This window comes from Shewanella corallii (genome assembly GCF_023349125.1).
Lineage (GTDB): Bacteria > Pseudomonadota > Gammaproteobacteria > Enterobacterales > Shewanellaceae > Shewanella > Shewanella corallii.
The window spans coordinates 1-57,671 of sequence record NZ_JAKIKT010000010.1; the positions used below are offsets into that span (position 1 = coordinate 1).

At 46.5% G+C, this 57,671-nt stretch carries 53 protein-coding genes and 1 tRNA gene; 31 read left to right on the top strand and 23 right to left on the bottom strand.

Features of this window, described 5'->3' with window-relative positions:
* Positions 1-239: 239 nt before the first annotated feature.
* Positions 240-425, top strand: a complete 186-nt coding sequence (locus L2725_RS19835) for a C40 family peptidase (RefSeq protein WP_249250558.1) — start codon at positions 240-242, stop codon at positions 423-425.
* A gap of 34 nt (positions 426-459) precedes the next feature.
* Here L2725_RS19835 and L2725_RS19840 read toward each other — a convergent pair whose 3' ends face one another.
* The gene (locus L2725_RS19840) at positions 460-1,074 is read right to left on the bottom strand and encodes a TetR/AcrR family transcriptional regulator (RefSeq protein WP_249250559.1); all 615 of its coding nucleotides are present in this window, start codon (positions 1,072-1,074) and stop codon (positions 460-462) included.
* A gap of 194 nt (positions 1,075-1,268) precedes the next feature.
* Between L2725_RS19840 and L2725_RS19845 the strand changes: the two genes are divergently transcribed.
* Positions 1,269-2,315, top strand: a complete 1,047-nt coding sequence (locus L2725_RS19845; RefSeq protein WP_249250560.1) for an MBL fold metallo-hydrolase — start codon at positions 1,269-1,271, stop codon at positions 2,313-2,315.
* Positions 2,316-2,399: 84 nt separating this feature from the next.
* On the opposite strand, the gene L2725_RS19850 is transcribed toward L2725_RS19845, so the two are convergent.
* Positions 2,400-3,944, bottom strand: a complete 1,545-nt coding sequence (locus L2725_RS19850; protein ID WP_249250561.1) for a DUF1302 domain-containing protein — start codon at positions 3,942-3,944, stop codon at positions 2,400-2,402.
* 12 nt (positions 3,945-3,956) lie between these two features.
* Positions 3,957-5,342: a DUF1329 domain-containing protein gene (locus L2725_RS19855; protein WP_249250562.1), complete on the bottom strand. Its 1,386-nt coding sequence runs from the start codon at positions 5,340-5,342 to the stop codon at positions 3,957-3,959.
* A gap of 311 nt (positions 5,343-5,653) precedes the next feature.
* Between L2725_RS19855 and L2725_RS19860 the strand changes: the two genes are divergently transcribed.
* From L2725_RS19860 to L2725_RS19885, 6 genes are all read left to right on the top strand, one after another.
* On the top strand, positions 5,654-6,439 hold the full coding sequence (locus L2725_RS19860) for an SDR family oxidoreductase (protein ID WP_249250563.1): 786 nt from the start codon (positions 5,654-5,656) through the stop codon (positions 6,437-6,439).
* A gap of 13 nt (positions 6,440-6,452) precedes the next feature.
* Entirely contained in the window at positions 6,453-6,917 is a 465-nt protein-coding gene (locus tag L2725_RS19865) for a MaoC family dehydratase (protein ID WP_249250564.1), read from the top strand.
* A gap of 33 nt (positions 6,918-6,950) precedes the next feature.
* On the top strand, positions 6,951-8,156 hold the full coding sequence (locus L2725_RS19870; protein WP_249250565.1) for an acetyl-CoA C-acyltransferase: 1,206 nt from the start codon (positions 6,951-6,953) through the stop codon (positions 8,154-8,156).
* Between the two features lie 12 nt (positions 8,157-8,168).
* The gene (locus tag L2725_RS19875) at positions 8,169-8,987 is read left to right on the top strand and encodes an enoyl-CoA hydratase/isomerase family protein (protein ID WP_249250566.1); all 819 of its coding nucleotides are present in this window, start codon (positions 8,169-8,171) and stop codon (positions 8,985-8,987) included.
* 20 nt (positions 8,988-9,007) lie between these two features.
* Positions 9,008-10,639: an electron transfer flavoprotein-ubiquinone oxidoreductase gene (locus tag L2725_RS19880; protein WP_249250649.1), complete on the top strand. Its 1,632-nt coding sequence runs from the start codon at positions 9,008-9,010 to the stop codon at positions 10,637-10,639.
* A gap of 165 nt (positions 10,640-10,804) precedes the next feature.
* A complete protein-coding gene (locus L2725_RS19885; RefSeq protein WP_249250567.1) occupies positions 10,805-11,818 on the top strand; it encodes a chemotaxis protein in 1,014 nt (337 codons plus the stop codon).
* Between the two features lie 62 nt (positions 11,819-11,880).
* On the opposite strand, the gene L2725_RS19890 is transcribed toward L2725_RS19885, so the two are convergent.
* The 6 genes from L2725_RS19890 to punR all read right to left on the bottom strand — a co-directional run bounded on the left by L2725_RS19890 (position 11,881) and on the right by punR (position 15,061).
* Positions 11,881-12,216 carry a TusE/DsrC/DsvC family sulfur relay protein gene (locus L2725_RS19890; RefSeq protein WP_115136762.1) on the bottom strand — a complete coding sequence of 112 codons (336 nt, stop codon included), beginning with the start codon at positions 12,214-12,216 and terminating at the stop codon, positions 11,881-11,883.
* 12 nt (positions 12,217-12,228) lie between these two features.
* Positions 12,229-12,510 (bottom strand): sulfurtransferase complex subunit TusB, encoded by a 282-nt coding sequence (gene tusB, locus L2725_RS19895; RefSeq protein WP_248936108.1) that lies wholly within the window; start codon positions 12,508-12,510, stop codon positions 12,229-12,231.
* Entirely contained in the window at positions 12,510-12,866 is a 357-nt protein-coding gene (tusC, locus tag L2725_RS19900) for a sulfurtransferase complex subunit TusC (protein WP_115136764.1), read from the bottom strand. Before tusC ends, tusB begins: the two co-directional genes overlap by 1 nt.
* A 9-nt stretch (positions 12,867-12,875) precedes the next feature.
* On the bottom strand, positions 12,876-13,265 hold the full coding sequence (tusD, locus tag L2725_RS19905; RefSeq protein WP_248936110.1) for a sulfurtransferase complex subunit TusD: 390 nt from the start codon (positions 13,263-13,265) through the stop codon (positions 12,876-12,878).
* 55 nt (positions 13,266-13,320) lie between these two features.
* Positions 13,321-13,980 (bottom strand): Bax inhibitor-1/YccA family protein, encoded by a 660-nt coding sequence (locus L2725_RS19910; protein ID WP_249250568.1) that lies wholly within the window; start codon positions 13,978-13,980, stop codon positions 13,321-13,323.
* A gap of 178 nt (positions 13,981-14,158) precedes the next feature.
* The gene (gene punR, locus L2725_RS19915) at positions 14,159-15,061 is read right to left on the bottom strand and encodes a DNA-binding transcriptional activator PunR (RefSeq protein WP_248936112.1); all 903 of its coding nucleotides are present in this window, start codon (positions 15,059-15,061) and stop codon (positions 14,159-14,161) included.
* 120 nt (positions 15,062-15,181) lie between these two features.
* Here punR and punC point away from each other — a divergent pair, with 120 nt between their 5' ends.
* The 5 genes from punC (at position 15,182) to L2725_RS19940 (ending at position 19,418) form a co-directional block, all read left to right on the top strand.
* Complete coding sequence (gene punC, locus L2725_RS19920) at positions 15,182-16,423, top strand: purine nucleoside transporter PunC (RefSeq protein ID WP_249250569.1); 1,242 nt, start codon at positions 15,182-15,184, stop codon at positions 16,421-16,423.
* 80 nt (positions 16,424-16,503) lie between these two features.
* Positions 16,504-16,594: transfer RNA gene (locus L2725_RS19925), tRNA-Ser, on the top strand.
* Positions 16,595-16,969: 375 nt separating this feature from the next.
* Positions 16,970-17,455, top strand: coding sequence for a VOC family protein (locus tag L2725_RS19930; protein WP_115136769.1), 486 nt, complete (start codon positions 16,970-16,972; stop codon positions 17,453-17,455).
* A 206-nt stretch (positions 17,456-17,661) separates the two neighbouring features.
* Positions 17,662-19,098: a glutathione synthase gene (locus L2725_RS19935; RefSeq protein ID WP_249250570.1), complete on the top strand. Its 1,437-nt coding sequence runs from the start codon at positions 17,662-17,664 to the stop codon at positions 19,096-19,098.
* A gap of 95 nt (positions 19,099-19,193) precedes the next feature.
* Positions 19,194-19,418, top strand: a complete 225-nt coding sequence (locus L2725_RS19940) for a hypothetical protein (protein ID WP_249250571.1) — start codon at positions 19,194-19,196, stop codon at positions 19,416-19,418.
* Here the strand turns inward: L2725_RS19940 and L2725_RS19945 are convergent.
* The 3 genes from L2725_RS19945 to L2725_RS19955 form a co-directional block, all read right to left on the bottom strand.
* Positions 19,402-20,352 carry a YeiH family protein gene (locus tag L2725_RS19945; RefSeq protein WP_428985305.1) on the bottom strand — a complete coding sequence of 317 codons (951 nt, stop codon included), beginning with the start codon at positions 20,350-20,352 and terminating at the stop codon, positions 19,402-19,404. The two genes, L2725_RS19940 and L2725_RS19945, sit on opposite strands and share 17 nt — an antisense overlap.
* 65 nt (positions 20,353-20,417) lie before the next feature.
* Entirely contained in the window at positions 20,418-21,221 is an 804-nt protein-coding gene (locus L2725_RS19950; RefSeq protein WP_115136773.1) for a DUF2189 domain-containing protein, read from the bottom strand.
* Positions 21,222-21,229: 8 nt separating this feature from the next.
* Complete coding sequence (locus tag L2725_RS19955; protein WP_249250573.1) at positions 21,230-21,769, bottom strand: hypothetical protein; 540 nt, start codon at positions 21,767-21,769, stop codon at positions 21,230-21,232.
* A gap of 304 nt (positions 21,770-22,073) precedes the next feature.
* Here L2725_RS19955 and L2725_RS19960 point away from each other — a divergent pair, with 304 nt between their 5' ends.
* The gene (locus L2725_RS19960; protein WP_249250574.1) at positions 22,074-23,030 is read left to right on the top strand and encodes an alpha/beta hydrolase; all 957 of its coding nucleotides are present in this window, start codon (positions 22,074-22,076) and stop codon (positions 23,028-23,030) included.
* Positions 23,031-23,160: 130 nt separating this feature from the next.
* On the opposite strand, the gene L2725_RS19965 is transcribed toward L2725_RS19960, so the two are convergent.
* From L2725_RS19965 to L2725_RS19980, 4 genes are read right to left on the bottom strand one after another with little or no spacing between them, the layout of a single operon-like run.
* Positions 23,161-24,132 (bottom strand): AraC-like ligand-binding domain-containing protein, encoded by a 972-nt coding sequence (locus L2725_RS19965; RefSeq protein WP_249250575.1) that lies wholly within the window; start codon positions 24,130-24,132, stop codon positions 23,161-23,163.
* A gap of 45 nt (positions 24,133-24,177) precedes the next feature.
* Positions 24,178-25,170, bottom strand: a complete 993-nt coding sequence (locus tag L2725_RS19970) for a phenylacetaldoxime dehydratase family protein (protein WP_249250577.1) — start codon at positions 25,168-25,170, stop codon at positions 24,178-24,180.
* 14 nt (positions 25,171-25,184) lie between these two features.
* Positions 25,185-26,195 (bottom strand): carbon-nitrogen hydrolase family protein, encoded by a 1,011-nt coding sequence (locus tag L2725_RS19975; RefSeq protein ID WP_249250578.1) that lies wholly within the window; start codon positions 26,193-26,195, stop codon positions 25,185-25,187.
* A gap of 27 nt (positions 26,196-26,222) precedes the next feature.
* On the bottom strand, positions 26,223-28,547 hold the full coding sequence (locus L2725_RS19980; protein WP_249250579.1) for a TonB-dependent receptor: 2,325 nt from the start codon (positions 28,545-28,547) through the stop codon (positions 26,223-26,225).
* A gap of 159 nt (positions 28,548-28,706) precedes the next feature.
* Between L2725_RS19980 and L2725_RS19985 the strand changes: the two genes are divergently transcribed.
* From L2725_RS19985 to L2725_RS20005, 5 genes are all read left to right on the top strand, one after another.
* The gene (locus L2725_RS19985; protein WP_249250580.1) at positions 28,707-29,141 is read left to right on the top strand and encodes a hypothetical protein; all 435 of its coding nucleotides are present in this window, start codon (positions 28,707-28,709) and stop codon (positions 29,139-29,141) included.
* Positions 29,138-29,539, top strand: coding sequence for a hypothetical protein (locus L2725_RS19990; RefSeq protein ID WP_248936129.1), 402 nt, complete (start codon positions 29,138-29,140; stop codon positions 29,537-29,539). The genes L2725_RS19985 and L2725_RS19990 overlap by 4 nt, the downstream gene beginning before the upstream one ends.
* Before the next feature lie 249 nt (positions 29,540-29,788).
* On the top strand, positions 29,789-30,973 hold the full coding sequence (locus L2725_RS19995) for a serine hydrolase domain-containing protein (protein ID WP_249250581.1): 1,185 nt from the start codon (positions 29,789-29,791) through the stop codon (positions 30,971-30,973).
* Positions 30,958-31,584 carry a hypothetical protein gene (locus L2725_RS20000; protein WP_249250582.1) on the top strand — a complete coding sequence of 209 codons (627 nt, stop codon included), beginning with the start codon at positions 30,958-30,960 and terminating at the stop codon, positions 31,582-31,584. Before L2725_RS19995 ends, L2725_RS20000 begins: the two co-directional genes overlap by 16 nt.
* A gap of 266 nt (positions 31,585-31,850) precedes the next feature.
* Complete coding sequence (locus L2725_RS20005) at positions 31,851-32,432, top strand: HEAT repeat domain-containing protein (protein ID WP_249250583.1); 582 nt, start codon at positions 31,851-31,853, stop codon at positions 32,430-32,432.
* Between the two features lie 408 nt (positions 32,433-32,840).
* Here the strand turns inward: L2725_RS20005 and L2725_RS20010 are convergent, their stop codons facing one another.
* From L2725_RS20010 to L2725_RS20030, 5 genes are all read right to left on the bottom strand, one after another.
* Positions 32,841-34,181 (bottom strand): hypothetical protein, encoded by a 1,341-nt coding sequence (locus L2725_RS20010; protein ID WP_249250584.1) that lies wholly within the window; start codon positions 34,179-34,181, stop codon positions 32,841-32,843.
* A 2-nt stretch (positions 34,182-34,183) separates the two neighbouring features.
* Positions 34,184-35,119: a TniB family NTP-binding protein gene (locus tag L2725_RS20015; protein ID WP_249250585.1), complete on the bottom strand. Its 936-nt coding sequence runs from the start codon at positions 35,117-35,119 to the stop codon at positions 34,184-34,186.
* Positions 35,109-37,163 (bottom strand): integrase catalytic domain-containing protein, encoded by a 2,055-nt coding sequence (locus L2725_RS20020; RefSeq protein ID WP_249250586.1) that lies wholly within the window; start codon positions 37,161-37,163, stop codon positions 35,109-35,111. Before L2725_RS20020 ends, L2725_RS20015 begins: the two co-directional genes overlap by 11 nt.
* The gene (locus tag L2725_RS20025) at positions 37,163-37,723 is read right to left on the bottom strand and encodes a Tn7 transposase TnsA N-terminal domain-containing protein (RefSeq protein WP_249250587.1); all 561 of its coding nucleotides are present in this window, start codon (positions 37,721-37,723) and stop codon (positions 37,163-37,165) included. Before L2725_RS20025 ends, L2725_RS20020 begins: the two co-directional genes overlap by 1 nt.
* Before the next feature lie 1,024 nt (positions 37,724-38,747).
* Complete coding sequence (locus L2725_RS20030; protein ID WP_249250589.1) at positions 38,748-39,191, bottom strand: DUF6957 family protein; 444 nt, start codon at positions 39,189-39,191, stop codon at positions 38,748-38,750.
* Positions 39,192-39,648: 457 nt separating this feature from the next.
* Between L2725_RS20030 and abiEi the strand changes: the two genes are divergently transcribed.
* From abiEi to L2725_RS20070, 8 genes are all read left to right on the top strand, one after another.
* Positions 39,649-40,179, top strand: a complete 531-nt coding sequence (abiEi, locus tag L2725_RS20035; protein WP_249250590.1) for a type IV toxin-antitoxin system AbiEi family antitoxin — start codon at positions 39,649-39,651, stop codon at positions 40,177-40,179.
* Between the two features lie 988 nt (positions 40,180-41,167).
* On the top strand, positions 41,168-41,572 hold the full coding sequence (gene umuD, locus L2725_RS20040; RefSeq protein ID WP_249250592.1) for a translesion error-prone DNA polymerase V autoproteolytic subunit: 405 nt from the start codon (positions 41,168-41,170) through the stop codon (positions 41,570-41,572).
* Entirely contained in the window at positions 41,572-42,828 is a 1,257-nt protein-coding gene (locus tag L2725_RS20045) for a Y-family DNA polymerase (protein ID WP_249250594.1), read from the top strand. The genes umuD and L2725_RS20045 overlap by 1 nt, the downstream gene beginning before the upstream one ends.
* Positions 42,829-43,204: 376 nt before the next feature.
* Positions 43,205-43,390, top strand: a complete 186-nt coding sequence (locus L2725_RS20050) for a hypothetical protein (RefSeq protein ID WP_249250597.1) — start codon at positions 43,205-43,207, stop codon at positions 43,388-43,390.
* A 73-nt stretch (positions 43,391-43,463) separates the two neighbouring features.
* A complete protein-coding gene (locus L2725_RS20055) occupies positions 43,464-43,682 on the top strand; it encodes a hypothetical protein (RefSeq protein WP_249250599.1) in 219 nt (72 codons plus the stop codon).
* Between the two features lie 219 nt (positions 43,683-43,901).
* On the top strand, positions 43,902-45,407 hold the full coding sequence (locus L2725_RS23345; RefSeq protein ID WP_249250600.1) for an AAA family ATPase: 1,506 nt from the start codon (positions 43,902-43,904) through the stop codon (positions 45,405-45,407).
* Positions 45,404-46,252, top strand: coding sequence for an HNH endonuclease (locus L2725_RS20065; protein WP_249250601.1), 849 nt, complete (start codon positions 45,404-45,406; stop codon positions 46,250-46,252). The genes L2725_RS23345 and L2725_RS20065 overlap by 4 nt, the downstream gene beginning before the upstream one ends.
* A gap of 230 nt (positions 46,253-46,482) precedes the next feature.
* Positions 46,483-47,172 carry an HNH endonuclease gene (locus L2725_RS20070; RefSeq protein ID WP_249250602.1) on the top strand — a complete coding sequence of 230 codons (690 nt, stop codon included), beginning with the start codon at positions 46,483-46,485 and terminating at the stop codon, positions 47,170-47,172.
* A 65-nt stretch (positions 47,173-47,237) separates the two neighbouring features.
* On the opposite strand, the gene L2725_RS20075 is transcribed toward L2725_RS20070, so the two are convergent.
* Positions 47,238-49,154 (bottom strand): endonuclease, encoded by a 1,917-nt coding sequence (locus tag L2725_RS20075; protein WP_249250603.1) that lies wholly within the window; start codon positions 49,152-49,154, stop codon positions 47,238-47,240.
* Positions 49,155-49,255: 101 nt separating this feature from the next.
* The gene (locus L2725_RS20080; protein ID WP_249250604.1) at positions 49,256-49,474 is read right to left on the bottom strand and encodes a hypothetical protein; all 219 of its coding nucleotides are present in this window, start codon (positions 49,472-49,474) and stop codon (positions 49,256-49,258) included.
* Between the two features lie 587 nt (positions 49,475-50,061).
* Between L2725_RS20080 and L2725_RS23400 the strand changes: the two genes are divergently transcribed.
* The 4 genes from L2725_RS23400 (at position 50,062) to L2725_RS20095 (ending at position 57,327) form a co-directional block, all read left to right on the top strand.
* Entirely contained in the window at positions 50,062-50,175 is a 114-nt protein-coding gene (locus L2725_RS23400; RefSeq protein WP_428985306.1) for a DUF4113 domain-containing protein, read from the top strand.
* Positions 50,176-50,761: 586 nt separating this feature from the next.
* Positions 50,762-52,489: a dsDNA nuclease domain-containing protein gene (locus L2725_RS20085; protein ID WP_249250605.1), complete on the top strand. Its 1,728-nt coding sequence runs from the start codon at positions 50,762-50,764 to the stop codon at positions 52,487-52,489.
* Positions 52,474-54,651, top strand: coding sequence for a DEAD/DEAH box helicase (locus L2725_RS20090; RefSeq protein WP_249250606.1), 2,178 nt, complete (start codon positions 52,474-52,476; stop codon positions 54,649-54,651). Before L2725_RS20085 ends, L2725_RS20090 begins: the two co-directional genes overlap by 16 nt.
* A 1,836-nt stretch (positions 54,652-56,487) precedes the next feature.
* The gene (locus tag L2725_RS20095; protein WP_249250607.1) at positions 56,488-57,327 is read left to right on the top strand and encodes a hypothetical protein; all 840 of its coding nucleotides are present in this window, start codon (positions 56,488-56,490) and stop codon (positions 57,325-57,327) included.
* Positions 57,328-57,671: the final 344 nt, after the last annotated feature.

A 57,671-nucleotide genomic window follows, 5' to 3' on the forward strand; every position in this document is an offset into this window, starting at 1 on the left:
CAGCGTTTGTCGTCGCTTTCTACTGCATTAACGCTCATTTATGTAGAACAACTACACCACAATCGCGTTGCTTTGTATAAAACAACGACAAAGTGCTGCAAAAACCATCTTTAAAGGCCAACAGACCCTGCTATATAGCCTGGCTGCTAAGACTCCCCCGTTCAAAAAGCCTGAGGGCCTGAAGCTGGCTCAAGGTTGGCATTCCAATTCCGGCAAATGAAGCTGAAGTGGGCTTTGATGTGGTTATCCTGAAAAGGGGAAAGGGCGCGCAGCCAGGGCCTGATGTTATCAAGGCGCCGGGACATGTAGGTTTTTTCGCGGGATTTGATGGCAATGACGTGCTGGTGTTGGGGGGCAATCAAAGTGACGAGGTCAATGTTGGACGCTATCCTGCCAGTAAGTTACTGGGGATTCGACGCCTGTAATAGACATGTCACTTTAAAGGCTCCCCCGGAGACTTTACTGCTTACCATAGTGACTGATAAAGATGGCGGCTGTTTCCCTTGCCAGTTCGAAACCCTCTTCTGCTGACAGTGGCTGACAGGCGCCTATCACCTGAGGCCAGAAAGCCCCGCCTTTGATCAGGTTGTGTAGTTGGCCAAGGGCTTTTTCTGTGTCCTTAATGGCTAGCTTGCCCTGGTTTTCCTGATCGACCAGCCAAAAATAAAGAGCCGTCTCTTTTTTGTTCATGGTCGCCAGTTGTTCCTGCAATGCCTCGGGCCGGAACAGAAAATGCCCAAATGCCACTTTGGCCATATCCAGGTATTGGGGCTCAGAAAATACCCGGATCTCCTGAAACAGCAAATTAGCCAGTTGCTCCTGTTGGGGCAGGGGGGCCAATTGCAGCAGTACATCTTCTGACACTGCCGACTTCCACAGACAGGAAAGTAACTCCATCACCAGCGCCTCTTTGGAGGCAAAATGGTTATAGACAGTACGCTTGGATACTTTGGCCCTGGCCGCCAGTTTATCCATGCTGGTCTGGTGAACACCATCTTCATGGAAGGCTTCCCGTGCTGCTTCAAGGATAGCTTGTCGTTTTATTTCACTTCTGCTTTTCGGTACTGATGTCATTGGCTTAGCTCAGGTATCCAGGGTTCAATCAGGTCGTATAACAAATCATTTTACACTAACTAGTTTACTTTTCACTCTCCAGATGTAAACTACACCGACTAGTTTACTTTGGGTTGGTGCCTGATTTATTCCAAATGCTGTACAGGAGATCAACATCGACTTGCCGACTGACTTTCAGCGACAGGAGTTACCCCATGGGTAAAACAGTAAAAATTCTTCTGGCAGGAGTATTGATTATGAGCAGCATACTGGGTGTACAACATCTGATGGACGACCAGCAGGACGGGAAATTTGTTAACCAGGATCCAGAATTCCGTCAGTCCACCAATATTGTGGAGATACTGAAAGCCTATTGGCGACTTGAGCGTGACAGTCCAAAACCTGACTTCGAGTTGCCCGTACACAGCATAAGCAAACAGGCGTTGGAGGAAGAAACTCAGGATGTAGTGTATCGCCTGGGCCACTCCAGCTTGCTGCTGAAGATAAATGGCGAGTTGATTCTTACAGACCCTGTATTCTCTGACAGGGCATCGCCTGTGCAGTTTGCCGGACCCAAGCGTTTTCACAACACCCCTATCAGTATTGCTGAGTTGCCTCAGGTTGATACTGTAGTGATAAGCCATGATCACTATGATCATCTTGATAAGCGCGCAGTCAGGAAGCTGGCGGCTAAAACCACCCGTTTTTTGGTGCCGCTAAGAAATGGTAAACGTCTGGTCGATTGGGGCGTACCCAGCGAAAAGGTCACTGAATTTGCCTGGTGGGACTCGGTGACGGTAGCCGGAGTGGAATATGTGTTTACGCCTACTCAGCACTTCTCTGGTCGTGGTCTGTTTGACGGAAATACCACGCTTTGGGGTAGCTGGGTTATCCGCAGTCAGCACACCAAAGTGTTTTTCAGCGGTGATTCCGGTTACTTCGACGGCTTTAAAACCATAGGAGACAGGTACGGGCCGTTTGACCTGACCTTTATCGAAACCGGTGCATACAACGAACTCTGGTCCAATATCCATATGTTCCCGGCACAAAGTGTTCAGGCTCATCAGGATCTCAAGGGTAAAGTGATGTTGCCTATTCACAACAGTACTTTTGATTTAGCCATGCATAACTGGCAGGAACCGTTGGAGCAAGCGTTATCCATCAGTAATGACCGTGGTGTGACCATGGTCAGTCCTGAGGTAGGACAACGTATGGAGATTCAAGCGCCACTGCCGCTGAATACCTGGTGGCGAAAAGGCTGACTTAATTTACTACCATAAAAATAAAGGCTCCCGAGGGAGCCTTTATTGTCTATCGTTTTACCATTAAGTAAGGGGCTCGGCGAATTAGAATGCCCACTTGGCGGTGAAGGCGATGTTGTCGCGGTCAGCCAGACTGCGCTCCTTGACCGGATCGTTCTCAGCCGCGGCTTCAGCCGGATCACCAAAGTAACCCACGTATTGCAGTGTCAGCTGTACACCGGTTCTGTGATGGGTAAAGGTTGCGCCGATACGGGCACGATAGTCACCTTCACCGCCGCTGCCACCTGTGATGGTTCTGCCTGAAATCTGATGCGAATAGCCGATTGGCACGCTCAGATCCCAGTTCTGAGTCAGACCCGGATAGGAAAGACTCAAAGACGCCGCTGCAGCAAAACCATGACCTGTGTAGTACAGGGTATCGCTCGGCGGCACCATAGGCAGACCAGTGGGGGAACGTGGTTCTACATCCATAATGTCGGTGTAAGCGCCTTCCACTGTCAGGTTCACTGAGTCAGCCAGCCAGCTGCGACCAAAGTTCACAATGGCGTTCAGGTTACTTTGAAGTATTTCCCCCCGGGTCGCCAAAGGCCCAACCATGCTGTTAACCAGTACCGGTGCGCCATCCTTGTAAGTGATCTCAGAGGCGATTGAAGCCATACCTACGTTGGTGGAGAAGGTGGTTCCGTAGAGGTCGATATCATCGAAATAGACCACGTTGTATTCACCCAGCGCAAAATCAATCGCCGGAATGTAGTTCTTGGTGACATCGATATCTACCATAGGGATACGGTCTGCATAGTTCAGATAGTAAAAACCTATCTCAGATACATCTGTTACCCGGTAGCGTACACCCGCACCCCATTGACCCGACTCATCCGGCAATACATCAGCAGCTCGCGGGCCATAGGCACATGAACCGTCAGGCATAATCACCAGACAGTAGGCGCCATTACCCACGGCTTCAGAGGTGCTCAGGAAGGAGCCAGGCTCAGGTACTATGGTTTCCTGCCAGTTGAACTGCCAGTGGGCCAGGAATGACAGATCCGGTGTAACTTCCAACTGCATAGAGACCTGGTCTTCCGGCAGCAGAATATCTTTCACTTCAGTGCCGGGAACTGCTGACTTGATGCCGTCAGAAGGGCCCTGAGCCAGTGAGATGCTGGGGAAGAACAGACCTTCGCCCCAGGCGACTACATGACGACCTACACGGAAATCCGCATAACCCGCTTCACCAAAGGCAAAATTGGTATAGGCATAAAGGTCCAGCAGGCGGGTGTAACCACCATGGTACTTCTGTGCCGCGTCGCTGAACTTATCATCCTGATACACATCGTCATAGAAGGTAGAGCCCGAGAATACCAGACCATAGTTTTCCCAGCGCAGGTGACCTTCAAGCAGCAGATACAAACCGTTACCGATTAAATCGTTCTTATCAAAATTTCTGTTGCCTGAACTGTTCAAGGCCGGGTCCTGATCCTCAAGACGCATACCTGCTGAGTAGGTCAGTGTGCCTTTCCAATCCAGGGTGACATCTTCGCCAAGTGCTATGGTTTCTCCGGCAAAGGCGTTTGGTGCGACCATGGCAGACAACAAGGCGGCAGAGAGCAGGTTCTTATTAAATTTTTTCACAGGCCTGCTCCTTTAGTGACTCATACGACGCAACGCCGCTGGGGTAAAGTGGTGGGTTTCCATATCATTCTTGTTAAGCACCGGGCCCACTTCACGCTCTTGGAACAGGTTATAACCAACATAGCTGCCTGTGGTCAGGTCGTGGTAGAAGCTGCTGCCAGCCTCATAACTGTCTGCATCAAAGGCGTAGTAGTAGTTGATGTAAGCGTGCTGTACCAGCTGATCACGGGTATCGTAGAAGTCAGAGATGATTGCGTGCCAGCTGTCTTCATCCAGATACATGGTGCGACGGCCATACTTATGGCGATACTCTTCTTTCAAAGTACCTTCAAGCACCCAAACACGACGCAGTTCATAGCGCATCAATTCGGGGTTGGCATGGTTGATGGTCAGCAGCTCGTCGTAGGTGACGTCTTTACCGTGGACCTTGTAGGCATTGGCAGGAATATAAATCTCCTTGCGCTCGTATGCTTTCCACTCATAACGCTCTGGAGAACCGTTCATCAGACGGTCAGAATCCAGTGTCAGCTTGCCTGAAGTGCCTGCCAGTGGGGTATCGAAGCCATATTCAGGTAACTGACGTACCCGACGTGTCCCCGGGTTGTAGTTCCAGGCCAGACGCTTGTCCTGAGCAAAGTTCATAGGCTCAGTCGATACCGTGGCGCTGCCCTTGTTACGGGTTGGCAGCAGAGTAGAGGTAAAGCTGTAAGCCATGATGCCGCCGACAGGTTGACCCACATAGTCCGGGTGATTTGGCAGGTTAAGACCCTTACCATTGGCGCGTCCCCAGGAGATATCGCCATCTGAGCTCACATCCGCAATGTCACGCAGAGTTTCATAGGTAAAGGCGCGGTATGGGAAGTTATGGTTGGCGAGGATCTGCATTGGCTGAGTCAGGTCCGGGATTGGGAAAGGCACAGCGCCTTTGTAACCGGTGAAGCCAAAGCCATCGTCTATCAACTCTGCAGTGACGGCGTTTTTCTTCATGGTGTCGCAGATAACCTCCGGATAGCGGAAATCACGGCGACCTTCGTAAACGGGCATTTTGAAGGTTTCCGGATAACGCTCAAACATGGCGACCTGACCCGGAGTCAGTTTATCGGCGTATTGCTTGTAGTTTTTGCCGTCGATGGTGAACTTAGGCTTATCTTGTGGATAAGGATCGATCGGGTGAGCACCCACATGCATATCGTATTTAATATGATCAGGCTTACCCAGCCATTTACCTGAATATGCCGGGATGCTGCCATCGGCATTGGCTGACGCAATGGCGCCGGTACAGGTCAGTTCATTCCCCAGTTTTGCAGCTTCGTCCTGTGAAACTTTAGCAAGTGCGCTCCCGCTGGCAGTAACCAGCGCTCCCGCAAGCAGGTGAGTCAACAGATGACTGTTCCTCATGTTTTCCTCCTTTGGCCTTCAGCTTATTGATATCCAATCACTTGGGTATCTAACTCCCTAAGCACTGCGAAGATTGTGTAGTTATTGTTCAGGGACGATAATTTGGGATTCCTGAATCAGCCGAATCGTCTGTTTTGACTAGGTTGTTTTTTGAACATTTACTCTATTCCTTGATTTTCATCACTGGCTTCTGGTCCATCGTCCGCTTTGACGATGAGCCCAATTCCCCTTCGTGACTGAATACCCACAGAGTCAGACAAAAGCGGCCACAGGCCGCTGCTGATAAACATGACGAACAGACAGGGGTAGATATGACGCAGGTTCCTCAATATGTGGAAGGCCATGGATTGCTGAAGGGCAAATCTGTACTGATCACCGCAGCAGCGGGGGCCGGTATTGGATTCTCTGCAGCCAAACGCGCTGCAGAAGAGGGCTGTCGCGCCCTGATGATTTCAGACATTCATCCCGGCAGACTGGAAGCGGCTATCGAAAAGTTAAAAGCGGAAACCGGGCTGAGTCAGGTATATGGTCAGCTGTGCGACGTCAGCGACGAAGAGCAGGTTCAAAGCCTGATTTCAGCCGCCGAATCAGCGCTGGGTGGCGTCGATGTACTTATAAATAACGCAGGTTTGGGTGGTCAAAAAGCTGTTGTTGATATGACTGATACAGAGTGGAGCAGGGTGCTGGATATTACACTGACCGGCACTTTCCGTATGACCAGGGCCATGCTGCCTCATATGCAAAGTCGCGGCAGGGGCGTGATAGTCAATAACGCTTCCGTACTGGGCTGGCGTGCCCAGAAAGAGCAGGCTCATTATGCTGCGGCCAAGGCAGGTGTAATGGCACTGACCCGATGCAGCGCACTGGAAGCCGCCGAGTATGGAGTGCGTATCAACGCAGTTTCGCCTTCCATCGCCCTCCATGAATTTCTTAAAAAAGCCTCATCAGAAGAGCTGCTGAAGCAACTCTCATCAAAAGAAGCGTTCGGCCGGGCCGCTGAAGTGTGGGAGGTCGCAAACGTAATGATGTTTCTTGCCAGCGATTACGCCTCCTATATGACAGGCGAAGTGGTACCTGTCAGCTCACAGCGCGCTTAACAAGGGGATTGCTATGGCCAATATCAAGATAGAAAGCGCAGAGCAATTGCTGGCATCTGAGGGTTTGGAGCTGGGAACAACAGACTGGCTGCAGATCAGCCAGGAGCGCATCAATCTGTTTGCAGAAGCCACCGGTGATCATCAGTGGATTCATGTGGACCCTGTCAGAGCTGCTGAGGGCCCGTTCGGCGCTTGTATCGCCCACGGTTACCTGACGCTGTCTATGGTCAACCTGTTCCTGCCGGATCTGATCGAGGTCAGCAATCTGGCCATGGGGGTTAACTACGGCTGTGACAAAGTACGTTTTCCCGCTGCAGTGCCTGTGGGCAGCGCCATTAGAAGCAGGGGGCAAATTGTGTCAGTAGAAGCCAAAGGCGCAGCGGTGCAGGCCACTATCCGGGTGACAGTTGAGATACAGGGCAGTGAACGCCCGGCCTGTGTTGTAGACACCATCAGCCGTTACTCATTCAAACAATAATTCCAACCAGACATCATTAATGGGGAGAGCAGCATGACCCAGGCAGTAATCGTTTCTGCAGCGCGCACCGCGCTGACCAAATCTTTTCGTGGCAGCTTCAATGATACCGAAGCGCCTGTACTTGGCGGCGCAGTAGTAAAGGCTGTCGTTGAAAGAGCCGGTATAGACCCAGCCAGTGTGGAAGATGTGATTATGGGCGCCGCGGTACAGCAGGGCACCCAGGGCTATAATATTGGCCGCTTGTGTGCCTACACAGGTGGCCTGCCAACTTCAGTGCCCGGCATGGCAGTTGATCGCATGTGTGCATCAGGCCTGATGACCATAGGTATTGCCGCCAAAAACATTATTGCCGGTGAAATGAAAGTGGCTATTGCCGGCGGCGTTGAATCTCTTTCCCTCACTCAAACCAAGCACAAGAATGCCTATCGCGCCCGTTCTGAAGCGGTTCAGGCGGTCGTACCTGATGCCTATATTCAGATGATTGAAACCGCTGAAATAGTGGCAGAGCGCTACAACATATCCCGTGAAGCGCAGGATCTATATGCACTGCAAAGCCAGCAACGCACTGCGGCGGCGCAGCAGGCTGGGCTGTTTGACGATGAAATTATTCCAGTGACGGCCAACAAGCTGACTTTTGATGCTGACCGTAAACCTGCAGGTCATATCCAGGTCACCGCAGATAAGGATGAGTGTAATCGCGCCGACACACCAATGGAGAGTTTGCAGGCTCTGAAAGCTGTCTGGAAAGATGGCACCCATATTCAGGAAGGCAAACATGTTACTGCGGGTAATGCATCCCAGTTTTCTGATGGCGCGGCAGCGACTTTGTTGATGAGTGACGATGAGGCAGAACGTCTTGGGCTAACACCTCTGGGTATCTATAAGGGGATTGCGGTCGCCGGATGTGGCCCGGAGGAGATGGGGATTGGGCCTGTATTTGCCATTCCAAAACTGCTTAATCAGTTTGATCTTACGGTTGATGATATTGGCCTGTGGGAGATCAACGAAGCGTTCGCCAGCCAGGTCCTTTACTGCCGCGACAAGTTGGAGATCCCCAACGACAGGCTGAATGTAAACGGTGGTGCTATCTCCATCGGTCACCCTTTTGGTATGTCAGGCACTCGTATGGTGGCCCACGGTCTGATGGAAGCCAAACGTCGCGGCGTTAAATACCTGGTGGTTGCCATGTGTATTGGTGGCGGTATGGGCGCTGCCGGTCTGTTTGAAGTGGCTCAGTAGCAGGGAGGCTTTATGAATATGATGCGAAATCCTTCCCACGCTGAGATCGCCTGTGAATTTGAAACCATCACGTTTTCGGTGCAGGACAAAGTCTGTAATATCCAGCTGAATCGACCCAAAAGCCTGAATGCTTTTAACCAGCAGATGCGCAGGGAGCTTCATCAGGCGATCGATCTGGTCGACGCCGATGACAATATCCGGGTGGTGGTGCTGTCCGGTGCAGGTTCCTGCTTCTCTGCAGGAGCTGACCTTAAGGAACTCACCAGTGCCCGCCATGGCATCGAGGCGCAGATCCTAAACGAGTACAAACCCTTTCTGTCCCGTATCACTCACTCAGATAAGATCTACCTGGCAGCAGTCAACGGAGCCGCGGCGGGTATAGGTGGTGCCCTGGCGTTAACCTGTGACCTGATGGTGATGGCTGAGTCAGCGTGTCTGTTTCAGGCATTTGCAGCCATTGCTCTGGTTCCTGATGGCGGAGCCAGTTGGCATCTGGTAAATCAGCTCGGATACAAGAAAGCATTTGAAATCTGTGTTGAAGCAGACATGCTGACCGCGGAATCCTGCATCAATTTTGGCCTGGCGAACCGCAAGGTCGAAGACGACAATCTGATGGACTATGCCCAGCAGTGGGCCCGTAAGCTGGCTGATGGTGCACCTCTATCCCAGAAGTATCTAAAACAGCTGCTGAACCAGGCTCAAAGAGACAGCCTGCATGATGTGATCCGCCAGGAAGCCCAGTTCCAGCAATTCTGCTTTAACAGCGAAGACTTTCAGGAGGGGGTCAGTGCCTTCTTCGAAAAGCGTACGCCGACATTTAAAGGTAAGTAGGGGCAGGTATGCGTGATTCAATGGAATTTGATGTGGTCATTGTGGGTGCAGGTCCGGCGGGGTTGTCTGCCGCTTGCCGATTAAAGCAATTATCACAGGAAGCGGGTAATGAGCTCAGCGTCTGTGTGGTGGAAAAGGGCTCGGAGGTGGGCGCTCATATTCTGTCAGGCGCCATTATTGAGCCTAAAAGTCTGACTGAGCTGTTCCCTGACTGGCAGCAGCTGGGGGCGCCGCTGACCTGCAGTGTCAGTGAAGACCGCCTGCTGATGTTGCGGGATGAACAAAAAAGCCTGCGACTGCCTGATTTTGCCATTCCAAAACCCATGCACAACCAGGGTAACTATATCGCCAGTCTGGGTCAGCTGTGCCGTTGGCTCGGTGAGCAGGCCGAAGCTTTGGGGGTAGAGATATTTCCCGGGTTTGCGGCCAGCGAAGTGCTTTATCACCAGGATGGTGCGGTTAAAGGCATAGCCACCGGCGATATGGGGTTGGATAAAGCCGGCAAGCCTAAAGACAGTTATATGCCAGGGATGGAGCTTCACGCCAAATACACACTCTTTAGTGAGGGGTGTCGGGGTCATTTGGGTAAAGAGTTACTCGAACGATTTGAGCTCAACAAGGAGGCTGATGCCCAACACTATGGATTGGGGCTTAAAGAGCTGTGGGAAGTGCCGCCTGAGCAGCATCAAGCTGGGCTTGTGGTGCATGGCTTTGGCTGGCCGCTGGATAATGAAGCCGGTGGCGGTTTCTTTCTCTATCACGGTGATAACAATCAGGTCGTGGTGGGTTTGATTGTGGATCTTAACTATGCCAATCCACATTTGAGTCCCTATGAAGAGTTCCAGCGTTTTAAAACCCACCCGGATATTGCGTGTCATCTGCAGGGCGGTAAACGTCTCTCTTATGGGGCCCGCGCTATAGCCAAAGGGGGCTTTAATGCGTTACCTGAGATGGGCTTCCCCGGAGGACTCTTGATTGGGTGTGATGCCGGAACCCTGAATGTCGCCAAGATTAAAGGAACGCACACCTCGATGAAGTCAGGGATGCTGGCAGCGGAGAGCGTATTTAAGGCGATTGACGATGGCCGCACCGACAGCTTGACCGACTTTAGCGTGAGGTTTCAGCAAAGCTGGCTGTATGACGAGCTCAAGCGCACTCGTAACTTTGCCCCGGCGCTGCATAAACTTGGTCCATTGCTTGGCGGTAGCTTTAACTATTTGGAGCAGAATTGGCTCAAGGGTAAAAGCGGTGTGGTACTCAGGGACAAGCTGGCTGACCATGACAGGCTTAAACCTGCATCCATGTGTAAAGAGAGGCAATACCCCAGGCCCGATGGTGTGCTGAGCTTTGACCGCAACGCGTCTGTTTTTCTGTCCAATACCAACCATGAGGAAGATCAGCCCTGTCATCTGCAGCTCATAGATGCCGCTATTCCCATGCGGACCAATCTTCCCATCTTCGGTGAGCCTGCGCAGCGTTATTGTCCCGCAGGTGTATATGAAGTGGTGGACAATGAGCAGGGCGATAAACAGTTACAAATCAACGCTCAAAACTGCCTGCACTGCAAAACCTGCGATATTAAAGACCCATCCCAGAATATACGCTGGGTGGTTCCCGAAGGGGGCGGTGGTCCCAATTATCCAAATATGTAATGCGTAAGCCGGACACCAATCCGGCTTTTTTATGCCTTTGAGTTAGATAGCAAATAAAAAATTTCGATTATTTATAAGTTTTTCCGATAGTTCTCAAATCTCTTTCTATACTTGTTAAAGCGTTAACGGGATTTCTCTTTTCACTGATACATTCGAGAGCTGATTATGAGTCCATCTAAAGACAATGGAATTCTGCTGGAGAGCGGGACCAATGAACTTGAAATCATCGAATTCCACCTGCACCGAAAGTTACCCAACGGGCAGGTAAAAGTCTGTTACTACGGCATCAACGTAGCCAAGGTGAGAGAAGTAATTCGGGTTCCGGAGACCTCGGATTACCCTAAAGCTCACGACAATTTGGTCGGGGTATTTTCTCTCAGGGATAAATTAATCCCAATGGTTGATCTGGGCAGTTGGCTGAATGTGCCGACCAAAGATGATCTGGATGAGAAGGTGGTCATTGTGACCGACTTCAACAAGATGATTAACGGCTTTCTGGTTGATCATGTGCAACGTATTCACCGTGTTTCCTGGGAGCAGGTTGAATCACCAAGTCAGTTTCTTGAAGCGGGCAGCCAGGACTGTGTGGTGGCGGTTGTTCGTAACGAAGGTCACATCATTATGATCCTCGACTTCGAAAAGATTATCTCTGACATCAATCCGGAACTCAGCATGGATAAGTATGACCTTACCCATGACAAGCATGTCCCAATGACTGAAGAGATCGTCAAGAAGCGTGATGCCAATACAGTGCTTGTGGTCGATGACTCTGCGTTTATTCGTAAGATGATTGAGAGCACCTTGATTGCCGGTGGTTACACTGTGATCACCGCTAAAGACGGTGCAGAGGCCCTTAACAAATTGGTAGACTTCGAGCGCGCAGTTGAAGAGCACGGCGGCAAGATTGGCGACTATGTCAACGGTATAGTATCGGATGTAGAAATGCCGCAAATGGACGGTATGCACCTGGTCAAGCGTCTGCGTGACTCTACGGCTTTCAAGTCTATTCCCATCGTGATGTTCTCATCCCTTATGAGTGATTCAAACCGTGCCAAGGCCCTTGAACTGGGTGCCAATGACACTATCACCAAGCCGGAAATTGAACGCATGATCCCCTTGATGGATAAACTGATTCTTGGCATCGATCATGATGCTGAAATGCTGGAAAACGCGTCATAACATAAAGGTCAGACAGCAAAAAGCCCCGAGTTCGGGGCTTTTTCAGTTTGTGGAGCAAGGTATCAGATACACTTGGCGGGTTTTGGCAGCCCGGCAATTTTGGTGGCCTGTTTCGCCGGACCAACCGGGAACAGAGTATAAAGATACTTGGAGTTGCCTTTATCCGGCCCCATTGCCTGACCTATGGCTTTCACCAGTACCCGGATAGCCGGGCTGGTGTTGAACTCAAGATAGAAGTTGCGCACGAAGTTGATCACTTCCCAGTGGGCCTCGGTCAGTTCAATCTCTTCACCGGCGGCAATAACCGGCGCCAGTTCAGGAGACCAGTCTGATACGTTAAGCAGGTAACCCTGAGCGTCTGTATCAATCTGGGCGCCGTTAAATTCAATGTGGTTCACGTTATCTTCGTCCTACCAGGTAATGACTTTATTGTGACTGAGTGTCAGTGCGACAAACTCGTCATAGCTGACCAATGGGTATCCACTTGTTTGCATCTGCAAACCGCGGGCTTCGACGTCATCTTTCAGCAAATACACTTTAAAAGGTGACAGGGCCATGGACCATTGACGTTTCAGTACGGCATTAACCCCGTTACCGGACAGTAAAAAGCTGTCCGCTTTGCCTGCATATCTCAGGGCGGTATGAAGGCCATTGTCGTTACCGGGAGACGTTTGAATATGGTGTAAGATCATTAGAATACCAAAACCTCATCCGCTTCCAGCAAACGCTGGGCAATATCATCGGCCTGTACCACTTCAGCTTCAATATTCAGTACTGAGCGTTTCAGACCAAACTCTTTCAGGGATTCACCGCAAACCAGTACATCTTCAACATCGTAAAGCGGCAGTGCCTTAAAGGTGGAGATGTAATTTCTGGCACCAATCAGCTCGGGCGCCTGGTCACTGACCAGATTCAATACGCCTTCGTCAGTGAATATCAAAGTGACCTGCTGTTCAAAGCTGGCGCTTAACATGGCCAAATCCAGCGCTTCTCTGCCATGGGGAGTACCATGGGGAGGACGACGGAAAACAATACAAATATGCTTCACAGGAGCCTCTTAAAAACAGATCAGGCGGTCAGCCTGTTCAATGCCGGTAACCAACTCACCCAGACCACCATTGATAAAGGGGGCTGACGTATTCCAATGTTCAGCTTGTTGCTCTTTGGCGTCTTGCTCAGACAATATGCCGCGACGTAGCGCTGCTGACACACAGTTCACCAGTTCAATGCTGTGTTGGTTGGCCAAGTCGCACCAGGCCTGATGCAGATTAAACTCATCGCTTGCGGGGCTCAGCAAAGTGTTGGAGTGGCTAACGCCTTCCTGATAGAAGAACACCCGAACCACTTCATGGCCTGCGGCCAGTGCCGATTGGGTAAATTTAAGCGCATGTACACCGGCGTTGTCGCCATACACGCTGCCATTTACCTGAATAATAAATTTGCTCATATAACAAAAAATGGCCCGTAAAGGGCCATTTTACCTTAATTAAATCCAAATTGGATTAGTCGTCGTTGCTCATACCCAGCAGGTTCAGCAGGGCGATAAACAAGTTCAGGAAATCCAGGTACAGAGACACAGTGGCGCGAATATAGTTGGTCTCGCCACCGTTAACGATACGGCTGGTGTCATACAGGATAAAACCTGTCATCAGCAGGGCAATACCTGCGTTCAGTGCCATAAAGAAGCCGGTAGTCTGAATAAAGAAGCTGGCAATAAGCCCAACAACTACAATAACCAGACCCGCTACCAGGAAACCGCGCATGAAAGAGAAGTCTTTCTTGGTGGTCAGGGCATACATGGACAGTGCACCAAAGATCACTGCGGTTAAGCCCAGTGCCTGCATAATCAACATAGGGCCATTGGCCATGCCTACATAATGGTTGAGTATGTAACCCAGGGAAGCACCTTCCATACCGGTAAAGGCGAATACCCAGAACAGACCTGCAGAAGTGTCAGCTTTGCGCAGAGTCACAAACAGCAGGACCAAACCACCGATAGACAGGCCCAGAGAGGCCCAGCGTCCTACACCCAATGCCATACCTATGCCGGCACACAAAGCGGAAAACGCCAGTGTCATTGCCAAGAGCATATAGGTGTTTTTCAGCATCTTGTTGACCTCGAGGGTCGACAACTGACTGCTGTACGTCGATTCTTGCTTCATAGATGACTCCAATGCATCAATAGTTAAATCCGGTTTAACTCAACACCTTGTGTTGAAGTTGTCGCGTATTCCATGAATAAAGGATATTAACCCAAGCCTGAGCACAAAAGTCAACGATGACAAGTGACACAGGCCGGTTTGTTAACAAATTATCATACGCAAATATGAGCTGTTATGGTCACGCAAGCCACTCTTTATGCAGCTTGTCGCTGTCACCCAGATAATCCAGCACCCAGGTCAGAGCGGGTGACATCTTTGCGGGATTCCACGCCAGGCAGCAACTGCTTGGGCGTAAACTGTTTTCCAGCTGCTTCTCTTTTAGCATACCAGTCTGAATAAAAGGTGCCGCCAGATGTCTGGGCATATACCCGATACCCAGTCCTTCGCGAAAACAGTTGATGGCGCGGATCCAGTCAGGCACCACAAGACGACGCTGATTATCCAGCAGCCAGGTCATGCGCTTTGGGATCTCCCTTGAGGTGTCTTCCAGACAAATTGAGGGAAAAGGGCGGAGTTCATCGTCGGTCAAAGGTCGGTCGATATCGGCCAGCGGGTGATTCTTGCTCACCAGAAATGACCATTCAATCTCACCCATCTCCTTATATTGATAGAAACCACCCACAGGAACCGCCGTAGTTGCGCCAACAGCAATATCGCTGCGTCCTGTGGCCAAGGCTTCCCATACGCCGTTAAATACTTCAATACGGACAATCAGTTCTACATCCTGAAACTGTCTGTAGAAGTCTGCAATCAACACGCTGATACGGTCAGCTCTGACAATATTATCCAGTGCGATAGATAGCGTGGGTTGCCAGCCATTGGCAATTCTCTGAGTATCACGCTTCAGGCCATCCATGTGTCCCAGGATAGATCTGGCATGACGAACGAAATGCTCACCGGCAGGCGTCAACGACACGCTGCGGTGGTGCCGCAGAAACAGGGCAACTCCCAGCTCTTCCTCTATTTGTTTAACGGCATAGCTGACTGCTGAAGGGACTTTGTGCAGTCTGTGGGCGGCGGCGGTAAAACTGCCATCCCGGGCAACGATATCTATCAGTTCCAACGCCTGTTCCGAGAGCATAGGAGGCCTCTTTAATTGCTGTGACTTATTTTGAAAGCATGGTTCAAAAATAATTGCTTCAACCCAATAAATCAAGATCGTAGAATGCGACGCCTTTTTTAAGATTATGCTGATTTGATTATGAACAACGCATCTACTGGCAGGTACTTCCTGTTTTTATTCTATCTTTCTCTACTCAGCATGCTGGGTTTTATTGCTACAGATATGTATCTGCCAGCTTTCAAAGCTATTGAAAGCAGTTTTGGCAGTTCTCCATCTGAAGTGGCCATGTCTCTGACCACCTTCCTGGCCGGTCTGGCCTGTGGTCAATTGGTGTACGGCCCATTGGTAAACCGTATCGGTCACCGCAACGCTTTGTTTGCGGGTATGGCGTTGTTCTGTGCCGCGACTCTGGTGATTGCCAACAGTGACAGCATCATGATGCTGAACACAGCGCGATTCTTCCAGGCGCTGGGTGCCTGTGCCGCCGGGGTGATTTGGCAGGCTTTGGTAGTAGAGCAGTACGACTCAGAAGAAGCTCAGGGTATCTTCAGCAACATTATGCCTCTGGTGGCACTGTCTCCTGCATTGGCGCCCATCATTGGTGCGTTTGTTCAGGAACATCTGGGCTGGAGAGCTATCTTCCTGGCACTGACTGGTGTGGGCATACTGATTATCATGCTGACTGCTGTGCTGGTGCCTGCGCCGAAGGTCAAGAGTGAAACCACAGAAGTTGCCAAAAAAGCAGGCTTTATGGATATCATCAAAAATACCCGTTTCCTGGGTAACGTGATTATCTTTGGTGCCTGTAGTGGTGCGTTCTTCTCTTACCTGACCGTTTGGCCGATCGTGATGGAGCAAAATGGTTACGCATCGGCTGAGATTGGGCTGAGCTTTATTCCACAGACCATTATGTTCATTGTGGGCGGCTATGCCGGCAAGATTCTGATTAAGAAAGTGGGTAACGAGAAGGCACTGCAAGCTCTGCTGGTACTGTTTGCGTTGTGTGTTGCTGGTATTGTGACTGTGACTCTGCTGATTGATGTCGCTACCATCTTCCCGCTGCTGCTGATTTTCTCTGTATCTGCCGCGGCCAATGGTGCGATTTATCCAATCGTGGTGAACAATGCACTGCAGCAGTTTTCCAACGATGCAGCAAAAGCGGCTGGTGTGCAGAACTTCCTGCAGATAAGTATGTCCTTCGGTGCATCAAGCCTGGTAGCAATGTTTGCCGCCAGCGGTGACAAGGCCATTGGCTGGGGTATTCTGACCTGCGCCGTGGGTGTTGCTATTGGTTACCGGCTGCAATCAACCAAACAGCGCATGGTGATGCCGGACAATGCCCGGGCAGCTATGTTCTGCGACGAAAACGCCCAGAAGTGACTATAAGTTAAGCACTTGAATAAAAGCTTTAAAATAGTGCTTTACAGCAAGGTGGGTGAAGGCTAATATTCGCCTCGTTCGGAGAGATGGCAGAGTGGTCGAATGCACCGGTCTTGAAAACCGGCAAGGGTTAATAGCCCTTCTAGGGTTCAAATCCCTATCTCTCCGCCATATTTAGAGAAGGCCTGCTGGAAACAGCAGGCCTTTTTGCTATCTGGAGTTCGCTGGTTCAGTAAGGGATTTTGCCTTATAACTCATATCACCAGTTTGAACCTAAAAGCCTTCGCCATATCCCTTGAAACGACAGTACCTAACTTGCTGGCGTTTTTATTTATGTCATGCAGCTCAGTTCTTCCTATCCGGTTTCCACTGATCTTTGCTTATCCATGAATGATCGCACTGCAGTGCACCATATAAACTCCCATGATAAATCTATGTTATGTCATCAATAAGAATTGATAATTTTAGTTAATTGATGTCGGTTTCTATAATTCTCCTATCTTAACTGAACACCTGATTCGCATCTGATGATGCGGGAGAAATATTATGAAAATGAATCACGTAGGTATTATGGTTGGCGATATGGACAAGGCCGTTGAATTTTACACCAATGCCCTTGGCCTTAGAGTCGTGATGGGCAACACCAAGGTGATTGAAGAGCGGGAAACCGCTATCGGCAGAATGTGTATCGCTGTGTTCGGCGAGGGCTTCAAAGGATTTAATATCGCTCATTTGGTGACCTCTGATGGCATAGGGGTTGAACTGTTTGAAATGAAAGAGCGTCAGCAGCGCCATGTAGTGGACTTCACCCGTCTGGGCATTTTCCATTTCTGTCTGCAAACTGACGACTTCCACAGTGTGATAGAAAAGGTGGAGCAGTTCGGTGGCAAGGTTCGGATGGATATCATGCGTTACCATCCGGAAGATGATTCAAAACCTGCCAAGATGGTGTATCTGGAAGATCCCTTCGGCAACCTGTTTGAGCTTTACTCTCACACCTATGAAGAGACTTACGCCTCAGATTACGAATAGTCTCTAACCAATGCTAAAGGCCGCATCAGTGCGGCCTTTTTTGTATTTGGGACGGCGTAAAACAATGCCGGTGCGGCGTTAATATCCTGCATAACGCTTGAAATTCCATCAAAAAAACTCAATGTATAACAACAAGTGCGTCTTTTTGGATAGTGTCGCGTCATTAGATTAAGACGATTGACTGCAATAATTTACGGAATTCGATAATGCACACACCTTTTCCCTCATCACTGGACGGAGATGCCGTTCAACAACTCACCGAATGGGCGATTATGCATGGCCAGGCTTTCAGAAAAACTGACGGCACAGCACGCCATGCGCCTTTCAGTTTGAGTCCTCTGCCTATCAGTCAGGATGAGCTGGAACGACTCACCAGAGTGATCCCGCTTATCTCAAGAGTGATAGACAGGGTGTCGGAAAACCATCACTTCCTGCAGGACGCCCTTGGTCCGGCCGCTAGCGCAGACCCATTTTTTGGACGCTTGCTGGAAATGCATCAACAGCTCCACGCCAATCCAGGGGAGGTTCGCCGCATACCCTTATTGGTGATGCGTACTGACTTTATGCAGGATCAGGTTTTCGGTCCAAAGGTGATTGAATTTAATGGCATTGCAGCAGGTATGGCGCCATTTGGTCAACGGGTGGCAGAACTCCACCGTTTTGTTCAGCAGCAATGGCCCGGACTGGTCCCTGATCTGAACAAACATCAGCTGGTTGAAAACCGGGGGATGCATCTGCTGGCCAGGGCGATGGCCAACGCTGCCATTGAGGTTAATCGAATCCATGGCGGCGAAGGTAAGCCCACCTTTCTGATGGTGGTGCAGGGTAATGAAGACAATGTCTACGATCAGCACTTGCTGGCTCAGGAGATCCAGAGTTGTGGTGTAAGAACCATCAGGCGGACGTTCGACCAACTCGCAGATCAGCTCTACACAGGGGACAACCACAGATTAATGCTTGAGGGCGAAGGCGCGATTGATCTGGTTTATCTGCGGGCCGGATATCAATACTCAGACTACTTTTCACTGTCCCGACGTGATGCCATCTGCTGTCACACCCTGTGTCAGACCCGTCTGTTCATCGAGAAACACGCCGTCGCTGTCAATGCCACTATAGGCCAGCAACTTGCGACCAGTAAGGCGATGCAGCTGATCCTGACTAATATGTCACCGGAAGAGTACGCCAGTTTTGGTCTCACTGTTGAGGAAGCAAACCAGATTAAGAGTGTGTTGGCAGAGATGCGACAGGTTTCACCGGCATCCATCAAGCACTTTATTGAGAATGAGGACATCAATAACTGGGTGCTGAAAAATCAGGGCGAGGGCGGTGGTCACTGTATCTTTGGCAGTGACATTATCGGTAAGCTTCACACCTTGCCTCAAGCCGACCATGCGGCCTGGGCTGTCATGCAAAAACTGACGCCGGAAACGCGAAGGGCGCTGGTGATAAGGGATGCAAAGGCTCACCTGGTGGACGAACTGGTCAGTGAAATCGGTCTGTTCAGCGTGATGTTTAATGGCAATCCTGCGACCGATCTTGATGGTTACGCCGGTTACCTTATTCGCAGTAAGCCAGCCCATGAGGGAGAAGGCGGCGTTCACAGTGGCCAGGGCGTGCTGGACTCATTGCAGCTGCTGGACTGAATCCAATCTGTTATGACTTAGATAAAAGCAATATTTCACCTGACTCAGGGACTTGCCAATAATGCCTGCTAATAAAGGGGCTGCAGGAGCAAGAGATGGGCCTATCTACAGGCACTAAAGTCGGAATAGTGATTATTGCCATCATAGCACTGACGGGCTCAGTGTTGGCTGAAGGTGTAGTAAGAGCCTTGATTGAGCTTTGCGCCTTTATCGCCTTGCTCTCACTGGTATGGAAAGCAAGGCAATCAGATGGCCGGGCTGAAGAGACAGCCGGGTCTTGCAGTCAGAAAGCTGAGTCTGAGGTCACCCCAGAAGTTTGATATAAGCCAGTGATGACGTACCTATCGCCAGCCAAAGGGTGATGGCCAGCAGCATAGGCTTATGACCTGCCGCCCGCATCTTTTTAATGGTAATCCCCGCGCCAATCAGGAACAGGCACACCACCAGAGTCCGCTTCGACACTGCAAACAACACTTCATATACGTTCTCAAACTGGGGAAGCAGGTAAGCGATACCTATGGCAACACAGTAGTAGATGATGAATGCCGGAATGGAAAGGGACTTCTTATTACCACCAAACGCCAGTGCGGAGATCAGCGCCACAGGCACAATCCAAAGCGCGCGAGCCAATTTAGTGGTGGTCGCCACTAACAGCGCCTCATCGCCATAACTTGAGGCCGCTCCCACCACGGATGATGTGTCGTGAATGGCGATGGCGCTCCATAAACCAAAGTCATGCTGACTTAAGTCCAGTGCATGGCCAAGTACCGGGAAAATAAACAGGGCGACAGAGTTCAGCACGAATACACATGCCAGGGCGACCGCCATCTGGTCGCTTTTGGCATTAATCGCCGGTGATACCGCAGCGATGGCACTGCCACCACAAATCGAAGTCCCGGCGCCAATCAAATAACCGGTTTTCAGATCCAGCTTCATCATGCGGGTCAGGGCGACCGCCAGCAGCAAAGTGAACACAATAGATCCGACCACCAAGGGCAGACTCTGTTTGCTCACTTCAATAGCCTGATCCAGATGAATACCAAACCCCAGGCCCACAATCGACCAGGACAACAGCTTTTTGGTCAGGCTCCCCAAATCAATGCAGGCCGGTATCAGCCCCAAAGACGCCAGGGTGAAACCCAGAATAAGTGCCACAGGAGAAGAGATAAAAGGAAACAGGCACAAGACCCCAAGGCCGGTAAACAGCCAGAATCTGGGATCTTTGCTGACAGAAAAATTAGACATGTTATCCAAAGGGCAATAAAAAACGGTGCCAAGAATAGCACCGTTGGTTTGATTAGGAAATTCGCCCCTGAAGATTACTCATAATGTCGCTTGTGCTTGGTATGTATGGTGGCAATGTATCCATGCCAGGTCGCGTAGGCGATAACAGGCATGGTGATCATCAGCCCAATACCTGCGGTGGCAAAGCCAACCAGAACACCCATCAGAATAATGCCAGCCCACAGGATCATGGGGACAGGATTTGAGTGCACAGCATGTACCGAAGAGAAGATTGCCGTCATCATGTCCACCTTACGCTCAATGACCAAAGGCAGAGAGAACGCGGAAATACCAAACACCGCCATGGCGAACACAGTGCCGAACAGACTGCCCAGTGCCAGAAACGGCAGATACTCCTCAAGATGTGCACCCTGAGTTGCCGGGTAAAGGGCATGGAGTAGGGCGGCGACGCGTGTCCAGAAAATCATAATCACCGCCAGCAGTACCGCAAATCCCCAACTGGATACACTGTTACGTCCCATAGCGTGCAGGGCATGGCCGAGGCTGGGTGAGTGTCCCTTTTCCAGCTCCCAGCTGATATCGTATAAGCCTGTGGCCAGAAATGGCCCGGCCAACACGAATATCACCAGCGTGGGCAGGATCACCAGATGGCTGCCATGCAGATACACTGCGCCGAAAATGCCAAATGCCATCAGGGTGAACAGGGCGCCATATGACAGACTCAACACAGGCGCCTTTCTAAAGTCATTCAGGGCGAGTGCCAACCAGTGCAGTGGCGCGAGTGCATCCAACTTGTTGCTGGGAATGGTTCGCGCATAGGGCTCGTGGTGAACTGCTTCTTCCTTGGTGTTTTCATCAGGCTTGATGATTTGCGCCATACAACCTCCTAGTCGTCGGGGTGACGCACCAGTTTCCAGCCGGACAAAGGATTGATGGTGGAGTCGGTGCGATCGGTGTGGTCTATATCTAAGTTATAGACCATCATGGTTTTTTCGATAACTTTTTGCTGTTCCTGGCGGGCGTTAATCACCAATACCGCTTCACCGTCCAACAGGTCTTTATGATGGTCAGCCAGCTTATAATTTTCATTGTTTAACCCAATCAAACCACCAAGCCAAATCCCAAACATGGTGAGAAACACCATCATCAGGATAAAGGGCATCAAGCTTATCCCCGGAAATACCTGGTTAAATGCAAGAATTGCCAGCACTGACAATCCAAGAGCAATCATGCCGCCACGCATCATCAGATGTGGCATATCCCGTTCATCCCAGAAATCTGCGGCATTGACCTCGAGGTGGCTCAACGCGTTCTTATCTCTTGAGAAGAACTTAAGCTGTCTTTCGGCAAGACCGTTATCCAGTAGGTCACGCTGAATTGCTTCGGCGTGCTCAAGATCTTTTAGTACAAAGTGAAGCTGCTGCATACCAAAATCCTCAATTTGAGTCGGTTTATTGCTTCTACGCCTTAATAAGTAAAAGAGCTCACTTTTTATACTTGTTGATTTGCGCGCCTGAAGGCCAAAAGCCAATCAGTGACTGGATTTGCAACGACCACATCGCAATAACTGTTTGAGAAAGGTCGACAATCCCTAAAGTTTTAGCCCGGTTTAAGGTGATGGAAAGGCGCTTTATAAACAGCCACAAAGTGTGATAGACAATACGATGCACAGCAGTAAAGGACTAGCGATGACAATCAATTCAGAGTGCTAACAGTACAGGGAGAATCTCATGTTAATCGTCACGAACCGAAATATTAACAGATCCAACTTTGTCAACGGCGTTGGGGACCACGAAGCATTTGGAGATGAAGTAAACAGCAAAGGCCCCAACGAAGTCAGGTTGGCTCATGCACACAAGGTGGCTGGTAAATGGCAAGTTACACTGGTAAAAGAGCCATCCAAAATTACTGCCAACAATATCCCTTCCAAACGAGAGTTCCACGCATTTCGCGACGCCCTGATAACTGAAAATAAAAACTGCGTCTTTTTCGTTCATGGTTTTAATCAGAGCTTTGAAAAGAACCTGGAGAAAGCACTGGCGATGCAACAGGAGCATGGCGTCGAAGTGATAGCATTCTCCTGGCCGTCAAACCCGGGCGGTTTTAAAACCAAGGAGTACCGCCAGGCAAAACGTAACGCCATGGTGTCTGTCGGCGCACTGGACGCGACATTGGAGAAACTTGGCAGCTACCTCAAGTCACCCTTTATTAAAGATGAGCTCAGACGCTGTAATGTTAAGTTCTCCATGCTCACCTACAGCCTGGGTAACTACTTGTTTAAAAACTATATTGAGAACTCACTCTACGAAGATGAAACCCGTGTCTTTGATAATATCGTGCTGTGCCAGGCCGATGTAGACAATGAAAATCATGCCCAGTGGGTTGACCAAATCCAGGCGGGCAAGCGGGTTTACGTCACCATCAATGAAAACGACTGGGTGCTCAAGTGGTCTGATGCCAACTTCCAAAAAGACAGACTGGGCCGTACCGCCAGAAACCTCAACTCACCCAATGCCCGCTATTTCGATTTCACTGACGGCCCCAATGTGGGCAGAACCCATGGTGTCTTCTATGAGGACACCAATACAGTGGTGAGGAACTTCTTTACCGCAGTGCTGAATGGTGAACGTGGTGAAAACACTGTAGGACTACAGTTTGATGAAAGAATGAATGCATACCGATTTTAACGGCAAGAGTCTCTGGTGAGTGACGTAAATAGTGCATGGGGATGTGAAACGTCCCCTGTCTTTCCCTTGACCAGGTTTAACCCGGCTTACGGTCCAGAGCTGCGTTAAACCACTTGCTCTGTGGGGGAGGCTACCTGGCTTCGCTGGGGCTAAACCCAAAGCGTTTCTTAAAGCTCCGTGAAAAATGAGCTGAGCTTGAAAAACCAACGCTAAAAGCGATCTTTTCAATGGAATGCCCCGAGTAGGCAGGGTTTTGCATTATTGCCAGACTCTTGATTAAGCGCTTTTCCAGAATCAGTGCATGAACGCTTTCAGTTTCTTCAGAAAAAAGCTTATTCAAATAACGCACTGATATACCCTGGGCGTCGGCAATCGTTTGGTTACTAATGTCAGGGTTGCAAAGGTTGAGTTCTATGTAGCGATAAATTCTTTGTTTGAGTGACTCTTTAATCACTGAATTGTTATTGACCTGCTCGAGCATCACGGAAGAACTAAAAGCCATTGCCATCATATGCAACACTTTGTCTGACAACTCATCGGAAGAGTGGTTGAGTTGTTCTATTTCTTTTGCAAGTGATAGAACAAAATTAGTCAATACTGCACCCAGGCCTGCTCTCCCACACATTTTAATGGCTGTGTATTGTTCAGCATTTGCCAGATGTTGCCCTAGTACTGCTTTGGGCATTTGAATCACCATTTGATGGAAGTGTTCGTTAAACGACAAAGTATAAGGCTGGGTACTGTCGTACAGAGCAAATGTACCGGGCACTAAAATGGTTTCCCGGCCATTTTGACGGATTTTGCATTGGGCGGATAGTTGAAAGCTAATCAAAAAATCTTCTTCCGTAGCACGAGCGATTTGCCTTTTAGAGCGAGTGACTTTTTGAGGGCTGGCGATGACTTCGGCAAACTTCATGGTTGACAGGGCTGCGCCGCCTCGCAGTTCACCGTTAAATACCTGAGTGTCTTGTGAGCTAAGGTTTTCGCAGTCAAGTTGAACAAATTCATTACAAACAATGTCTTGCCAATAAGAAAATTGTTGGTTTGTACTACCAGCATCTTCCGCTTTTTTGTGGTAACCATCTGAAAGGAAAAAGTTCATATCGCTATTCCTTTTTAACTCTGCTCTGTTCAAAATATGCTCAAGTCAGCAGTATTTCAACAAGCCCGTTTCTGGATGGCAATTGATGTATTCGAACTCACATTCCTCGGCAGGTAGCACAGACACTTCATGCCATAGTTTAAGTTGAAGGTTATCCCCAAAGGTCATGACCATTTCCATGAAACGCTCAAAGATTGCCAGGTGTGTAGCATGTGATTTTGCCCACTCTTCGAATGCATAAATGTCGGTGGCTAAACCAAGCCCAAAGCTTTGCTCCATGGGCTGCCAATTCTCGTCTTTCACGTCAACAAAACGCATACTCAAACAGCCACTTTTCGCTGGATTGTTTTGCAAAAACGCCATTCCTTTTTTAAGTGTGGGATGTACTTTGGACAAATACATTCGTTTCTGCTCTTCATCGCATTCAGACCAATTCTGCCCGGAACGAATAACACATAGGTTTTCGGGGGGAGTGACGATGACTCGTTTGTTATTGGTGTTCCTGGTCGCTTGAAATTGCACACTTGCATCAAATTGATTCTGTAGCGATTCAGTGGCTGAAAGTGGGATCCGGTCTCGCATAGCTCCCGCATAGCCATGTTCCATAATTGGCCCTTCAAGTGTTTGAGCAGTTGTACTGATGCCATGGGGTGTAGTGGTTGAATGCAGGGTCTCGAATCGTTCGATTGGCATTGAAATAATTTCACGAAAGAAACCGACCCCCTCTTGCTCTCTTTGCTCGTCTCGCCACCATTGGTTGTTAGCCGCGCAGTTCCACCATTGCTGGTATTCTGAAGCAAGCCAATAGGCGATGTAGAGGTGGTTTGAAACGCCGGCGTTGTCAGTGAAGGTACCTTGCTCTATACGCAGAGGCCCATGGTTTGCGTTCAGCGCATTAATTGCCCATTCAGACAAAGAATCGATGCAACTCGATTGGCATCCAAAGTAAGCGACTACAAAATTGCTTTCGCCTTGCCATTTAGCTGCCCAGGCGGGGGCGGGCGGTTGCCAGTTTTCCGGCATGTTATTGCGGTGCATTGGGATACTCCTTATTAACTGACTGATGCCGGTTCTGTATCATCGTCACTGAGCTCACCTATGCTTTCAACTTCGACATTGAACATAGGCTCAGTTCGATGCTGAGGGGCTTTGTTGATCATTAAGCGCAGCACATCGGGGCGAGAGTAATGTCCTACTGGATCGATAAATGATTTGGCAATTGCTATTTCGCCAAGGTCAATTTCGGCAAATAGTAACCCCTCTTCATTTTCTGGGAGCCGTTCACATAAGGGTTGTCCATCGGGGCCGAATATTTGAGCGTAGCCCCCTCCCAATTTTATCAGCGCTGCTTTTTGATCGTTATCAACCAACACGTCATACATGTCTTGATCGACGATCGCTGTGGGTGCCAAAACAAAACACTGTCCTTCTACTGCGTAAACACTCGAAGCCGCCAGGTTGGCTTGTGGTCCAAGTGAGTATGCTTGAGGGTAGGTGCTAAAAGAAGGCCAGGCAGCAATATGAACCTGCTCATGCATGCTAAACATCGCGTATTTACTGAGCGGCTGAAGATGTTCCCAGCAGCAAAGTTGACCGATACGTCCAACCTCGGTTTCAAATACTCCGAAGTCGCTACCGTCGCCATCTCCAAAAACCGTTCGCTCCATATGTGTAGGTTTTAGCTTGCGGCGAGCCTGAATTAATTCGCCAGTATTGCTAAATAAGAATTGTGCAATATAGAGTGAGCCATAGTCGCGCTCACTGGCTCCAACCGAGAGGTAGATGTTGTTCTCGCGGGCAGCATCGCTCAGGCGCTGAAACTGATCGCTACCAACCACTAAGCTGTTTTCATGGTAACGCTGAAAGTATTGAATATTGTGAGCGGTTGGTGACAACCATATCCACCATGGGTATCCGGGAAACCATGTTTCGGAGAACGCAACTATATTTGCGCCTTCTTGAGATGCCTTTTCGATAAGTTTGATAGCTTTGTCGATTGAGGCGTCTAAGTCCATGAACACTGGAGCGGCTTGTACTACGGCTGCTTTGAATTTAACTGACATTTTGCTGTCTCCTAAATGGGTTGAAACTTAGAATTTGTATCTGAGTGTCGTACCGTATTCGCGGGGACGGTTGAAACGTGCCTCATGAAACCCGAGACCAAAATTGGAATTGCCACTTTCGATGACTCTTCTGTCGGTAAGGTTTTCAACAAAAAGGATCAGTTCCCAGTCGTAGTTAAAGGTATAACTCACAGAGGCGTTGACTAAGCTATGGGCGTCTTGAAACAAGAAGGGGGAGTTTTGAGAGTCGTTGAATAGATCGTCTGTGTAGGAATAGTCTGCTCTTATTGACAACTCATCATCACCGAAGGAATGACGATATTCCAAGCTGGCATTCAAAGAGTGTTCGGGTGTGTTGACCAGCTTGGCGCTTTCGTCGATTGTGAGTGACAATCCTTCCACCGGGTTGATCTTAGTGTATTCGGCCTTGGTATAACCGTAACCGAGCTCAAACAAGAGGCCTTCTGTGAGCAGTGCGTTAACTTCCAGCTCAAGCCCTTTGATTTCGGCTTCACCAGCATTAGCTGTGATGGGGCCGCCCTGTTTGTCAAAGAAAATGACTTGAACGTCGGAGTAATCAGTGTAAAAAGCGGCTGCATTAACTCGCACTTTGCGGTCATCGCTTTCCCATTTTATGCCAAGTTCGTGGGCATCTAACGTTTCAGGTTGGAAGGTTCTGGGGTTTTCAACTTGCTCAACATAACGTAATACAAATCCGCCACTTTTAAAGCCTTGAGAAAAGCTGTAGTAAAGTAGCGCGTTATCGTTTAAAGAATAGTCAGCACCGAACTTGAATGTTGTTTCATCAAATTCATCGTTGACCACACCTGTGCCATCGCCCACTAATGGCAATAAGCCAGGTTTAAATGTACCGTCCGCTATTACGGCTCCCGGAAAGAAGGGAAGTCCGTTTCCTGCTTTGTCTGCAGCGATAAATTGCGTATAGCTATACTCTTTTTTGTCTTTGGTATAGCGACCGCCCAAGGTTAAATTAAACTGATCGGTGGCTGCCCAGTTGCCCTGAAAATAGTAAGCTTGGCTGGAGTTGTCTACGTTTGCCAGGTTATGGAGCACCGCAGGAAAACCAGCTGATAGATCTGGCGTTGGCAGGTTAAGATTCACAAATACCCAATCGTTGCCTTTTTCATCAAAGCGATAAATGCCGCCCACATATTTTAGTGCGCCATCCAGTAAGTCGCCGGTAATTTGTAATTCGTGGCTTGTTTGTTCGTGGTGGTAATTGGGGTTGCTTATATCTGTGATTTCAAAGGGAGAGCTGTCGGCATCTGCATAGAATGTGGCGTCGGTTTCTCGATAGGAGGTTGTGTACTTTACATCGAAGTCGTCTCCTAAGTAATTGGCAATGAATGATGCGCCTTTGGCTTCGACCGTGCTTTCATTGCCCGTTACGCCATAAGTTTTATCTTCGCCTGGTTCGGTAACGTATTGTTGGAGATCAGCAAGGCCGACAGCAATAGCTTCTGCAGCCGGGAGGTCTGAAAAACGAATAAGGGAATTGCCAATGGTGCCTGCGCCAGGTGTGAAACCAACGGATACACCTGCTGCGCTTTCTTCGTCATAGTCTGTTAAATCAATCGCGAGCTGAAAATTCCATTCATCGCTCGGTTCGTAATAAAAGGCACCTCTAAAGGCGAGCCTGTCCATGCCACCCAGTTGGTCTCCAACCAATACTCTGTCAACATAGCCGTCACGGGTTTTACGGGATATTGCAAAGGTAGATAACAAGTCAGAGGTTATAGGAAGGTCTATTGAACCACGGAAATCCAGCCTATTAAAACTGCCTACTGTGACTTGAGCGTGGCCGGCTAATTCATCGTAGGGTTTTCTAGATGTGATATTGATGGCGCCGCCAATTGTATTTCTGCCAAAGAGAGTGCCTTGTGGACCACGCAGTACCTCAATTCCGGCTACATCGAGCACGTCTAGTACACCGCCAATAGAGCGTGAGACATATATTCCGTCCACATAGGTCCCTACTCCGGGGTCGGTAGTCAGGCTGAAATCAGTGTTACCTATTCCTCGAATGAATACAGCTGCCGCACTTGAAGCGCCGCCAATAGGAGTGTGCGTATCGTAAACGAGGTTTGGAGTGAATGCCGCGATACCTGAGATGTCATCGATGCCTTTCCTGTCCAGCCCATTGGCGGTAAAAGCAGTGATGGCGACAGGCGTTTCTTGTAATGGCTCCACTCTTTTTCGCGCCGTGACGGTGATGACTTCTAATCCTTCCGATTCATTGATTTGAGGTTCTTGTTGTGCTCCGGCGGTTGTAGAAAAAGCTATTAATATAGCTGGCCGCAAAGAATGCGGTCTGAATGCTCTTCTTTTCATTGACATGCCCCACTATTTATTCTTTGTTTTGTTGGCTTTCTCGACTTTTTGCTTCAACGAAAATGATAAGTGGGGCAAATCGTTAGAGCTATGCACAAAAGCGCACCATATGATGACTTTTTGTGCACAACTCCCGTAGAGTAGGGAGGTAGTAGTCTAATGAACCCGAATCTCTCCGACAGACTGGACAGGCAAACTATGGAAAACCTTCTTGCTGGATTAGAGTTAATTTTCTTCGAGATGACCATTGTCGATAAAGAGAACAATCAAAACCCGGTATTGGTGTTTGCCGTAGCCTGCTCAATAGTTGGGGCCGCGGCCGTAATACTCGACCTTACCTTTTATTTTCTTCGTGGCAGATCTCTTCTCGAACTGAAACACGGTAAATCAACTTTAGTGTTTCTTGTGGCCTGGTCATTGGGGGCTTTGATCATAGGCTGGGCCGGACAGATGGCGAAGATCTTTGAAGTCAGCGTTACTGCAGCCGTCACCGTCGGATTCGCGTGGCCACTGATATTCACCAGATACATGAGAGAGAAAGCCCTCGAAGAGACCCAAGATGAACCTGAGCAGAACATGGAGGAAGAGAAATGATGAAGTTCTATTCTAAATTCTTTGATGCTGATGTGGGTTTCAGGACCTCTGAGCAGATTACCGACGCGGTGCGTACCTCGAAAAACTACCAGCAAGAGCCAGTCTCCAACGCCAGGTTGATGAACTTCTTTAAAACATCAAAACAGCGGAGCTATTTGGTCGCGACTGATCAAAGGGTTTACTGCATTGTGGACGACAACCGCAAAAGCCAACCCGTTGTTAACTGGTCGGAACCCCTGGCGACTTTTAACCAGAACGCCATCAGTTTTGCCGATAAGTCGGACCGTACAGGCCTGGTGAATTTTGGTGAAAACCACAAACACTGGCTTTACACCAAGTCACTGTTCAGCGGCACAGATGAATTTGAACAACAGATTCACGCCTTGTCTGAGGATTAAAGCCGAGCATAGTATCGAATATCTACACCTGGGCATCATAAGTATGTACGGGCATAAATAACCTTGACAGTGGCTTAACGAAAGGGCGCATTGACCTCTTGGTTGATCATCGAATGACCTCATCAACACATACCTTCATTACCTGCTGTAATTTAAGTTAAAAACACACATGGTAACTCTTTGGCTTTTGATTCCCCTGACTGAATATGCGAGGTTAGCCGCAACTGGAATCAAGGACTGAAACCGATTTTGCGTCTGATTATTTTGTTATGGCTGGTTGCCTCCGGCCTGATCAGTAACGACCTTAAGGCAGGTTTAGCTGAAAGGATGAATGACGTTATTCATGAGGAACAACTGGTTGGCGCTTCCTGGGCGCTGATTGACGGACAGGCCGTCAGTCTGGGGGCTGCAGGTGTGTCTAACGTTGCTTCGGGTAACGAATTAACGACAAATCATAAAATGCACCTGGGCTCTATCCAAAAAACCGTCATGGTTGCCGGTGTGCTGGTAATGATCAGCAGGGGAGAGTTATCTCTGGATGCCAGGGTTCAGGACATTCTTCCCAATCTGGTTTTCAATAATCCCTGGCAAAATACCCATCCGGTGACAGTAAGAGATTTGGTGAATCACACGGCTGGACTGCAAAATCTCAGACTGTGGCATCTACTGAATACCCGCGCTGAGGTCGACACTCCACTTGAGCAGATGTTCATTGACGATCAAGCGCTACTGGATATCGGTATTAAGCCAGGCACCACTGTCAGTTACTCAAATGTCGGGTTTAATCTGCTCGCTCTGGTGATTGAAACCCTTACTGGCCAACCATATGAGCAGGTCCTGGCTGAGCGGATACTCAAACCGCTCGCAATGAACGACTCCACCTTTTTATTTACCACCCAGTGTCATGGTCATTGTGGCCAATATGGTGATCCACAGCTCGCATTTGGCCATTTGGACCAACACAGGGAGATTGAAGCCATCCCCATGATCCTCAGAGGTGCAGGCCAGTTCACCAGTACTCCCGGGGATATGGCAAAATTTGCCAAATTCCTGATGAGCGACGGCAAGGGTCTGATTTCAGACGAGTTAATTAAGCAAGTTGGTACCCCGGTCAGCACTACTGACTCGGTATTCTGGGATCTGAATGTGGGTGGCAGTCTTGGGCTTTGGCGACGTGATCGCCATGGGGTTATTGGTCTTTGCCATGGTGGAAATACCACAGGTTTCAAGGGTAACTTCTGTGTATTTCCCAATGAAAACAAAGCTTTTTTCTTTATCTCTAATTCTGACAGTGAAACCGGCGATTACGGCAAGCTTGAACAAGTGCTGATTGAGTCGCTGCAGATAACACCAACGCCTGTGTCGGCGACTATGGGGGAATCTTTGGCGCAAAAGACTGGCATATCAGGTATGAGCCAGTGTTATCGCCGGTAGCCAGCTTCACCTATATAGATAAGCTTTTTAACACAGTCCAGCTGTCCGGTGATCTTAAGAAACTGGTATTGAGCGGGATTCAACACCCCACACTGATACTGAATTCTGTAGGCGAGGGGGTTTATCAGGCTGATAATCGTAGCTCAGCGTCCCATGTTCTGGGCGTTGAAACGCCGGGAACATTGACACTAAGTAATGGTTTCACCACTTATCGTCAGGCCGATAACCTGCAATTTGTATCCCTTTGGGCAAGTCTGGTACTGGGATTAATCAGTCTGTTATTTTTGCTGTGTCGCGGCCTATATTGTCTATTGGGGTCCAGAGGGGAGCACAAACAGTTACCTATTGTGACGGCTTTCTATATGTTCCCGGTTTTGCTGATCCCCTTGCCATTCTTGTTAACCCAGCCATTCCTCAATATCGGCAACATCAATGCCGGGAGTGTATTGCTGGCATTGAGTTGCCTGGTCGCGTTGGCGCTTAATGTGGCAGCACTGTGGCAAAATAGAACGGGCAATAAGTTGGATTCATTTGCCATTGCAGGTGTAATCCAATGGTTTCTCGTTCTGGCCTGGTGGGGACTGTTTCCCGTCATGTTGTGGCGTATCTGAGCGTGTTAGTTGCTGAGCAACAACTACAATGCAAACAGCTAAACCCAGCACGTACAGGAAATTACTCAGAGTTTAGTGGCGAACAATAACAGAGCAAAGTAACACAAACACGTTGCATGGTAGCACCATTTTATTGCTAAACTAATGATAACGGACCGACATTCATGTCTTGGTCAAGGTTGAGGCTCTGGTTTCAGTCCTGCAGTTGTCTAGTCTAGTGATATTAAGCAACATGAGATGAACCAGACTAAGTATGTGGAGTTCCGATGGCTAAGGTAAATCGACTACTGGGGATGTTCTGTAGCGCTGACTATGAAACTCGTATTGAAGCCATAGAAGCATCCTATGACTATTCGAACTCCAGTGAAGTCACTAATGCCATTGTAGAGTCCGTCAATGACAGTGACGAACTGGTTAGAGTTTCTGCCGTGGAAGCAATTGGCAATCTTAAAATTCCTGTATCTGATGTTCAGCTAAAGCGGCTACTTAAAGATGACCACTCGTTGGTTCGGTGTGCCGCAATCATCACCATAGGCTTGCTAAGCAGGCAGACACTTATGGAACCTGTCAAACGGGTCTATGGACAAGGCAATGCAAATGAGTCCGTCAGTTGTTGCTATTGTCTTTATCTACTGGGTGAGCAAGAGTACCTGGCAAAAGCTCTAAGCTATCTGGAGGATGATGATTACACAGTCAGATGCAGTGTTATCAACACAGCCAATGAATTCGTAAAAGACAGGGATGTGGATATGGTGCTGAGTATGCTCACAGAAAAAAGTAAGACTGAAACAACGAATGCGGTGCAGTCTTCAATATCAGCATTTGTAGCTAGCCATGGCACCAGATAAGAATTGAAGAACGTCCTGGACGAGATTAGATTGACGAAGGGGATGGATTTTACCTAGAGATGATTGATGATATTCATTTGGCTCTAGAATTCCAGTCTCAGTGAAACCTAATAAATCAATGGGTTGCAATTTACTGAATTCTTTTAAATTTCACCAAATTCTGGAATCTGAACCCGAAATTTCAGTAAACTTTGGAATCAATAATCAGGAAATAGCCCGAGATACCGGCACAACTAAGTGACAGGTTAATGAAATTTCTTTAGGGGTCAATACTGTATAGCGTCCTGTTCAGGAAACTGGCGTCGGCAAGTAGTGATAAAACGAAAAAAGACTGCCGGTGAGCAGTCTTTGCTGATTGTGAGACGGTACTTGAGGTATTAGCGGAACACTAAAGTTAATTGAAGGGGGTTATGCTTCTAACTTGTTGTTTATACGTATTAGTTTCACTAGATCGCTGATGTAAAAAAGCGAGTTTGACCCGCTCTGAAAGTATTTCGGTACAGGCAAAAAACCGTTCTTTCGACGGCAATACAATTCCTCTTGTGACAGTCCGGTGAGTCTCATCGCCATTTCCAATGTGACCACTTCCGCACGATTTGAGCGTTGTTTAAGTTCTTCCTCTCCCAACCTAACTAGATCTTTAGGGTCACAATAAATCGATGAATAAAAGCAAGCATTCCGTCTGTAGGCCAGTGCTATTTTACCATCACATCGGGCAATTAGCAGGTTGGCGAGATCCAAATCATAACGCTGTAGTAGTTTGATTTGATTGGAGATGGGGACCATTTGCTCTTGAGGAGAATACAGTGGAAGTACCTCAAGTAGTGGAGAAAAATCAATTTTGGTTCGTGCGTGAACCCTGCAAATTCCCGGATTTCTGACTATCTGTGATGGTGTGAGGGTAGAAAGTGTTTCTAGTGATATGTTTAGCACAGTGGCAGCTTGTCTTGCTGGAATCACCGGGCAATCAGCAGGTTCTGCTCTCGACACATAACATGCTTGGTAACAGGTTTCTCTTAGTTGTTGAACTGGCCATTGCGTTTGTAACCGCTCAAAAAGATACTCAACGTCATACAAACACATGGTTTGGGGAGCAGAAGCCGGAAATTGGCGAAGTAGTTTCAATACCCAGACTTTGAACTGGCGCTCAGAAGTGAGTAGGTTGTATCCGCGCTTTACGCGTGTCGCTATGTGCTCAAGTGTGCACAGTTTAGGTTCGATAAAATAGGGCTTTTCCCCTGGTTCTAACATGGCTGATGCGAGTAGACAATCAGCCACTTCGGGCTGAGATAACGCTGGTAACGAAGGTGTATTTGCGGTTGATAGTCTTAGCCCGCATTCACTGCAATGTCCTTTTATCAACTTCGTTTCCCAACGCAGTTGCCGATTACAGGTTGGGCAAGTATCAAGCAGTTCGATCGCGTGTTGAGAGCAATGTGTGAGAAATGGATTTTGAACCTCAGCTTTGATGTAGCCATGTTCATCAATACACTTTAGACAAATCCTGGCTTGGGTTAGTGTTGGCAGGCTCCAAAGAGTATTGATAGCGGTAACCTCATAATTTGGATAAGGAAGTTGACGTCCCAACGCATTACTAACCTCCTCGGTTTTATTTGAGACCGCGGCATTTATCAGAGGCTTGTTAAGAATGCGCCGCATGTACCTGTAACCGTTTAAGTGAATCAAACGAACGAGATAGCCGATTAGGCTTTCATCAGACATGGGCGTGGGAGAGACCGCAAAGTTCATGCTTACCTGCCAATTTTCTGCGTTAGTCGGTAAGTCAGTTCATAAGCCTGTTTATCCGTCATGGCTTTGGGGTCAAAGGGGTTAATTTTCCTATTACAGTAGGTATCAAAATTTCGTTTTAACCACTCCCTAAGCTCATCAAAGGTGCTTCCGGTAAAAGGCTCTCTAAGAAACAGGCTGTCTAGCGTACTGAACCCCCTTTCTGCGTAGGCCACATAGATACGGCTCATGAGAATTGCTTCATGTTTACGCTGATAGCTCATACTTGGGTAATTTATACAGCTTAAGAACCAGTTAACACAGTTAAGCCATGATGGACTTAGCCCGTTGACACTTTCCAGTTTGACCGATCTGAGCATCCTACGACTTAATTGCTCATTATCATCTATGGTCTTTTTATCCATGCCGAACTTCAGTAAGCGCTGTGCTCGCTCACTGCCGATGAAGACGATTGAGGCCGGAAGCTCGTCTAACAGACAGCAAAAGTATTTTAGAGTTGCTTGAGTCGTATGGCCGTCACTTTTAGGCAAAACTTGTTGGATTTCATCGAGCACGATTAATTGCACGCCCAGTACATCAATCAGGTGGCAGAGTTGTGCGTGCAGTTCGCCTGGTTCAAGCCTTCCTCTCGGTGGGGTGGCTCCCATAGCCCCGATGAGCAGTTTCTGTATTTGGGAAATGGTTTTATTACTTTCCCTGAACCGGTGGTACAGAACGGGCAGTTGAGGTACTGGCTCAAGCATTTCAGCTTGAGCTGCTTTGATATATTGCTCAGCCAGGTAGGTTTTACCCTGGCCAGAGTTACCATATATTAAGAGTCCCTTGTTGGATAGCGGGCTACCGTACATGGCGTGAACCTTTGCCATCATTTCCCATGCATCAATACAGGTCCGGTGTTGAACAATTGAATTGGGTATTTTTGGCGTCTTAATCTTCATCGTAGGTCCAAATCAGTTCTTCGCCATCAGGGGCGGTCTTAGGCATGTTGCGGTTGTGAGACGAGGGGGTAAGCCCAATGTCACAATCGACACTGTCAGCGAGTTCAAGCTCAGGCTCAGGCTCATTAGGCTTCCCGGTTAACAGGGGTTGCTGCTGTTCATTTGCTTGATTAAGTCGCTCCTCTGGGGACAAGCTGAGTTTGTTGTTCTCCTCAAAACTGGTCACTTCTTTACCATTACGCCTTTTTTTCTTTTTAACTTTATGGAACGCGCTGATTTCTGCCCGGTAAGTCCCATAACGCTCCAATTTTTCCGGTTGGTAAATCTCATAGACTGAAGCAGGTTTTTGCCTCGCATTATCGAATGAGACAATGTCACCCTCGTGGATTGTATAGTTGCGGTTAAGCGCTACAACGTCATGTTGCTCATTGGTGGTTGGGTCAATAGCTGATATGGAGACACTTGATGCGTCAAACGGGTCATACATGACTCGCACATCCACTCCCCCCGGTTTGTGAAGACAAAGAAGTGAGTGCAGTTGTTTACTGGCCGCACTGGCGAATTGCTGGGTAAGCAACGTGACATCCCCGCCTTGTTGGAGCACTTGATGCTCCTTATCCTGGCATTGGTGGAAGTGATGTTTAATTTGTTGATAATCAACTGGTATCGCTGGTCGTACACTCAAAGACTTATACCAACGGCGATGAGGTGTTTGGTTTGTTTTCGAGTGCGTCGTATGGACATACTCAAACAAAAAACGACTGATAATTTTCAAAAAGTCACTGCGTGTTAAGCAAGCTCTGTCTTGTATCGATTTATCAGAAGGGACATGATTTTTATTAGATGGTTTAACATGGTAGCTGTTTAGACCAACGGATTCGTCACCAGTGGACGTTTGTACCAGCATTCCTTCAAAGCACTGTGCTCTCAAACCCCTGAAAAATGACTCTACGAACGGCTTTTTAGAGCCATCTTGAACGGGTGTGTACAACACGTTCATTTTCAGAGCTTTACAGGTTTTCTGGATGGTGGCGTTGTGAAACCCTGGTCCATTATCCATTACAATGGTGTCAGGCTTTCCTTTTGCGGTAAGGTTGTTGTCGCTAAGGAACATGTTTCTCAGCAGGTTTAACACGCTGCGAGTGTTCTCGGCCATGCCAAAGTCCACTACGACTGCGAGGGGGTAACGGCTGTAGCAATCAATGGCGACATAAATCCCAATTTTCCCGATAGGCTCCTTGGTTTCGTCATCCAGTACGGCCATGTTGACCTCTACACGGTCGACCTCTACACGCTCAAGTGCGTAGTTAAGATGAATGGAATTTTCGAGTGAAGAAAGCATGTCGTTTTTCCATATATTGGAATAAACATCACTCTTAAGTTTCGCCCCGATAGAGTTTAGCGCGTTCACCCTTCGACTAAATGTGCTCGCAGATACCACTTGGACCTGGGGATTCTTCCTTGCTTCTTCCTCTGCAAACAGTTTGTAAGCACGATAATGCCCTCGTGTCTGTTGTGAGACACTTTTAGGCATGATTTTCTGTAGATACTGATTGATGACCACTTCGCTTGCGGGGTTCAGTATTGTTCGTCCTTTACATCTCGGGCCAGCAAGGACGTAGTCATCTTGTAGAGCCTCAATCCACGATTTATACCATTGCGAAATACTCGAACTGCTCGGGTGTTTTTTCTCCATGCTTCTGGGATGTAGTTTTTCTACCCGCTCAATAATTTCCGAATAGCTGTGTTTCGCCGTTGCGGACAGGCCTTTATGATTAACGAGATACTTGACTGCCTTCACATACCAGAGCCTGCGAGTCATATTGGCTTCTTGGTAATCCGTAAGAATAGGCTTGGGCTGGGGCTCGATTACTGGTGCATATCGTTGTTCCCTAACAAGCTGAGAGAACTCTGCGGGTTTATGACTCAGGATTGCTCTTGTTTCTTCAGTCTCTAACACTATGTTGTGTTCTGACATTGACATCAGAATAGCGATTTCACCGTTTTCCGTATGAAACTGAGTGCCTTCATTGAGCCCATACATTACAGTGACTCCTTGAATAGAAGGGTGCTTGTACTAAGTAGTTTCTGCCTGTCAAAGTGATAGTACCCAAGCGCGACAAGCGTATAGGCCTCTTCAATAGGGCTGGAGACAACTCCGTTCAGATGCTTAATGAGTTCAGCGAACGTCAGCCTATCTGGGAGTGAACAAAGCTGTACCGTCAATTCCCCACCAGGTGACATTCGATTTGCCAATAGCTTTACGTTTTCTCTTTCCATGTACGTCAACCCCGCATCAGTCACCAGTCTGATGGCCACACCAGACTCCCGATAGCTGTAACGGGAAAAGTGGGCGAGTCTTTCTTTAAACTCCTGGTCGATGAACACTTCCGGGTGGACTTCAAGGTATTCAAAGGTGCCATTGGTGTATTGCACCAGGAAGTCTGGCGTATACCGAGCCTGTTTACCCCGGTATTCACAATGTAAGCTCTCTGGCTGTGCGGCAAAGGACACTACTTGCGGATTGCATGTGAGCTTACAGGCAATGATGAGCTCTAAATGACTCTCGACCTTGAGGAGGCCTCCGGTCTTTTTAGAGTACATTCTGTATGTGTGCCGACCTCGACGAGTTCGGGGGTTGCGTTTGTTCTGCATCTGATACCTCGAGGCAATATTTCTGCCTACATCTGCTTTCACTGTATACTTTTTGTGCTAAGATAAAAGGTTTTGTTTCGTAAAATGCATCGCCTTTGTCACGCCATAGTTGTGTTTCTACGCTTAACAATTTGAAATTCAGGCAAAATGAACCCTCCGATTTTTTTCAAGAAAAATCGTTTGAAAGTGACTCACTTTGTGATTTCGGCCGTTCCTGACGGCGGGGCTCCTTATTTCAGGTGGCCTTGCTTACATGCTGATGTCCGTCCTCTCGTAGCGGATATCCTCCTTGCTTGTTGGGGGCAGCTTGATTACACCTTGCTAATAGCGCTCATCGTGCTGCCGAGTATTTCCTGGTCATCAACTCAATGTTTGCCCTGTTATTTATTGGCAACTCACTTAGTTATGGCGTTACTTTAAACATAAAATCAATATTTTCAAAATCTATAAGTAGGGTTGTTTGTGCGAATTGAACTCTCGCTATGGTTTGGCGTGGGTGGTAAGTCATTGAGGAAGGCGTAGTAGTTAGCTGTGCAACCTAATGATATTAAAGGGGTTGTTCTAATATGAAAACACATTGGCGCGTGTGTTTTTATGGGTTTATATGTCGATAAATTTTTCCAAAAAAACTTTTTGAAACAACTTGGACGATAAATCTGTTAATTTTTGCTTGAAGTTAAAAGCACTGATATGCCGTCAAGTTAAAGGTGGTGAAGCATTTATCAGCTACATCTGAGAATGTTGATAATAAAAAGTGTTTGAGCAGTTCGTCCTGAATCAGCCTTAAAGGCTATGGCTCGCTCAAAGTGTTGTAAATATGCCTGCGAAGGTGTGCGCAGGCATGTGACTAATTAAGAGTGTAGCGAGGTTGTGCGCTAAATTTATGGAAACTCTAATGATAAATAAAGCGTGGCAGACCATGCCTGTTGGGTGATTGGCTTAGCCACGCTTATAGACGCTTAAGGTTTATTTCCTATACGATTTTGAAGTAGAGCTCAGCAGCAACGCGCTTTCGGTCTCCGTCACCAACCATGATGTAAACCGTGTTCGGTGTTTCAAACAAGGCATCGTCAGCTAGTGAAATCAACCTTGTTGATTTCACCCAGTTGCCAGGGGCGAACTTGAGGGTGGGATCTTCCAGTACATTTCTCACATAAAGTACCGTCGCTATGACTTCATCGTTATGCGTCAGGTCCCAGATAGTCCAGCTTTTGCCTACACGAAAGGGTTTGCCAGGGAAAAGCTCAAGGCATCGAGCCTTCATAATGTCGATGGCGTTTTCAGGGCAACCGTAAGAGGTATCTTCACCTGGTGTGTTCAACGTGGAATCAATGATACGGAGTTGATCTTCAAAAGAGGGGTTCATGAGGCCTCCAACATGTTGATTATATTGGTGCAATGACATTGATTTTGTCATTGCAAATCCACGAAAAATGGATTGCCTCTAAATTACCGTACCAACCTGACGTGTCATGTCAACAAGTTCCGTTCGCAGCGCTAGCTCAAACAGCAATAGATACTTTGCATATTGGGTCGTCGTGTTTGGACCGGATTGAAACTTATCGAATATGTATAAAAATCGCAGAACCGTATTATAGGTTTGACTAATACCTAAATAAAGCAAAGACGGTAGACATAATGGACTGATGGCACACTCATACTAAGGTTGCGAATGCAGTGGTAGAGCCTCAAGGCAATAAGGATAGGACTCGTTATATCCAGAGTTCGGAGCTAAGAGGTGTTACCTTTACATAAGTGTCGGGGCATGTTTATTGTGGTTGGTTTCTGCTTGTTCTGCGTTTAGGTGTAAGTGGACATTAAAGTATTCAAAGTAATACCTTACCGTACACATAATGTTGAGAAGGGAAGTATAAGTGACGTTTGATGAAGCGATTACAAGGCTAGAGCGATTCGATAAGAAGGGCTTTTGCGTCTTTGCTAAGCGAGATCTACGTCGCCTGTTTTTTGAAGATACGGATACAGCTTTTAAGCAGGGGGTGTGTCGGTTGGTGAAGCGGGGGTTATTGGAGCGACCATGTAAAGGTGTGTACGTTTACGCGCTTTCCAAGCATAAAGGGGCACGGATGATTGAGCGGATTGCAGGAATTTTGCGTAAGTACGATTACAACTATATCTCGCTTGAGTCAGCGTTATCGATTTACGGAGCTATTTCGCAAATCCCCATTGATCGCATTACTGTAATGACCACTGGAAGGAAGGGGGTCTTTAAAACTCCTTATGGTGTGATCGAGTTCACTCACACTATACGCTCGGTAATCGATATTCTTGATAATACTGAAAAAACTGATACGCATTTGCGTATCGCAACGCCTTTAACTGCATACCGAGACCTGAAGCGTGTAGGCCGAAACTTAAATATGGTGGATGTGAGGGTTTTTGACTGAGAATTTTTCTGCATTGGGGTCGTGCGGTCAAGAAGGGGACGCAGTACGATTGGCGCCATTAATCTTCAACACAAGGCTTATTGTTCCTTTTCTATATTGTCTGGCGAACAGGTATAGCGAGTGTATTTCCTTAGGTCTTCCCCACGCCTGTGGGGGTGTTTCTCGTAAAACCCGGCTCGATAGGGAGGATAGCAAAGGGGTCTCTCCATACACATTGCATAGATGCAGCCATAATATTCAACGACCTCAAAGCTCGGAGGTTACGTCGGCAATTCGTTATAAGGCTGAGTAGGTTCCCAGGTCATGTTTAAAATTCCGTTAAAAATCGACACAAGCAAACAATACGGCTAGTTTATGTCGATCCCATCGACATATAAATCCAACGTGTCGATTAATGCCAACTTTATCGACAGTTCCAAAACTCATGTCGATCCCATCGACATATCAATCCAACATGTCGATTTCATGACGTCTTTTTTGCTCTATTTCCTCGTTTTGCACGTCATAGAATAAACATCTTGTCGATTTCATGACGTGATTTTTGCTCGATTTTCGCGTCATAAAATCGACATTTTGTTGATTTCATGACATCGAGTATATCGACTAGCATCTGTAACATTGACTACCTTTATCCATTCGGGCGCCTTGTCTTATAGCCTAGATGGCCCCTAATTTATTGATGTTTTTACCCTTTTTTTTGCAGCTATTTATGAGCAGTGGCTAGCCTGAGAAACTGACTACGCGCTGAATCAATAGGTCAGCAGCTCTTAGATGCTCCAGGAAAGCTCCGGTTTTTGTCATATCGGCAACTGTTCGTCGGCCTATGCTGGTAATTGACTAGGCGGTGCTGTTAATTCAGTGATGCGCACCATCTTTTGCCCATTGCGTAGTCATTTTGGGCTTTTGTTGAGCTAACGCTCTGGTCCTGTCTTTACGAGTTGGCAGCCTCTAACTACAATAACTGTATGTATATACAGTTGTGCGTTTTATGCGAGTCATTCCTCTATCCGCCAGCGCTGGAATTTCTGGATTTGAATCCCCAGCTTCGGAGTATCTACAGCAATCATTGAGCCTGGATGAGCTCTTGGTGATGCATCCCAGCGCGACATTTATCGGTCGGGCAGCAGGTGACTCTATGCAGGGCGCCGGGATTTATGATGGCGATATCTTGATTGTGGACCGCCATGTAGAAGTGCGGCATCAAGATGTCATCGTTGCCAACTATAACGGTGAGTTCGTCTGTAAAATCTTAGACAAGCGGAATCGACAGCTTTTGTCAGCAAGCGAGTATTACCAAGCGGTACCCATTCAAGAGTGGGACGAGTTTTCGATTGAAGGTGTCGTGGTGCACTCAGTCCGCCTTCACCGTCAATGTGTGTTACTGGAGCAATAATGTACGCCCTGGTAGATGCAAACTCATTCTATGCTTCTTGCGAGGTAGTCTTCCGGCCGGAGTGGCGGAGTAGGCCGGTTGTTGTACTGAGCAACAACGACGGCATGGTCGTTGCCCTTAATCGAGCTGCAAAAGACGCGGGTATCAGCAAATTCAAACCTTACTTCGAAGTACGTCGAGCCTGTGAACTCGTCAATGCTGTTGTCTGTTCAAGCAATTATGAACTCTACGGTGACTTGTCCGCGAAGATGATGGATGTCATCTCTCGCTATGCACCTGAGCAATATATCTACAGCATTGATGAGACATTCTTATCGTTCAAAAACATTTATCCCGCAGTTGAATGCCTGCAATCCCATGCCATGAAAATCAGGCGTGCGGTATGGAAGGAATGTCGATTGCCCGTTTGTGTTGGTATCGGCCCCACACTGACACTGGCAAAGGTTGCGAATCACGCTGCGAAGAAGATAGAAGGCTATCAGGGCGTCTGCGTTTTAGACTCAAAAGCAGAACGGGAAGCGGTATTGGCCAAGTTGGATGTTGGTGATGTCTGGGGGATTGGTAAACGGATCAGTGCCAAGCTCAGACTGATGAACATAAAGACAGCTCTGGACCTGGCTAACATGCCTCCCAAATATGCTCGAAATCAATTCAGCGTTGAAATAGAGCGAACTGTGCTCGACCTAAATGGTGTTCACGCAAAACACTGGGACGAGGCGAGGGCAGATAAGAAGCAAATCTTCTCGACTCGTTCGATGGGAGAACGCATTACCGACCTTGAGTCACTTCAGCAAGCATTGAGCAAACATGCGAGTATCGCGGCCCAGAAAGCGAGAGCTCAGGGTTCAGTATGCAAAACGCTGATTTGCTTCGCTGGCAACTCACCATTTGATGGTCAACCATATTATCGAAAAACACTGCATCAGTTTCCCGTTGCCACCGCAGATAGCACCATACTCAGTCAAACCGTCACCATGCTAGCTAAAGATTTGTTTCGGCCAGGCATCCGGTTCTACAAAATCGGTGTCGGCCTGATTGAGTTGCACGATAGCTGCCATCGCCAAGATGACCTTTTCAACCCTGACCCGAGCAAGCTACAACTAATGAAAGCGTTCGATGGCCTAAACCGTAAGTACGGAACTGATACGCTATTCATTGCAGCGCAAGGCATTGAGCAGAAATGGGGCATGAAGCGGGATATGCTAAGCCCACAATACACCACAAGGTGGCAAGACCTCCCCAGGGTGAAGTGCTGAGAAACTCTTGTGCTACCCCCAAAAAATTCGCCCAAGTACGCCTAACACCCTGGCCGTGACTCGACCATCATTGCCACTCAATTCTCCAATATAAACTCTACCTCCAAACCCGCACAGAAAAACATCAAAACCACATTTAAACAGCGACTTATGGCAAATATCTCACAGACTGGGCCCCATTTCATTGCTATAGTCATACCAACAAATTGACCACAGGGATTGTGCGCCCATTAAGCAAAGGGCGGTAGCGTGTTAGGCAAAGACACATTGGTGAACTTTTGCCCTAAAGTTTCTTATGCGAGCCGATTATCCGGAGAATTCAAAGATAACGGGAACTGCTACTGTTATCTCTTAAAGTTATTTCACGGAAAGCAATGTGAAAATAAATAAATCATCTTTTGTTCAGTCTGTTAGTGAAGTACTGAAAGTACATCTTAGTATGCCAAAGTTAAATCTACAGCACGATAAACCCATGAAGAGAACTGATGGTCGTGCGGCTATTGTAGATTTAATGCTGACACTAAGTATTAGAAAAATCAATCTGATGAAAGAAAGCACTTAGTAGTAGAACTAAAATCCCCAGAAATAAATATTGGGTCATATCTAATCAGCTTGATTCATATGCAAAGAGACCTTTGAAGCAAGATAACGAGGGCAGAGGTATTATTTATGATGCAGATGGTATTACTATCTGGGTAGAAACTTGGGGCGAACTGATTCAAGAATGTAAGCACAGACTCAAAATTTTGATAGGGCAATTAGATATAAATATTTATCATTCTGATAGTTTGAAATACCCACAAGAATCATACTTTGAATACCAAATAGATGTTATTTTAACACATGAAAAGTGAAGTGAAAGAGGTATAACAAATCACTCAAGTAGGATAAGCAGCAGTCTGCTAGGTGATTTCGTCCGAAATTAGTCGACTGCTATTTGTACATAACCTCGCGTCAATCAGGTTGATTCTAGGTTAACGTTAAAGATTAAAAATGAATGAGTAGATGATATGATACAATTAGTATTCAACGTTCCCCCTTATTCGCGCTACTACCCAAAGCCAAAGAGTACTGTGAATTCTGCATATTTGGAAGCCAATAACTGGGACGATTTTGGCTTTAAATCAAGATTTTATCTTGTGGTCTATGATGCAAATGGAGAGAAACACGAGATCGGGGGAGTAAAAATTGGCTATGTCGGTCAAGAGAGTGGATGGACTGAAGAAAGACTTCCAAAAGAATTTCAAACATTGGATAAAGCTTTTTTTTCGCTTGGTCAAAGTGACGAATATTATCAAAACTTATACGCTTTAGACCAAGAATTAAGAGATCTAATTTTAGAGAGCTTAAATGATGTAGTATATGAAGAAGGTATTTATAATCTAGCTTTAAATGAAAAAGTAATGAAAGTATCTTTACTACGTGAAGTTAGTATAGCATCAATAAAAGGACAATTTAGGCGATTGCTTGATGGTGGCAAGTTACGTACGGAGTTTAATTTTTCTTATTCGCTACCTCAAGGAAAGCATACAGCAGGATTAGATCTAGAATTTTATGTCGATCCAGAATCTAATCCTCCTTCTAATATTCACGTCCTAATTGGTCGAAATGGTGTTGGTAAAACCCATCTTCTTCATAGAATGGTTAAAGCTCTCGTTGATAGTGGTACTACTCAAGAGAATGACGGATCTTTTTCAGTTGTAACCGGGAGCAAGGAGTCAACTAAAAGAGAAGATCTCCTAGAAATGTTTGCCGGTGTTGTGTCTGTAGCATTTAGCGCTTTTGATCCTTTTGAGCCGATACCTGAGCGACAAGATAAATCAGAAGGACTTAATTACGCTTATATAGGCTTAAAACAGGAATCAACTACCGAAGATGGTGAGCATATTCCCATGAGCCGTCCGATGCTTAATAGACAGTTTTCCTATTGCCTAAATAATATTCGCAGATTTGGATATCAAGACCGATTGGTTGAGGCAATTAGAGGGCTAGAAACGGACAGTCTTTTTAAAGATATCGCGCTCGCCGATATAGTGATGTCTTCAACTCATGACCTGGAGACAAATACAAATAAGATTTTTTCTAAGCTAAGTTCAGGGCATGCAATTGTATTACTGACTATTGCTAAGTTAGTTGAAAAAATTGAAGAGAAAACATTGGTTCTCTTAGATGAACCAGAATCCCACCTACACCCTCCATTACTTTCGGCGTTTATACGTACTTTATCTGAATTACTCTCTCATAGAAATGCAGTCGCGGTTATTGCCACACATTCACCTGTAATACTCCAAGAAGTACCTAAAAGTTGTGTATGGAAGCTGAGGAGAAGTGGGATGGATGCCGTCGCTGAAAGACTGGAAACAGAAACATTTGGCGAGAATGTGGGTGTATTAACACGAGAGGTGTTTGGGCTGGAAGTAACCGACTCAGGATTCCACCAGCTACTCAAGAAAGAATCAGAGTCTGCACGCACCTATAACCAAGCACTGAGAAACTTCCATGGCCAGTTGGGCGCAGAGGCTAGAGGCATATTACGGGGATTATTTCTCGACAAGGAAGAGGAGAAGGGTGAAGTATGAGAGTAATAGCTAAGCCAGAGCTGGATGCAAAAGACGTATATGAACTTTGTATAAGCAAGGTTAAAAATAGGGATCTAAAAGAGAGGTTTGTCCAGATTGCTGGCTCTATAGCGGAAGCTGAACAAGAGTATCAAGAAAAGGCTGAGAGCAAACAATGGTACTTGATTGAGAGTAGCGATGGTGTTAACGGTGTGGTAAACAAAGCCGAAATGGAGAAAGTTTATACACAAAGAATGGTTGGGAAAAAAGCTCCGGGAAGAGCTTTATATGACCAACTTAAAAACGCTGCGCCAAATGGGATCTGTCCACTATGTGGACAGCGAGTGGTCGAAACCTTAGACCATTTCCTACCAAAGGCTGATTTTTCCTCATTGGTCGTTGTTCCCCTGAATTTGATCCCAGCTTGTTCAGACTGTAACAAATCAAAATTAGATAAAGCGCCTGACCAGATATGCAAACAAACACTCCATCCTTATTACGATGATGTTACAGGTGAGCAATGGCTATTTGCCGAAGTAAAAGAAGAAACGCCTGGAACTATCCGTTTCTATACATCATATGTTGAAGCTTATGGTGATGTACTAAACGAAAGAATAAAATTTCACTTTAAAGAACTAGGGCTTGGAAGTTTGTATATGTCGAATGCAAATTCAACAGTGACAGAAATTCAGTTTCGATTAAGCAAAACTCATGAGAAAGGTGGAAAAATTGCTGTTAAGGCCTACCTTAAAGAAGAGGAAGAATCTCGGAGAAACAATCATGTTAATTCATGGAACACAGCTGCTTACCAGGCGATGATGAATAGTGAATGGTTCTGTGATGGTGGCTTTAATGAATTTAAATAACTTCTAATTTAAAGCTGTGAATTCAGATCAACGAGCGCATGTTATCGGACAGGTTTTCCGATAACATGCGCTCAAAACCAGCGATAAATGAAAGGGTTAGCTCCGCTAGAGTCAAAAGTAACTCCAGTCCCTAAGATTTTTATCAAAGCATCCAACTTCCGAACTCTGACTATCACTTGAAAACCTGATATAACAGAACACCTGCAAGGATATGCAAGGATCAAACAAGTATGATGTTCAGAACCACCTTTTACCTGCTCGCCCTCACAGGCGCCACGTTCAATTTTGCCCATGCTCACCCGGGCGGCGTCGACAAGAACGGCGGTCACACCAACAAAACCACCGGTGAATACCACTGCCACAAAGAGCCCTGCTTTTCCAACCAACAACAGGTCCAGGTAGCACAGCAGCAAGCTGTTGACGATGGCGAAAAGTTCAGTGAACTCTATGAACGCAGTGACTGGCCTCATTGGGTAGACTACGACAGAGACTGCCAGGATGCCCGAGCTGAAGCTCTTATCGCAGCCAGTACCAAACCGGTTAAGTTTAAACGGAACAAAGGCTGTGTGGTTAGCCATGGTGAATGGTTCGACCCATACACCAATCAAACCTTCACTGAAGCTGGCAAACTGGACATCGACCACATTGTCCCGCTGAAGGAAGCCCATGTGTCTGGTGGCCATGCCTGGACCCGGAAGCAGCGTCGAGCTTTCGCCAATGATCCGGAAAACCTGCTCGTGGTTAGCGCGAGTGAGAATCGTGAGAAAGGTGCTAAAGACCCCACCGAGTGGGTTCCCGACACCACCGGCTATCGTTGCGAGTACATTGCGCTATGGGTAGGCGTGAAAGCCAAGTATGAGTTGGCTATTGATGTCAAGGAGCAGCAGGTGATTGATGAGTACACTCGGAGATGTAATTGAGGATCTAAAAGGCCTCGCCAATACGAGGCCTTACAAAGTTTGATAGGTGAGTTCTTTTGGAGTAATCAATGTTTTGGCGAAGCGTTCAGTTGAGCTTCCAATTGGGTCAGGTCAATATCGCTTCTGAAATACTGGCGAACTAAATCAACTTGCAGCTTCTTCTCCGGCCCCTGTTGGGCTATGACACCATCAAGAGTACCGAACCCCCAATTTTTGAGCGACATGTCCAACTGAGGCTCTAGCTTTTTATATTCATCAATCAACTGTTGCGCTGTAATATCGCCCAGAACAAAGGACATATAAGATGGGATTAGCAATATAGGATCTGGGCCTTCATATGCATCCCGAGCGTTAGCAATGTTGATCTTAGCAACATCTATCTCACCATTGCTAATGTGCAATTCAGCCATGCTCAACAAAGCATAAATAACAGCCTGTTGGGAGCTTGGTTCTTGGGACTGGCCATGCTGATAAACCACATCAGAATAGAGTTTTATCGACTGTTCATAACGCCCCTGTCTAGTTTTGATTAAGGCAAGTTCCATCGTCATCTCTACGATATAGAACTGACTAAACACATCGTCTAGGTGACTGAATTGTTTAATGACTTTTTGCATTAAGCTAGCGCACTTGTCTAAGGCCTCGGGGTCACTACATGTCGCACCAGCTTGAAAGCGATAAGCCGCCAAAACTCCGGCCTGTATAAACTCATCCTGACTGTCACCAAAAATCTCTATGATGTCGGTTTCAATTTGCCTTTCTAGCGATTCATCCTCAAGACCACGAGCAATGTATAGCGCTTGGTTCAACGTATGCGCAACTATTTGCTGAGTTTCTATCGACCGACTAGACCTGAAGCGATCAGTCAGTTCATCAATAACCGAAATTGCTTTTTCCCCCTGACCCAGTTTTTGGAGCAACAGGGCTTTCAAAGAGAGGGCCGAAGCCATAAGTTCTTGGGGCTCTCCCTTTTGGCCGGTACGCAATTTGGAGATAATTGACTCGGTAATACTCAGAGCAGATTGGTGATCACCACTCTGAGTCTCGATATTTGCTCTATTAAAATCTACGGCTATAAGGTCTTCAAAAAACTCTTCGTTATCAGAATACTCACTCTTTAAGGAGTTCAACATCGTCATTGCAACGGTATTGTTTCCTTTACCTGACTCATCAATTGCCTTTTGCATCCGTTCCCAGAAAGCCCCCCATTCCTGACAGCGAGCCTCCAAAATACCGTTAACATTCTTTTGTATCTCCCAGATAGTAACGGCCCTTCTGCATTCAAGTCCCGAAACCGGATAGGCTTTATCCCAATCAGACATGAGTGTCTTCTCTTCAGGAGTCAGGACCATCACATCCGGATAGGCCTCTGCCATGTAAAGATAGGTGCGAGCGATAATTCCACGGGCTCTCTCGGGAGGCTGGGCTTTTCTATTCTCAATCCTCATATCACATGAGCCAAAATCTGACTCTGCATTGGGCATCAATGCAAATGGGTAGTAGTTGCGCAAACCGTTGACAGAACCGATAGCAGGAAAGAGGTTGTACATATCGGCTTCCATCAACCTGAACTGCTCATTGACCTTTCTTGCACAGTCCCGGCCTTTATATTTATCGCCGTCTGCTTGAACACAGGCCGGATGACCATCCTTCCACGAAGGTAAGAAGTCACCAAAACGGTCAGCAGGCACAATATGCTCCCACTCTCGGCTATTGTACCGGTTGAGGTATTTCGTTGCTTTAAAGCCGGGAGGATGAGTAATGACACCTTCAGCATCAAACTCCGCGCCGCAATAGACGGTTATCCGGTCGTGCAGATGAACCTGTTCATCCAGGATTTCTTTGGCTGAATCGAAGGAGGTGATAGTTGTTTGGCCCTTTGTCACCTCAATCTCTGGCGTTACTTCACTATTTTCGGAAGGCGTGAAAGCGTGGGCAGGCATTACCAGGAATGGTAAAAAAGCGAGCAGGCGGTATTTCAAAGTTAGTCCCTAACAGATGTTCCTTTATACATTAGGGATAACAGATTTAACGGCTAAATTGAATCGAGAGGAAGGACTAATAGATAGGCAAGAGAAAAGGTTTATACAAACCGGCCCTCCTTGATCTCCTTTTCCCGCACACACCAAGCCTGATTGATGGCATCCAGCACCGCATGCTTTCCCTGGTTATCGCGCTCGGCTCTGTCGGTCATCATGTCCAGGGTATCAATGCACTTACTGCGACGGAATTTAATCAACCAGTCCATTGTGACTTCATCAAGGCTGCTCAATTCAAAAGCACTTACGGTTACTGCTGACATCGTTGTTCCTGTATTCAATTAACCGCACGATATTACCAACATTGTGATGCACTTGAGATTTAGCCAACGTTAACTGTGAGCCATACAACACTTTGCAGCCATCTATATTTTCCCATCATATCCTTCGAATCAGTGCAAAGCTGAGATTGATGAACATAAAGACTGCTCTGGACCTTAATGGTGTTCATGCAAAACTTTGGGACGAGGTGAGGGCAGTTAAGAAGCAAATCTTATCGACTCGTTCAATGGGAGAACGCATTACCGACCTGGAGTCACTTCAGCAGGCATTGAACAAACATGCGAGTATCGCGGCCCAAAAGCGAGAGCCTAGGACTCAGTATGTAAACGCTTATTTGCTTCGCTGGTAACTCCCCATTTGATGGTCAACCATATTATCGAAAAACACTCCATCAGTTCCCGGTTGCTACCGCAGATAGCATCGTTCTCAGCCGAACCGTCACCAGGCTGGCTAGAGATTTGTTTCGGCCCGGCATACGATTCTACAAAATCGGTGTTGGTCTGATTGAGTTGCAAGATTGCTGCCATCGCCAAGATGACTTTTCAACCACCCTAGTAAGTACAAATTGATGAATGCACTAGACGGCCTGACCTGTAAATACGGAAAACACACATTGTTCATTGCAGCGCAAAGCATTCAACAGAAATCGGGTATGAAGCTGAACATGATTAGTCCGCAGTAAACTGCTTGGTAGAAAGACCTGCCTAAGATGAAGTGTTGAGAAATTCATGTAATTACCCCAAAACTCACCCAAGTATGCCTAAGCCCCTGGCCGTGACTCTACCATCATTGCCACTTAACTCCCCGATATAAACTCCGTCCATAACCCGCACAGAAAAACACCGAACACAAATTTAAACAACAACTTATGGTAAATGTCTTACAGACTGGCACCACATTTCATTGCTATAGTGCTGCCAACGAATTGACCATAGGGATTGTGCGCCCGTTAAGCAAAGGGCGGTAGCGTGGCTGGTAAAGACAAATGACCGTGTCATTGATGAGTTTTTGCCCCAAATCAGTTAGACCTCGAACTCTAGTTTTGTCAGCCTCATCAAATTCGCCATAAAAAGGTAATGTGAGGGGTTGTGACTAACGTGATTGGTTTTTTGAAGTAAAAACATGGTCTTACATACATCAATCCAAGATTATGGTATTGTCCCTCAAAATTTAGCTTAGTTTAATATCTAAGTATTGGATGGGTAAGGAAAGTTTATGCCTGTCCTTTCTTTTGTTATATCGATGTAAATATGATGCCGGAAGTATATATGAGTTCATCTGAAATGGAACTATCCGATAGTGGTGGGCCAGCGGCTCTTAAAGGGTTTGAGTACCAAAACTTTGTAGCAGCGTACTATGTGTTGAACATGTTACAAGATAAAAGCTTAATAACGGTTCGCTGTGAAGCAGTTGATGACGTAGATGTTGTATACGCCAATAAAATCGAGTACATACAAGTCAAGACTACAGATAAAGATAGCAAATGGAATGCTTCAGAATTTGCTGACGCTGATACAGACATAGTCCCCCCTCAAGGACGACAAAGAAAGGATCAGATCGTCAGCAAAGAAGATTCCATCCTGCATAAGTCAATCCTATGTGACAAAGGTACACTTCCTGGTTATTTCAGAATCATTACACCAAGAGATATTACTGATGCACTCAAGTATTTGAAAATATCTCTAAATACTCGAAGTGAGAAAACTGAGCTCAGACAGCCACTATTACGAAAGTTAAATACCTGTGTAGAGAGGAATCGACCTAAAAAATTAACAGCATTTAAGTCTCCAAATAAAAATGGCGTTGAATATTGGCTAGACCATGCTGTATGGGAAGTTATCCCAAACAAAGAGCTGCTCGAAATGCGCTGTACAAAGTTGATCCGGCAGTCCGCTCATAGAAGAGGTATCTATCTGAGTGAAAATGGTGATGCTGAACGAATTCTATGTTCTTTGCTAGTTAACTTGTTTGACAAGGGCTCTGCCTCGAGAGTACTAAAGTCTATTAATGATAAGTCTTATCATCGGAATGACTTTATTCCTTGGTTCGAAGCTGAAATTGAACACTATGCTAACCTCAGTCACGAGCATGTAAAAATATACTCTACAGATAGAATAGAGCTACAAGCAGTTCTTTCATCTTTTTTTAGAGAGAAAAACCTATACGAAGCTGCTAATTTTGAAGGAAAGAAAGAGTGTACTGGGCTTAAAGGTGAGTATCATCGACGAAAATATGGCTATGACCTAATCGCTCGCAATTTGTACAAGTGGTTTCATGAAGTTCTCCTGTTGCCTAACGAAATTGCGGATGTTTCTGCTGATAAAATTACAGACAAATTCAAGACTTTAACTCAGCGTTATCAACACGAAGCTAATTTTATCAATCAACTGATAGCGAAAGCGTTACTACATTCAACCGTTAGAACTACCTACAAAGCTCAGCCAATTGCAGCACATCTTCATATAGATGATGATAACGATACTTGTTTTGACAATATCCATATTGTTCTAAATACGCATGAACCGGACAACTTACTCATGGGATTTAGCCGACTAATAACTATCGTCAACACGCTATCACTTGAGGAGATTGTGGGAGAATTTCATGAACTGTTAGAGTCGGAAGCCTTTTCCACGCAAAAAGAGAAAGTGTTAATAGCAAAAAAGGACAACTATCTCCTAGAGCATGATATCAATGACATCCTTGAACCAAACAGCTCCCTAGATAACAATCTAGACAGGTTTAAGTTCGTATTCTTTATCGGGTATGAGTCTGACCATCTCAAATGTAGTTCCAAAGATATGGCTCATGACTTCGAAGAGAAGATTGTATCCGAAGCTACTAAAAAATTTAGAGCTTTGGTAGACCATCTAGTTTCTGTAGATGACTTCTACGAAGACCTCCATATCGAAGTTTACCTATATCCAATCCCTTCATTAGCATCTCTTATAAACGAAGTACAAAATCAGGTAGCATCGCAATGGACAACAGCTTAGATCCTAAACTTTGTTTAGAAAATGTACGCAACGAAACTCTTAGTGCATTCTCATATCTTAAAAAAGCCAATGAGTGTTTATCATCACCTGATTTAGTACCAATTGGCCAAGAATTCATAATTCGTGCTTTAGAGGCATTACCACTTTTCAAAAAACAAACTTCGCTGCTTCAAAATCTCTTACGTTCAGCAGGCCTTTATCCTTACCTTAAAAAGTACTTTACGGACCTCTCACCTGAAAAGGAATTTGTACTAGATGTCTATAGAAGTAACTTTGACGACAATTTCATCTTCCACTCAATGCAAGCGAGAGTTTTTAACTTACTCTCATCAGGAAAGAACGTTGTCTTAAGTGCTCCTACTAGTATGGGGAAAAGCGCTATCGTAGATGCCTTGATTGCAGAAAAGAAATTCAAAAGTATCGTTATTGTGGTCCCAACAATAGCTCTGATAGATGAAACTCGAAGACGTATACATCAACGTTTTGGCAACGAATACCAAATTATTCACCACGGATCCCAAGCTAAACGTAAAGACAAAGTTATCTATATCTTTACACAGGAACGTGTAAATGAACGCGACGATCTAAAAAATATTGACTTGTTTATCATCGATGAATTCTACAAGCTTGCCGATACTAAAGATGAACTATCAAGACCTAGAGCCTTCGCCTTAAATATAGCTCTAAGCAAGTTGCTTACCGTATCTAAACAGTTTTACATGATTGGACCTTATATAGATGCAATTCAAGGAATGAACGCGTTGAAACGCGAATTCACCTTCATCCCCTCGGACTTTAAGACTGTTGCATTAAATGTCTATAAATACGATATCGCTCCTAACGATATAGACTCTAAAAATAAGGAGCTAGAGAGGATTCTGGAATCCAACAATGGACAAACAATCATATATTGTAAATCTTCCAATTCAATTGCAAAGGTTATTAGATTCTTAGGCTCACTAGACAGTTTACAGGAGCGTAAATTTCTTGCTTCCACTGATGTTTCTCTAAAAAAATACTATAAGTGGTTAAAAAGAAACTACGGTGCTGACTGGGGATGCACTCAAGCCCTAGCAAATGGTATAGGTATACATCACGGTTCTTTACCTCGTGCAATCCAACAAAAAACTGTCGAGCTGTTCAACACTAAACAAATTCAATTTTTAGTATGCACTTCAACAATGATCGAGGGAGTTAATACGTCCGCAGAAAACATCGTAATCTATGACAACCGTAATGGAACGCCAAAAATTGATAGTTTTACTCATAAAAACATATCCGGTCGAGCAGGTAGAATGGGACAATATTTGGTTGGGAACGTTTTTTGTCTAGTAGAGCTACCAGAGCAAGAATCGCAAGTCGTAAGCCTTCCGCTAGGTCAACAAGATAATGACTCGCCAATTAACTTGCTAGCTGGTATACAGCCAGATCACTTATCGGAACTAGGCAGCCAAAGTCTTAATCAATTCGCTAAAAACTCTGATGTTCCAATGGAAATTGTTCGTAAGCACTCATCATACAACGTTGAAGATTTAGAATATGCGTATGAACTTGTCACGGAGTTATCAATTACCGACATGGAGACAATTGCGTCGGTAACTAAACCGAAGAAATACCAACTTGGATTGCTTACAAATTTTATCAAAACCGTAGAAAGTCGGGTATTGGCTAGACAACAACTTCATTTTGAGGATAGTGACGAGCTTTATAAAAAACTGGGTCGGTACATCTACGCTGACAACCACACTGCTTACATTAGGAAGCAAATCGAATTCATCTATAATTCACGTGAGGGAGGTGAGCTACGATCAGACGCAACTGATCGAGAGCTCAACATTGTACGCAATATTTTCAAGCACGCTGTCCCAAGAGCACTTTCGTTACTGGAAGATCTCTTAAATCATGAGTTCAAATCGCTTGGACTACCGCCAGAAGCAAATTTAGGGTGGCTCGTACATATATTCGAAAACAGTCATTTGCCTTCCTCATTTTCTGCGCTAGAAGAGATGGGAATACCTATAGAAACTTTGGAGAAACTTGTTACGCCAAGGTTGAGTGAAGCAGATATCGACACATTGGTCCGCTATTTACGCATATACCACAGATACCTTCACCAGCTAAACTCTGTTGATCGAATGTTTATTAAGCAAGCAATTTACTAATATGTCTATAAAAACTATAGGACTAAAATGAGAAAATTCTAACTTAATTTGGTCAATACTCTGAAAATTGATTAAGGTGCATACAAACACCAAAAATAAAGCATTAAAACTCACTTCCCCTAGTTTTTCTCATCCAATCCAGAAGAACAGGGGCATTCTCCAAAGTGATTTTTGTCCCATAGCGTGACAGCCATCTAAGTGTAGATAGCTGTCGTCTTGTGAAGCGGGGCGGTATTATGGTTCACCATTCTATTGCCGAATATTGACTCAACGTCTATATATCCAAAGAAATGGTGCTAATAATAGGGCTTAAACAGCATTCTTAAAGAAGTGACTTTTTAGATTTGAGCACTGATCAGAACCTCACTTAGATTCAACTAAGATGATTAGGCTCGATTCAATGCCAATCTAAAGAGCCAATCAATTACATACTGGTTCTTGGAACAAACTTTCGAGTCTAATACGGAAACAACGTTACCAAGGTATAGCTGTGCGTTTGGCTAGCAACCGACAGTGATCGGCTGAATTTGAGTATTCACAAATGAGTTCCTGGCTAAACTGCACATTCGGGGTGCACATAGTCGTGGTTTGGTTAAGCTCATTATAAGTGAGACAAGACAACGTTGTATGGAAATGTTCTGCATCAAGATTTCCACGCGCCATATCTATCTAATTTTATGAGTGATTAGCGGGAGGCCATTCCTGGCTAATTGTATGGGAGAGGAATTTCATTAGACTGGAATTCCAGAATGAGGTGAACATTTCCATGATGAACAGATTTGATGTACTATATCCAAATATTGTATTTAACATAATATACATTGTGCGCAGTGGTAATAATTTCCGTTTGTGGTTGGAGTATGGCCTTTGGCTTAGTTGTATATAATGAAATGGTTCACCATACTATTCGTCTAAGTGTTTGGTTCCACATAAGTTACTGTACAATTCACGCAGCTGCAGTCTAATTTGCCTGGGTTTTGAGCCGCAATGTAGTTGGCTGTTTCAATCATACGTTCAGATCTCTAACTGCGTCCATCCAGGAAATTATTTCCTCCGGTTTTCCATCCCAAGTTTGATGAGCAACGATTGTCGCAAACCCATCTGAGCCGTCATGGTTTGCCGGCAGTAACTCTTGGTGTTTTGGTTGTGGTTTAATCAAAGCTGAGTTTGTTGGGTTTGTGATTAGTGTTGAGTCTCATGTCTGACGTCTATGTTGTTGGCCAAGCCAGGTTCAAATTCTTAAAGCTGGCAATCTTAGGCTGACTAGCCAATCGAACCTTGCAGATGTGAACCTGTAGAACATGCAATCTCAACATGAATGCTGGGACAGATTTTGGTTTGGCTGTGACCGACATCCGTACATGCCTAGCAAGAATCTGTAGCTCTCTGTAGATGTGAATCTATGGTTTGGATACGAGTACATTTGGATATGAGTACAACGAGCTGTGGTATCAGCGATTCGTCTCTGTGAGGCTCGCAGGTATGCGTTCAGTATTCAGGAATGGAGCAAAGCAAGAGGTGTTCAGTGCTAAAGGCTTGTCTACCTGTAGCTACAAAACGCCGAAAGCGTCGCCTATTTCCAACTTGGTAGACCTGTTCAATAGTCAGATTCCTCGGGATTAGCGCCGGGCATTGTTGGAGACTGAGAAATACAAAAAAGGCCACCCGAAGTAGCCCTTTTAGGTCAAATGCCGATAAATAGCATTATCGGCATCATTGTATCTGTCGTTATGAGACAAAAATGAAAAGCCGTGATGTGAGTTTAAAAATGTGAATTACCCCACTTATAGCGTTAAAAAAAACCTATAAGATGCGGATTTTTATGAGCATTAATCTATGAGTGACGACATACAGCTAATTGTCCAAGCCATCAATAAAGCAGCAGAAACGGATGTTATTAAGGACTATATCTACCCAATGCTGTCAGGTATTACCTTTACACTGTTAGCAGCAGGAACAGCATATTTCACTGTAAAACACCAAGAGCGCAAGCAACAGCACATAGCCGCGAATCTAGCGAAGCTTAAAGCATCAAATAAGCTGATCTTATCTGCACAATCAGCCTTGCTGAATGTAATAACAATTAAGCAGGCTTACATACTAGACCTACCAAGTGATCCGATACTTAGAATGCTGAATATTGGACAGGTTGAGTGCAACTACCCTCTTCTAGATCTCCCACTTGAAGACTTTTCCTTTCTTTCTCCTTCAATTGACGAAATAGATCATGCTAGTTGGGAGAATCTCGCTAAAATCGCCGTTCTCATGAAAAATTACAACGCTACGCTAGGAGCGTGGTCAAAAAGAAATCGGTTTGAAGACGAAGTCAAGATGGCTATTCTCTCAGTTCATGGCCAGAAAGTCATAGAGCCAGAAATTTCAATTGAAACAATTATAGATGCTGCATCTGCATTCAAAGTAGGAATTGCTGTTGACCTAAATGAGCGGTCAATAGAGTTAACTGATGTAATAATTAATGACCTTCATTCTTTTCTAACTGAATTCCCTAAAGCAGTTAGGCCTCATATAGATGTAAACGCCATCAAAGGTTATGGGAAAATTATTCAATACGGAAATATGGCAGAGAGCTTTAATGAAATTATGCTTGCAAAAACGCCAAGTGCTGACTGGGAAGAATATACGAAATTCATGAAAGGCAAGAGTACTGGAAAATAGTTCTAACCACTCCTGTTGTTAGCCAGGGGGCGCTACCTTCTTTTCACCAACGCCGCTGCCACTATCACCTCCCTGCCATGATAGCGACTAGCATTGAACTGGGCTCAATCTTGACCCCTATCGGGTCTGGGGTTCGCACGTTAGCAGTAAAGTTAGTCGGCATGTGGTCGAACATCTAACGCCCTTCTTTTGCTTCCAGCACCATGATCCGCTTATTCGGTGCAGGATACATTTCCCGGAGTTCCAGACGCTGTCTTACGGAGGTTCTGTTCAGCTCATCAAAGTTAACACCTCCAAGTACCCTTCCCTTTGAAAGTTCTGCGCGATGAGACAATGGCATCCAG

Excerpts from the sequence above, each read along its gene's own strand:
- L2725_RS19840 (WP_249250559.1), bottom strand. The coding sequence starts at position 1,074 with ATGACATCAGTACCGAAAAGCAGAAGTGAAATAAAACGACAAGCTATC.
- L2725_RS19845 (WP_249250560.1), top strand. The coding sequence starts at position 1,269 with ATGGGTAAAACAGTAAAAATTCTTCTGGCAGGAGTATTGATTATGAGC.
- L2725_RS19855 (WP_249250562.1), bottom strand. The coding sequence starts at position 5,342 with ATGAGGAACAGTCATCTGTTGACTCACCTGCTTGCGGGAGCGCTGGTT.
- L2725_RS19860 (WP_249250563.1), top strand. The coding sequence starts at position 5,654 with ATGACGCAGGTTCCTCAATATGTGGAAGGCCATGGATTGCTGAAGGGC.
- L2725_RS19865 (WP_249250564.1), top strand. The coding sequence starts at position 6,453 with ATGGCCAATATCAAGATAGAAAGCGCAGAGCAATTGCTGGCATCTGAG.
- L2725_RS19870 (WP_249250565.1), top strand. The coding sequence starts at position 6,951 with ATGACCCAGGCAGTAATCGTTTCTGCAGCGCGCACCGCGCTGACCAAA.
- L2725_RS19875 (WP_249250566.1), top strand. The coding sequence starts at position 8,169 with ATGAATATGATGCGAAATCCTTCCCACGCTGAGATCGCCTGTGAATTT.
- L2725_RS19880 (WP_249250649.1), top strand. The coding sequence starts at position 9,008 with ATGGAATTTGATGTGGTCATTGTGGGTGCAGGTCCGGCGGGGTTGTCT.
- L2725_RS19885 (WP_249250567.1), top strand. The coding sequence starts at position 10,805 with ATGAGTCCATCTAAAGACAATGGAATTCTGCTGGAGAGCGGGACCAAT.
- tusB (WP_248936108.1), bottom strand. The coding sequence starts at position 12,510 with ATGATCTTACACCATATTCAAACGTCTCCCGGTAACGACAATGGCCTT.
- tusD (WP_248936110.1), bottom strand. The coding sequence starts at position 13,265 with ATGAGCAAATTTATTATTCAGGTAAATGGCAGCGTGTATGGCGACAAC.
- L2725_RS19910 (WP_249250568.1), bottom strand. The coding sequence starts at position 13,980 with ATGAAGCAAGAATCGACGTACAGCAGTCAGTTGTCGACCCTCGAGGTC.
- punR (WP_248936112.1), bottom strand. The coding sequence starts at position 15,061 with ATGCTCTCGGAACAGGCGTTGGAACTGATAGATATCGTTGCCCGGGAT.
- punC (WP_249250569.1), top strand. The coding sequence starts at position 15,182 with ATGAACAACGCATCTACTGGCAGGTACTTCCTGTTTTTATTCTATCTT.
- L2725_RS19930 (WP_115136769.1), top strand. The coding sequence starts at position 16,970 with ATGAAAATGAATCACGTAGGTATTATGGTTGGCGATATGGACAAGGCC.
- L2725_RS19935 (WP_249250570.1), top strand. The coding sequence starts at position 17,662 with ATGCACACACCTTTTCCCTCATCACTGGACGGAGATGCCGTTCAACAA.
- L2725_RS19940 (WP_249250571.1), top strand. The coding sequence starts at position 19,194 with ATGGGCCTATCTACAGGCACTAAAGTCGGAATAGTGATTATTGCCATC.
- L2725_RS19950 (WP_115136773.1), bottom strand. The coding sequence starts at position 21,221 with ATGGCGCAAATCATCAAGCCTGATGAAAACACCAAGGAAGAAGCAGTT.
- L2725_RS19955 (WP_249250573.1), bottom strand. The coding sequence starts at position 21,769 with ATGCAGCAGCTTCACTTTGTACTAAAAGATCTTGAGCACGCCGAAGCA.
- L2725_RS19960 (WP_249250574.1), top strand. The coding sequence starts at position 22,074 with ATGTTAATCGTCACGAACCGAAATATTAACAGATCCAACTTTGTCAAC.
- L2725_RS19965 (WP_249250575.1), bottom strand. The coding sequence starts at position 24,132 with ATGAACTTTTTCCTTTCAGATGGTTACCACAAAAAAGCGGAAGATGCT.
- L2725_RS19970 (WP_249250577.1), bottom strand. The coding sequence starts at position 25,170 with ATGCACCGCAATAACATGCCGGAAAACTGGCAACCGCCCGCCCCCGCC.
- L2725_RS19975 (WP_249250578.1), bottom strand. The coding sequence starts at position 26,195 with ATGTCAGTTAAATTCAAAGCAGCCGTAGTACAAGCCGCTCCAGTGTTC.
- L2725_RS19980 (WP_249250579.1), bottom strand. The coding sequence starts at position 28,547 with ATGAAAAGAAGAGCATTCAGACCGCATTCTTTGCGGCCAGCTATATTA.
- L2725_RS19985 (WP_249250580.1), top strand. The coding sequence starts at position 28,707 with ATGAACCCGAATCTCTCCGACAGACTGGACAGGCAAACTATGGAAAAC.
- L2725_RS19990 (WP_248936129.1), top strand. The coding sequence starts at position 29,138 with ATGATGAAGTTCTATTCTAAATTCTTTGATGCTGATGTGGGTTTCAGG.
- L2725_RS20005 (WP_249250583.1), top strand. The coding sequence starts at position 31,851 with ATGGCTAAGGTAAATCGACTACTGGGGATGTTCTGTAGCGCTGACTAT.
- L2725_RS20010 (WP_249250584.1), bottom strand. The coding sequence starts at position 34,181 with ATGAACTTTGCGGTCTCTCCCACGCCCATGTCTGATGAAAGCCTAATC.
- L2725_RS20015 (WP_249250585.1), bottom strand. The coding sequence starts at position 35,119 with ATGAAGATTAAGACGCCAAAAATACCCAATTCAATTGTTCAACACCGG.
- L2725_RS20020 (WP_249250586.1), bottom strand. The coding sequence starts at position 37,163 with ATGTATGGGCTCAATGAAGGCACTCAGTTTCATACGGAAAACGGTGAA.
- L2725_RS20025 (WP_249250587.1), bottom strand. The coding sequence starts at position 37,723 with ATGTACTCTAAAAAGACCGGAGGCCTCCTCAAGGTCGAGAGTCATTTA.
- L2725_RS20030 (WP_249250589.1), bottom strand. The coding sequence starts at position 39,191 with ATGACAAAATCAATGTCATTGCACCAATATAATCAACATGTTGGAGGC.
- umuD (WP_249250592.1), top strand. The coding sequence starts at position 41,168 with ATGCGAGTCATTCCTCTATCCGCCAGCGCTGGAATTTCTGGATTTGAA.
- L2725_RS20045 (WP_249250594.1), top strand. The coding sequence starts at position 41,572 with ATGTACGCCCTGGTAGATGCAAACTCATTCTATGCTTCTTGCGAGGTA.
- L2725_RS20065 (WP_249250601.1), top strand. The coding sequence starts at position 45,404 with ATGAGAGTAATAGCTAAGCCAGAGCTGGATGCAAAAGACGTATATGAA.
- L2725_RS20070 (WP_249250602.1), top strand. The coding sequence starts at position 46,483 with ATGATGTTCAGAACCACCTTTTACCTGCTCGCCCTCACAGGCGCCACG.
- L2725_RS20080 (WP_249250604.1), bottom strand. The coding sequence starts at position 49,474 with ATGTCAGCAGTAACCGTAAGTGCTTTTGAATTGAGCAGCCTTGATGAA.
- L2725_RS23400 (WP_428985306.1), top strand. The coding sequence starts at position 50,062 with ATGAATGCACTAGACGGCCTGACCTGTAAATACGGAAAACACACATTG.
- L2725_RS20085 (WP_249250605.1), top strand. The coding sequence starts at position 50,762 with ATGAGTTCATCTGAAATGGAACTATCCGATAGTGGTGGGCCAGCGGCT.
- L2725_RS20090 (WP_249250606.1), top strand. The coding sequence starts at position 52,474 with ATGGACAACAGCTTAGATCCTAAACTTTGTTTAGAAAATGTACGCAAC.
- L2725_RS20095 (WP_249250607.1), top strand. The coding sequence starts at position 56,488 with ATGAGTGACGACATACAGCTAATTGTCCAAGCCATCAATAAAGCAGCA.